This is a genomic window from Pseudomonas brassicacearum, from assembly GCF_003732225.1.
GTDB lineage: Bacteria > Pseudomonadota > Gammaproteobacteria > Pseudomonadales > Pseudomonadaceae > Aquipseudomonas > Aquipseudomonas brassicacearum_E.
On sequence record NZ_MOBJ01000013.1, the window covers coordinates 1 to 57,671 of the forward strand.

41 protein-coding genes and 5 pseudogenes (1 of these 46 running past the window's edge) are annotated in these 57,671 nt (G+C 59.0%); 19 read left to right on the forward strand and 27 right to left on the reverse strand.

Annotated elements, in window-relative coordinates; genetic code table 11:
- Positions 1-85 precede the first annotated feature (85 nt).
- Positions 86-595: a DUF1993 domain-containing protein gene (locus tag BK659_RS19290; RefSeq protein WP_123426566.1), complete on the reverse strand. Its 510-nt coding sequence runs from the start codon at positions 593-595 to the stop codon at positions 86-88.
- A gap of 138 nt (positions 596-733) precedes the next feature.
- On the opposite strand from BK659_RS19290, the gene BK659_RS19295 reads away from it, so the two are divergent.
- Entirely contained in the window at positions 734-1,381 is a 648-nt protein-coding gene (locus BK659_RS19295; RefSeq protein WP_123426567.1) for a YceH family protein, read from the forward strand.
- A gap of 195 nt (positions 1,382-1,576) precedes the next feature.
- Here the strand turns inward: BK659_RS19295 and BK659_RS19300 are convergent, their stop codons facing one another.
- Positions 1,577-2,395 (reverse strand): shikimate 5-dehydrogenase, encoded by an 819-nt coding sequence (locus BK659_RS19300; protein WP_123426568.1) that lies wholly within the window; start codon positions 2,393-2,395, stop codon positions 1,577-1,579.
- 245 nt (positions 2,396-2,640) lie between these two features.
- On the opposite strand from BK659_RS19300, the gene BK659_RS19305 reads away from it, so the two are divergent.
- The 3 genes from BK659_RS19305 to BK659_RS19315 all read left to right on the forward strand — a co-directional run bounded on the left by BK659_RS19305 (position 2,641) and on the right by BK659_RS19315 (position 3,727).
- Positions 2,641-2,982 (forward strand): hypothetical protein, encoded by a 342-nt coding sequence (locus BK659_RS19305; RefSeq protein WP_123426569.1) that lies wholly within the window; start codon positions 2,641-2,643, stop codon positions 2,980-2,982.
- A gap of 261 nt (positions 2,983-3,243) precedes the next feature.
- Positions 3,244-3,438, forward strand: coding sequence for a hypothetical protein (locus BK659_RS19310; RefSeq protein WP_123426570.1), 195 nt, complete (start codon positions 3,244-3,246; stop codon positions 3,436-3,438).
- A 106-nt stretch (positions 3,439-3,544) separates the two neighbouring features.
- On the forward strand, positions 3,545-3,727 hold the full coding sequence (locus tag BK659_RS19315) for a hypothetical protein (RefSeq protein WP_019692817.1): 183 nt from the start codon (positions 3,545-3,547) through the stop codon (positions 3,725-3,727).
- Here BK659_RS19315 and BK659_RS19320 read toward each other — a convergent pair.
- A complete protein-coding gene (locus BK659_RS19320; protein WP_123426571.1) occupies positions 3,724-4,785 on the reverse strand; it encodes an AI-2E family transporter in 1,062 nt (353 codons plus the stop codon). The genes BK659_RS19315 and BK659_RS19320 overlap by 4 nt on opposite strands.
- Before the next feature lie 157 nt (positions 4,786-4,942).
- On the opposite strand from BK659_RS19320, the gene trhP reads away from it, so the two are divergent.
- Positions 4,943-6,268, forward strand: coding sequence for a prephenate-dependent tRNA uridine(34) hydroxylase TrhP (gene trhP, locus BK659_RS19325; protein WP_123426572.1), 1,326 nt, complete (start codon positions 4,943-4,945; stop codon positions 6,266-6,268).
- Positions 6,269-6,409: 141 nt separating this feature from the next.
- Here the strand turns inward: trhP and BK659_RS28325 are convergent, their stop codons facing one another.
- The 3 genes and pseudogenes from BK659_RS28325 to BK659_RS19335 form a co-directional block, all read right to left on the reverse strand.
- Entirely contained in the window at positions 6,410-7,231 is an 822-nt protein-coding gene (locus BK659_RS28325) for a methyl-accepting chemotaxis protein (protein WP_404942538.1), read from the reverse strand.
- Between the two features lie 36 nt (positions 7,232-7,267).
- Positions 7,268-8,092, reverse strand: a pseudogene (locus BK659_RS28330) (cache domain-containing protein); the annotation flags it as partial.
- 69 nt (positions 8,093-8,161) lie between these two features.
- Entirely contained in the window at positions 8,162-9,478 is a 1,317-nt protein-coding gene (locus BK659_RS19335) for a Na+/H+ antiporter family protein (protein WP_185015418.1), read from the reverse strand.
- 471 nt (positions 9,479-9,949) lie between these two features.
- Between BK659_RS19335 and BK659_RS28335 the strand changes: the two are divergent.
- Together BK659_RS28335 and BK659_RS28340 are read left to right on the forward strand one after the other, a co-directional pair.
- Positions 9,950-11,020: pseudogene (locus BK659_RS28335) on the forward strand (cache domain-containing protein); the annotation flags it as partial.
- A gap of 342 nt (positions 11,021-11,362) precedes the next feature.
- Positions 11,363-11,878, forward strand: a pseudogene (locus tag BK659_RS28340) (methyl-accepting chemotaxis protein); the annotation flags it as partial.
- A 146-nt stretch (positions 11,879-12,024) separates the two neighbouring features.
- Here BK659_RS28340 and BK659_RS19345 read toward each other — a convergent pair.
- From BK659_RS19345 to BK659_RS19355, 3 genes are read right to left on the reverse strand one after another with little or no spacing between them, the layout of a single operon-like run.
- A complete protein-coding gene (locus tag BK659_RS19345) occupies positions 12,025-13,338 on the reverse strand; it encodes a sensor histidine kinase (RefSeq protein ID WP_123426576.1) in 1,314 nt (437 codons plus the stop codon).
- Positions 13,335-14,003: a response regulator transcription factor gene (locus BK659_RS19350; protein WP_123426577.1), complete on the reverse strand. Its 669-nt coding sequence runs from the start codon at positions 14,001-14,003 to the stop codon at positions 13,335-13,337. Before BK659_RS19350 ends, BK659_RS19345 begins: the two co-directional genes overlap by 4 nt.
- A complete protein-coding gene (locus BK659_RS19355) occupies positions 14,003-14,317 on the reverse strand; it encodes a PepSY domain-containing protein (RefSeq protein ID WP_123426578.1) in 315 nt (104 codons plus the stop codon). Before BK659_RS19355 ends, BK659_RS19350 begins: the two co-directional genes overlap by 1 nt.
- Before the next feature lie 258 nt (positions 14,318-14,575).
- On the opposite strand from BK659_RS19355, the gene BK659_RS19360 reads away from it, so the two are divergent.
- Together BK659_RS19360 and queD are read left to right on the forward strand one after the other, a co-directional pair.
- Positions 14,576-15,655: a patatin-like phospholipase family protein gene (locus BK659_RS19360; RefSeq protein ID WP_123426579.1), complete on the forward strand. Its 1,080-nt coding sequence runs from the start codon at positions 14,576-14,578 to the stop codon at positions 15,653-15,655.
- A gap of 94 nt (positions 15,656-15,749) precedes the next feature.
- Entirely contained in the window at positions 15,750-16,106 is a 357-nt protein-coding gene (gene queD, locus BK659_RS19365) for a 6-carboxytetrahydropterin synthase QueD (protein ID WP_123426580.1), read from the forward strand.
- A gap of 119 nt (positions 16,107-16,225) precedes the next feature.
- Here the strand turns inward: queD and BK659_RS19370 are convergent, their stop codons facing one another.
- Complete coding sequence (locus BK659_RS19370) at positions 16,226-19,036, reverse strand: RHS repeat-associated core domain-containing protein (RefSeq protein ID WP_123426581.1); 2,811 nt, start codon at positions 19,034-19,036, stop codon at positions 16,226-16,228.
- A 144-nt stretch (positions 19,037-19,180) separates the two neighbouring features.
- Here BK659_RS19370 and codA point away from each other — a divergent pair, with 144 nt between their 5' ends.
- Entirely contained in the window at positions 19,181-20,419 is a 1,239-nt protein-coding gene (codA, locus tag BK659_RS19375) for a cytosine deaminase (RefSeq protein WP_123426582.1), read from the forward strand.
- A 141-nt stretch (positions 20,420-20,560) separates the two neighbouring features.
- Here the strand turns inward: codA and BK659_RS19380 are convergent, their stop codons facing one another.
- Complete coding sequence (locus tag BK659_RS19380; protein ID WP_123426583.1) at positions 20,561-21,553, reverse strand: diaminopimelate epimerase; 993 nt, start codon at positions 21,551-21,553, stop codon at positions 20,561-20,563.
- A 151-nt stretch (positions 21,554-21,704) separates the two neighbouring features.
- On the opposite strand from BK659_RS19380, the pseudogene BK659_RS19385 reads away from it, so the two are divergent.
- Positions 21,705-22,277: pseudogene (locus tag BK659_RS19385) on the forward strand (MFS transporter); the annotation flags it as partial.
- A gap of 185 nt (positions 22,278-22,462) precedes the next feature.
- Here BK659_RS19385 and BK659_RS19390 read toward each other — a convergent pair.
- From BK659_RS19390 to BK659_RS19420, 7 genes are all read right to left on the reverse strand, one after another.
- A complete protein-coding gene (locus tag BK659_RS19390) occupies positions 22,463-26,170 on the reverse strand; it encodes a hypothetical protein (protein ID WP_123426584.1) in 3,708 nt (1,235 codons plus the stop codon).
- Between the two features lie 117 nt (positions 26,171-26,287).
- Positions 26,288-28,120: an ABC transporter ATP-binding protein gene (locus tag BK659_RS19395; RefSeq protein ID WP_123426585.1), complete on the reverse strand. Its 1,833-nt coding sequence runs from the start codon at positions 28,118-28,120 to the stop codon at positions 26,288-26,290.
- A gap of 101 nt (positions 28,121-28,221) precedes the next feature.
- Complete coding sequence (locus BK659_RS19400) at positions 28,222-29,496, reverse strand: DegT/DnrJ/EryC1/StrS aminotransferase family protein (RefSeq protein ID WP_123426586.1); 1,275 nt, start codon at positions 29,494-29,496, stop codon at positions 28,222-28,224.
- Between the two features lie 97 nt (positions 29,497-29,593).
- The gene (locus tag BK659_RS19405) at positions 29,594-30,325 is read right to left on the reverse strand and encodes a PIG-L deacetylase family protein (protein WP_123426587.1); all 732 of its coding nucleotides are present in this window, start codon (positions 30,323-30,325) and stop codon (positions 29,594-29,596) included.
- Positions 30,322-31,569, reverse strand: a complete 1,248-nt coding sequence (locus tag BK659_RS19410) for an aminotransferase class III-fold pyridoxal phosphate-dependent enzyme (RefSeq protein WP_123426588.1) — start codon at positions 31,567-31,569, stop codon at positions 30,322-30,324. The genes BK659_RS19405 and BK659_RS19410 overlap by 4 nt, the downstream gene beginning before the upstream one ends.
- A gap of 1 nt (position 31,570) precedes the next feature.
- Entirely contained in the window at positions 31,571-33,421 is a 1,851-nt protein-coding gene (locus tag BK659_RS19415; protein WP_123426589.1) for a hypothetical protein, read from the reverse strand.
- A 104-nt stretch (positions 33,422-33,525) separates the two neighbouring features.
- The gene (locus tag BK659_RS19420) at positions 33,526-34,671 is read right to left on the reverse strand and encodes a 2-deoxy-scyllo-inosose synthase (RefSeq protein ID WP_123426590.1); all 1,146 of its coding nucleotides are present in this window, start codon (positions 34,669-34,671) and stop codon (positions 33,526-33,528) included.
- Between the two features lie 664 nt (positions 34,672-35,335).
- On the opposite strand from BK659_RS19420, the gene BK659_RS19425 reads away from it, so the two are divergent.
- The 5 genes and pseudogenes from BK659_RS19425 to BK659_RS19445 all read left to right on the forward strand — a co-directional run.
- The gene (locus BK659_RS19425) at positions 35,336-36,946 is read left to right on the forward strand and encodes a GMC oxidoreductase (protein ID WP_123426591.1); all 1,611 of its coding nucleotides are present in this window, start codon (positions 35,336-35,338) and stop codon (positions 36,944-36,946) included.
- A 25-nt stretch (positions 36,947-36,971) separates the two neighbouring features.
- Positions 36,972-37,220 (forward strand): DUF6137 domain-containing protein, encoded by a 249-nt coding sequence (locus BK659_RS19430; protein ID WP_123426592.1) that lies wholly within the window; start codon positions 36,972-36,974, stop codon positions 37,218-37,220.
- 55 nt (positions 37,221-37,275) lie between these two features.
- Positions 37,276-38,511 carry a glycosyltransferase gene (locus tag BK659_RS19435; RefSeq protein ID WP_123426593.1) on the forward strand — a complete coding sequence of 412 codons (1,236 nt, stop codon included), beginning with the start codon at positions 37,276-37,278 and terminating at the stop codon, positions 38,509-38,511.
- 76 nt (positions 38,512-38,587) lie between these two features.
- Complete coding sequence (locus BK659_RS19440; RefSeq protein WP_123426594.1) at positions 38,588-39,478, forward strand: phytanoyl-CoA dioxygenase family protein; 891 nt, start codon at positions 38,588-38,590, stop codon at positions 39,476-39,478.
- 126 nt (positions 39,479-39,604) lie between these two features.
- Positions 39,605-40,189, forward strand: a pseudogene (locus tag BK659_RS19445) (MFS transporter); the annotation flags it as partial.
- Positions 40,190-40,695: 506 nt separating this feature from the next.
- Here BK659_RS19445 and BK659_RS19450 read toward each other — a convergent pair.
- From BK659_RS19450 to BK659_RS19460, 3 genes are all read right to left on the reverse strand, one after another.
- On the reverse strand, positions 40,696-41,517 hold the full coding sequence (locus BK659_RS19450; RefSeq protein WP_123426595.1) for a hypothetical protein: 822 nt from the start codon (positions 41,515-41,517) through the stop codon (positions 40,696-40,698).
- 654 nt (positions 41,518-42,171) lie between these two features.
- Positions 42,172-46,950 carry a hemagglutinin repeat-containing protein gene (locus BK659_RS19455; RefSeq protein ID WP_123426596.1) on the reverse strand — a complete coding sequence of 1,593 codons (4,779 nt, stop codon included), beginning with the start codon at positions 46,948-46,950 and terminating at the stop codon, positions 42,172-42,174.
- A gap of 107 nt (positions 46,951-47,057) precedes the next feature.
- The gene (locus tag BK659_RS19460) at positions 47,058-48,785 is read right to left on the reverse strand and encodes a ShlB/FhaC/HecB family hemolysin secretion/activation protein (RefSeq protein ID WP_123426597.1); all 1,728 of its coding nucleotides are present in this window, start codon (positions 48,783-48,785) and stop codon (positions 47,058-47,060) included.
- Between the two features lie 299 nt (positions 48,786-49,084).
- Here BK659_RS19460 and BK659_RS19465 point away from each other — a divergent pair, with 299 nt between their 5' ends.
- Both BK659_RS19465 and BK659_RS19470 read left to right on the forward strand, forming a co-directional pair.
- A complete protein-coding gene (locus BK659_RS19465) occupies positions 49,085-50,212 on the forward strand; it encodes an HlyD family secretion protein (RefSeq protein ID WP_123426598.1) in 1,128 nt (375 codons plus the stop codon).
- Entirely contained in the window at positions 50,209-51,801 is a 1,593-nt protein-coding gene (locus BK659_RS19470) for a DHA2 family efflux MFS transporter permease subunit (RefSeq protein ID WP_123426599.1), read from the forward strand. The genes BK659_RS19465 and BK659_RS19470 overlap by 4 nt, the downstream gene beginning before the upstream one ends.
- 75 nt (positions 51,802-51,876) lie before the next feature.
- Here the strand turns inward: BK659_RS19470 and BK659_RS19475 are convergent, their stop codons facing one another.
- Positions 51,877-52,311: a hypothetical protein gene (locus tag BK659_RS19475; protein ID WP_123426600.1), complete on the reverse strand. Its 435-nt coding sequence runs from the start codon at positions 52,309-52,311 to the stop codon at positions 51,877-51,879.
- A 328-nt stretch (positions 52,312-52,639) separates the two neighbouring features.
- On the reverse strand, positions 52,640-53,080 hold the full coding sequence (locus BK659_RS19480; RefSeq protein WP_123426601.1) for a carboxymuconolactone decarboxylase family protein: 441 nt from the start codon (positions 53,078-53,080) through the stop codon (positions 52,640-52,642).
- Between the two features lie 685 nt (positions 53,081-53,765).
- Here BK659_RS19480 and BK659_RS19485 point away from each other — a divergent pair.
- Positions 53,766-54,146, forward strand: coding sequence for a DUF6124 family protein (locus BK659_RS19485; protein ID WP_123426602.1), 381 nt, complete (start codon positions 53,766-53,768; stop codon positions 54,144-54,146).
- Positions 54,147-54,431: 285 nt separating this feature from the next.
- Here BK659_RS19485 and BK659_RS19495 read toward each other — a convergent pair whose 3' ends face one another.
- The 4 genes from BK659_RS19495 to BK659_RS19510 form a co-directional block, all read right to left on the reverse strand.
- On the reverse strand, positions 54,432-55,868 hold the full coding sequence (locus BK659_RS19495) for a mechanosensitive ion channel family protein (protein WP_123426604.1): 1,437 nt from the start codon (positions 55,866-55,868) through the stop codon (positions 54,432-54,434).
- 243 nt (positions 55,869-56,111) lie between these two features.
- Positions 56,112-56,738, reverse strand: coding sequence for an isochorismate family cysteine hydrolase YcaC (ycaC, locus tag BK659_RS19500; RefSeq protein ID WP_123426605.1), 627 nt, complete (start codon positions 56,736-56,738; stop codon positions 56,112-56,114).
- Positions 56,739-56,795: 57 nt separating this feature from the next.
- Positions 56,796-57,479 (reverse strand): isochorismatase family protein, encoded by a 684-nt coding sequence (locus tag BK659_RS19505; protein ID WP_123426606.1) that lies wholly within the window; start codon positions 57,477-57,479, stop codon positions 56,796-56,798.
- Between the two features lie 94 nt (positions 57,480-57,573).
- Positions 57,574-57,671 carry the 3' portion of a pirin family protein gene (locus BK659_RS19510; protein ID WP_123426607.1) on the reverse strand. Its footprint extends 769 nt past the window's final position, so only the last 98 of its 867 coding nucleotides appear in the window; its start codon lies beyond the right edge, outside the window — the gene reads right to left on this strand; its stop codon occupies positions 57,574-57,576.

The window sequence follows — 57,671 nt, forward strand, 5'->3', positions numbered from 1 at the left end:
ACCCGTTTTCCAGTAGACCGTAAGGCTGCTCCGCTTAAGTGAACAGCATTACACACCTTGGCGGGCTTTTTCGTTTCCGGCGGGTTTAGAACGCGCCCATGTAATCGCGCTTGCCGACCTCAACACCGTTGTGACGCAGGATCGCGTAGGCGGTGGTGACGTGGAAGAAGAACTGCGGCAGGCCGTAGGTCAGCAGGTAAGCCTGGCCACTGAAGCGTTTTTCTTTCGGGGTGCCTGGACGGGTAACGATCTCGATACCTTCCTTGCCGTTGATTTGTTCAGGCTTGATACCGTCGATAAAGGACAGCACCTTGGTAATCAGTGCTTGCAGTTCGGCGAAGGTTACTTCGGTGTCGTCGTACTTCGGCAGTTCGATTTCGGCCAGACGGGCAGAAACGCCTTTGGCGAAATCAACGGCGATCTGCACCTGACGCACCAGCGGGAACATGTCCGGGTATAGACGCGCTTGCAGGAAAGCGTTCGGGTCGATGTTTTTTGCGGTGGCGTGGGCTTCGGCCTTGTTCAGAACATCGCTCAACGCGTTGAGCATTTGCTTGAAGACTGGAACGGAAGCAGCGTACAGAGAAATAGTCATGGCAGTCTCGTTGGGTAGCAGGTGTTGTGACAGGAATGAAACATGGCGCGATTATAGCCATGCTTGAAGCACCGTGCGGCTTGTCTTTTATCCCGCAAGGATTAGGCTAGGCGGCTTCGACAGCATAGGGAAAGCGCGATGAGCACCGAACAAGAGACGTCCACCGATGAACTGCGGCTGAGCAGCACGGAGCTGCGGATTCTCGGCTCTTTGATCGAGAAACAGGCGACCAGCCCGGAAACCTATCCGCTGACCCTTAATGCGTTGGTCATCGCCTGTAACCAGAAAACCAGTCGTGAACCGGTGATGAATCTCAGCCAGGGCCAGGTCGGGCAAAGTTTGCGTGCCCTGGAAGGTCGTGGCTTCACCAGGCTGGTCATGGGTAGCCGCGCCGATCGCTGGGAGCATCGGCTCGACAAGGCGCTGGAGTTGGTGCCGGCCCAGGTCATTCTGGCCGGTTTGCTGTTTCTGCGCGGCCCGCAGACGGTCAACGAACTGCTGACGCGCAGCGGCCGCATGCATGACTTCGAAGATGCCGAACAGGTTGTCCATCAACTGGAGCGCCTGATTGCCCGCGGTCTCGCGACGTTGCTGCCGCGCCAGTCGGGTCAACGCGAAGACCGCTACATGCACGCGCTGGGCGATCCGGCAGATATCGAAGCGATGCTCGCCGCCCGCCAGAACCCGGTGGAACGCGGCGCCAGCAGCGGCGTGTCGGTGGAGCGCATCGAAGAGCTTGAAGCCCGGATTGCCGCCCTCGAAGAGCGCCTGGCGCGCCTCGAGTAACACCGCGGTCATTGTAGCAGCTGTCGAGCCTGCGAGGCTGCGTTCGGCCGCGAAGCGGCCGTAAACCAGATGTTTCAGTCTGATGGTTCAGGAAGTCTCTACGACTGCTTCGCAGCCGAACGCAGCCTCGCAGGCTCGACAGCTGCTACGAGGGATGGGGGGCAAGCCCCACAGGTTGCGCTCGAGCTACATTTGCTAGCTGCGGGCGAACGCCACTGCCTTCTGGAATTGCTCATCGCTGGGGCGCACGCCGGTGTACAGCACAAACTGCTCAAGGGCTTGAATGGCGATCACTTCAAGCCCGGTGATGACCCGCTTGCCAGCGGCACGAGCGCACACGATCAGCGGGGTTTCCGAGGGGATCGCCACCACATCGAAGACAGTTTCCGCAGCATCGATGGCGTCGGCGCCAAAGGCCAGTTGATCGGCCTCCGCGCCACCGGCCATGCCGATCGGCGTAACGTTTACCAGCATCTGCGGGCGCTCGCTGCCAAGTTCTGCTTGCCAGCGATAACCCAGCGATTCGGCCAGGGCACGACCAGCGCTTTCGTTGCGCGCCACGATCAATCCGTTTTTGTAGCCACCATCACGCAATGCACTGGCCACCGCTTTAGCCATTCCGCCACTGCCGCGCAAGGCGAACGTCGAGTCCTGCGGCACCGCATAGGTTTTCAGCAGTTGCTCGATGGCGATGTAATCGGTGTTGTAAGCCTTGAGGTGTCCGTTGGTGTTGACGATGGTATTGATCGAGGCAATGGCCTCGGCCGACGCGTCCAGCTCATCGACCAGCGCGATGCAGGCTTCCTTGAAGGGCATTGATACGCCGCAACCACGAATACCCAGGGCGCGAATCCCGCCAATCGCCCCCGGCAGGTCCTGACTGCTGAAGGCCTTGTAATAGAAATTCAGGCCCAGTTGCTCATACAAATGATTGTGGAAACGCAGGCCGAAATTCCCGGGGCGCCCAGACAGCGACATGCACAGTTGGGTGTCTTTATTCGGGTTCATCAGCATGTGGATCTCCTTCAAATTGCACTTTCAGATGGACGGGATTAGCCAGCCCGCCGGGTTTATCGGATCATGGCGCGACACTTGGCCCGACTGGCGTTGCAAGGTAAAGACGCCGGTACAGACCTTACACAATCTTTACTCAGACGCGTCGCAGATTCGCCAAAAAACGCTGTCTTACAGTTATCCCCGCGACTATCCTTGAATCTATTAAAGGCTCAAGCGTTGGGGCGAAAACACGAGGAATTATCATGATCCGCAAACTCCCTGTAATAGCCTTGCTGATCGGTGCATTTGCTGTCGCAGGACAGGCGCAAGCCCATGGCGGCTACTATTATGGTCATGGCCATGGCGGCGGCTGGGGCTGGGGTGCGCCGCTCGCCGTTGGCGCTGTGTTGGGCGCCGTGGTAGCAGGATCAGTCGTCGCCGACTCGCAGCGTCCGGTTTACGTACAACAACCGGTCTACGTTCAGCCGCAGCCGGTTTACGTACAACAACCGGTCTACGTTCAGCCACAACCGGTGTATGTCCAGCCACCGCCACCGGTCTACTACCGCCCGGCACCGGGGTATTACGTTCAGCCTCGTTACTGAGGCCCAGGCGGGTAATCACTTCAGGCTATATAACACAGGCCCCGCCTCGAAACGGGGCCTGTTTTCGTTCCACGCGTTAAACAATGTCTGAATAAATCTCGCCAAGGTCGCTACCGGGACAGTGACTGCGGTTAAATTTGACATGATCGATCCGACGAATGCCCTGGCTTCAGCGCAACAACCGTCATATTTATGTCATGACAGTTCAGCAAGCTTTGAATTGTCCGTAATAAACGGTTTATAAAAACAAGGACGACCCTTATGCCCACGCAAAACCCGCACCACATTGTTGGACTCTGCACCTCAAGCAAGGTCTATAACGCATTGACCGAGCTCAAACATCTGGAAGGCCATCGCAGCGCCAAGTTTCTCTCGCTGCTGGCCGAAAACCTGGTGCGCAAAGGCCTGCTCAATGATCATGAAGTGATGAACATGCTCGACCAGGTCGTCGACTGACAGCGGCAATTCGCCACGTTGTCGTCAATGTCCACTATCGAGCGTGTTGATTTTCCGTTGAACCGCCGGCTCAGTAAGGTAGCTCCATAGATTGATGGAGGTACTTATGCCCAAGGTTCAGATCATGTCCGTTATCGGCAGCGCCGTTCCCGCACCGCTCAGAGAGCTAGGATTGCTCGCCTGTTGGTATCTGGTTCAGGACGGCGTCGCGATCAGCGGCCCGCTCACTTCACTGCCTGCCGCCCAGGCCCTGTCGCAACGCATCGGCACCTATGCGCTTGGCGCTTAAGGCAACTGCACCCGCGGCTTGGTTTCGATGTACAAGGCCCAACTCGACATGAACAGTGCGGCGATCAACGGCCCAATGACAAAACCATTGAGACCGAAGATCGCCAGACCGCCCAAGGTCGAAATCAGGACCAGGTAATCCGGCATCCGGGTGTCCTTGCCCACCAGGAGCGGCCGCAGCACGTTGTCCACCAGACCGATCACAAACACCCCGAACAAGCCCAGCACCACACCCTGCCAGATCGCCCCGCTGAGCAAAAACCAAGCCGTCACCGGCGCCCAGACAATCCCCGCCCCTACCGCTGGCAACAGCGACAGAAACGCCATTATCACCGCCCAGAGCAATGCACTGGGAATGTCCAGAAACCAGAAAATCAAACCACCCAGCGCGCCTTGTGTGATCGCCATCAGCAGGTTGCCTTTGACCGTGGCTCGCACCACGCGATTGAACTTGAGCTGCAAGCGGCGCTTTTGATGTTCCGCCAATGGCACAGCCGCACGGACCTCTCGCGCCAGTTCGGCACCGTCGCGCAGAAAGAAGAACAGCAGATAGAGCATGATGAAAAAGCTCACCACGAACTCGAACGTACCCTGACCGAAGCTGAACGCCTGACTGGCGAAAAACTCACTGCCCTGCATCGCACTCTTGACGATTTTCTCGCGCAAGGCGTTCAGCTCACCCATGCCAAAGCGGTCCAGCAGGTGCTGAAAGTACGGTGGCAAGCTGTGTTTGAACTGCGCCAGGTAGCCGGCGATATCCAACTGGCCGCTCTCGATATTCTTGTAGAGGTTCGCCCCCTCCTGCACCAGCAAGGCGCTGGTAATGATCACTGGCAAAATGGCAATTATCAGGCAGATGCTCAACGTGCAAAGTGCCGTCAGATTGCGGTTCCAGCCAAACTTCACTTGCAGTCGACGCTGCAAGGGTGCGAACACAATGCCGAGAATCACCGCCCAGAACACCGCACCGTAGAACGGCAGCAGAATCCAGAGGAACGCTGCGGTCACCAGTACCAACAGCACCAGCAGTGATTTGTCTCGCGCAACGGTTTGGTTCATGTCCGATCCCTGTCAGTAGCACGCAGACACTGGCTGCCTGTTTTAGTCAGCCACGAGACGCCCGAGTGCTCTGCTTTGTTCATCCAGCATAGATCCAGATCAATAAACGCCTGACGCAATTACCCTACCCTCGCGAGCTTTTGTGATCGAGACCCTCATGCCCCTCGCCACGCCTGAACTGCTCGCCCCTGCCGGCACCCTGAAAAACATGCGTTATGCCTTCGCCTACGGCGCCGATGCGGTCTACGCCGGCCAGCCGCGCTACAGCCTGCGCGTGCGTAATAACGAGTTTGATCATGCCAACCTGGCCCTCGGCATCCGTGAGGCCCAGACCCAAGGCAAGCGCTTCTATGTGGTGGTGAACATCGCCCCGCACAACGCCAAACTGAAAACCTTCCTCAAGGATCTTCAGCCGGTCATCGCCATGGCCCCGGATGCGCTGATCATGTCCGATCCCGGGTTGATCATGCTGGTGCGCCGGCATTTCCCACAGATGCCGATCCACCTCTCGGTGCAAGCCAATACGGTGAACTGGGCCAGCGTCGAGTTCTGGCAGCAGCTGGGCCTGAGCCGGATCATCCTGTCGCGGGAGCTGTCGCTGGAAGAAATCGCCGAAATCCGCCAGCAAGTCCCCGCCATGGAGCTGGAAGTCTTCGTTCACGGCGCACTGTGCATGGCCTATTCCGGGCGCTGCCTGCTGTCGGGTTACCTGAACAGGCGCGATGCGAATCAGGGCACCTGCACCAATGCCTGTCGCTGGAAATACTCGGCACAGCCAGCCACGGAAAACCTCGTGGGCGAGATCGTTCAAACGTTCATCCCGGAGCCAACGCTGGGCATCGGGACACCGACCGATCAGCTGTTTTTGCTACAGGAAGCCAACCGCCCCGATGAACTGATGCCGGCCTTCGAGGATGAACACGGCACCTACATCATGAATGCCAAGGACCTGCGCGCCGTGCAGCATGTCGCTCGCTTGACCCGGATGGGCGTCCACTCGTTGAAGATCGAAGGCCGGACCAAGTCGCACTTCTACTGCGCCCGGACCACTCAGGTCTACCGCCGTGCCATCGATGATGCCGTGGCCGGCCGCGAGTTCGACCGTAGCTTGATGACCGACCTCGAATCCCTGGCCCAGCGTGGCTACACCGAAGGGTTCCTGCGCCGGCATGTGCATGACGAATACCAGAACTACCAGAACGGTAGTTCGGTGTCGGAGCGTCAGCAGTTTGTCGGTGAGCTGACTGGCGAGCGCCGTGATCGGTTGGCCGAGGTCAAGGTGAAGAACCGCTTTGGATTGGGCGATCACATGGAGTTGATGACACCCAAGGGCAACTTCCACTTCGACTTGCATCAGTTGCAGAACGCCAAAGGTGAGGCGGTTGAAGTGGCACCGGGGGACGGGCACACCGTGTATCTGCCGATTCCGGATGCGGTGGACTTGCGGTTCGGGTTGTTGATGCGGGATGTGCGGGGGGATTAACCCGGAATTGAGGGTGCCTGGGCGGGCCTCATCGCGAGCAAGCTCGCTCCCACAGTAGATTTGTGTGCTGCCACAAATTGCGACAACACCATCAATCAAATGTGGGAGCGAGCTTGCTCGCGATGGCGGTCTGTTAGGTGCTTAGATCCTGAACTGCCCGACCAATTTGCCCAACCGCTGACCCAGATCCGCCAAGCTACGGGAGGTCTGCGCGCCGAGTTGGGTTTCGTCGGCGACGCTGTCCACTGCCACCGCAATCTGATGCACGCTGCGGTTGATCTCTTCGGCCACAGCGGTTTGCTCTTCGGCGGCGCTGGCGATCTGTGCATTCATCGAGTTGATGGTGCCGATCAACTGCGCCATGGTGTCCAGCGAAGCGCCCGCTTCATTGGCCTGGGCCGAGGTGCCGTCACCGGCCTCGCTGGAGCGGCGCATCGCATCGACCGCCGACTGTGTGCCGGCCTGCAAGCGGTCGATCATGCCCTGAATTTCCTGAGTGCTTTGCTGCGTGCGACTGGCCAGCGCGCGCACCTCATCGGCGACCACCGCAAAGCCACGCCCGGCCTCACCGGCGCGAGCGGCTTCGATGGCGGCGTTGAGCGCCAGCAGGTTGGTCTGATCGGCAATCGAACGGATCACTCCAAGCACGCTGACGATCGACGACACGTCCTGCTGCAAACTGTCGAGCGAGACTCCGCTGCTGCGAATATCTTTCACCAGTGCATGGATCTGCGAAATACTCCCGGCCACCACGCGTTTGGCCGCCTGGCCTTCTTCGTCGGTTTGCTGGGCCGCAACCGCCGCGCCCTGGGCGCTTTTCGCCACTTCCTGCGCTGCCGCCGACATCTCGTTGATCGCCGTGGCCACCTGATCGGTCTCGTGACGCTGGCGCTCCATGGCCTGATCCGAACGCTGGGCCTGATCGGAGACCTGATTGACCAGCCCGGTCAACTGCGACGTCATCTCGGTAATCTGCCGGACCAGGCTGTGGATCTTGTCGACAAAGCGGTTGAACGAGCCGGCCAGCTCGCCCAGTTCGTCTTGAGAGGTAATCGCCAGCCGACGCGTCAGATCACCCTCGCCTGCGGCGATGTCATCCAGATTGGCTTTCATCAGGTTTAGCGGACGCAAAATGGTGTTGGCCACAAACAGACCGACCGCCGCGATCACCAGCAGCACCACCGCCGCGATGCCGACGATGCTCAGTATCACGCCTTCCATGCGCTCGCGAACCTCGGCCTGGACCGTTGCGACCTGGGCTTCGACACCATCGAGATTCACCGAAGTACCGATGGCCATGTCCCATTTAGCCAGGTATTCGGTGTAACCCAGCTTGGGCACCAGGACTTTGCTGTCGCCCGGCAACGGTGAGCTGTATTGCAGGTAGTGCGTACCGTCCTTGGCGACTTTCACCAGGTCACGGTTGACGTACACACCGTTCGGATCGCGGTTGTCCTTGAAGCTCTGGCCGACGCCTTCCGCGCTGTTGGCCTTGAACAGGCGCACGGTGTTGGAGTCGTAGCCGAAGAAGTAACCGTCCTTGCCATAGCTGATGCTCGACAGCAATTTGATCACTTGCGCGCGGGCCGCCGCATCGTCAGGTGCCGCCGCGTCGTAGAGCGGTTTGATCGTGGTCATCGCCACCGCAACGTAACTTTGCAGGGTGGCCTTGGCATCGTTCATCAAACGCTGACGGGTTTCTTCGACTTCTTTGCGGGCCTGCTCTTGCAAGATGAATGCGGTGGTCAGGCTGATCACCAGCGCAAAGAGCAAAACCGGGAGGACGGAGAGGGACAAGACTTTGGCTTTAAGGCTCAGGCGCATGTGTTGTTCACTCTGGATATTATTGGCGTGGTTAAAGCATTAACGGCAGAGCAACGCAAAACTGTAGGGTCAGAGGATCATCGCCGCCACCCAGCCAAACGCCAGCAGCGGCAGGTTGTAGTGCAGGAATGTCGGGACCACGGTGTCCCAGATGTGGTGATGCTGGCCGTCGATATTCAGACCGGAGGTCGGGCCCAGGGTCGAATCAGAGGCTGGCGAGCCGGCATCGCCCAAGGCTCCGGCCGTGCCGACGATGCAGACAATCGCCAACGGGCTGAAACCCAGTTGCACGCACAGCGGCACAAATATCGCGGCGAGAATCGGTACAGTGGAAAACGATGAGCCGATGCCCATGGTCACCAGCAGGCCGACCAGCAACATCAGCAATGCACCGACGCCTTTGCTGTGACCGATCCACGAGGCCGAGGCCTCAACCAGGGTTTTCACGTCACCAGTGGCCTTCATGACCTCGGCAAAACCCGAAGCGGCAATCATGATGAAACCGATCATCGCCATCATCTTCATGCCTTCGGTGAACAGGTCGTCGGTCTCGCGCCAGCGCACCACTCCCGACACCGAAAAGATCAGAAACCCGGCCAGCGCGCCGATAATCATCGAGTCCAGCAACAACTGAATGATGAATGCTGTGGTAATTGCCAGGCCCGCGACCATCAAGGTCAGCGGGTTGTACTGCACCGCCACCTGCTCGACCCGCTCGATTTTCTCCAGGTCATACACGCGCTTCTTGCGGTAGCTGAAGAACGCCATCAACAGCCCGAAGACCATGCCCAACGCCGGAATGCCCATGGCGTGAGTGACGTTGACACCACTGATGTCTACCCCGCTCTTGCTGACGTTGGCCAGGAGAATTTCATTCAGGAAGATGTTGCCGAAACCCACCGGCAAGAACATGTACGGTGTAATCAGGCCGAAGGTCATGACACAGGCAATCAGTCGGCGATCCAGTTGCAGCTTGGTCAGTACATAAAGAAGCGGCGGCACCAGCAGCGGAATGAAAGCGATGTGGATCGGCAGGATGTTCTGCGAGGCGATGGCCACCATCCAGAGCAACCCGATCAACAGCCATTTGACCTGGCCACCGCCAGCGGCGTCCTGCCGGTCGACCAGCAGCAAGGCCTTGTCCGCCAGGGCGTGGGCCAAACCGGATTTGGCAATCGCCACCGCGAAAGCGCCGAGCAAGGCGTAGGACAAGGCCACGGTCGCACCGCCGCCCAGGCCACTGTTGAAGGCCTTGAGCGTTGCATCGATGCCCAGGCCGCCGGTCAAACCGCCCACCAGCGCGCCGACAATCAGCGCAATCACCACATGCACGCGGGACAGGCTGAGCACCAGCATGATGCCGACCGCGGCAATTACTGCATTAATCATCGTTACCTCAAAACACGGCGACGGCTAAACCCGGCGCAAACAGGATGAGTCCGTCCAGCCAGCTGCATGAGCCGACGGCGGATTGAAGAGAGGGTTTTATTAGAGGGCGGGCACTGTGCCGCAGCAGGCCCTGCTTGTCAAAACCAACACAGATCCCCCGGCGTTTTTGAAATAGCTGGATAAAGAAAGGAGAAATACGGCCGTTACAGTGCAAAGTCTCAGATAAATATCGAATAAAAGGACGTTTCCATGCAGCTCAGACAACTTTCCATTCAATGGAAGATCACCCTGCTCGCCGGGCTGTGCCTGGCCGGCATCGTAACCTTGCTGGTAGGTCTTTCGCTGTATCGCATGGAGCACAGTTCTGAGCTGGTAAAAGCCTCGAGCATGGAAATGCTCAACGAAGCGGCTCAAGCACGTATCGAGGCGCAGGGTGAAGTTCAGGCGCTGGGGATTCGCCAGCAGTTCATGGACGCCTATCAATATGGCCACGGCTTCTCGCGTCAGGTGTTGTTCCTGCGTGAACAGGCCGAGAAGCGTTTCCTCGACGCCTTCGACCTGCGTGAAGACCTGACCCGTCAGGTCAAGTCGGCGCTGCAAGCCAACCCGCAATTGCTCGGCCTGTCGCTGGTGTTCGAAGCCAACGCACTGGACGGCAAGGACGAACTGTTCGCCGGCCAGAAAGAAGTCGGCAGCAACGACAAGGGCCGCTTCGCCCTGTATTGGTCGCAACCGACCGCCGGCAAGCTGAACTCGATGGCGCTACCGGAGAGCGACATGGCCGACACCAGCACCGGCCCAAGCGGCGAGCCCGCCAACGCCTGGTTCACCTGCCCGCGCACCACCCTCAAGCCGTGCGTGATCGAACCGTACTTTTATGTGATCGACGGCCAGAACGTGCTGATGACCAGCATCGTCTTCCCGTTGATGGTCGACGGTAAGGTCATCGCTTCGCTGTCGGTCGACATCAACCTCAACAGCCTGCAAGCGGTCAGCCAGCAAGCGAGCAAAAAGCTTTATAGCGGCCAGACCAACGTCAGCATCCTCAGCCCGGTCGGCCTGCTCGCCGGTTACAGCCCGGACGCCAGCAAACTCAGCCAGCGCCTGGACAGCGTGGACAAGGACAGCGGCGCCGAGCTGATCCGCATGCTCGCCGCCAGCACTCAAACCCAAAGCCTGCACAACAATCAGCTACTCAAGGTGCTGTCGCCATTCCAGCCGATCCCCGGCGGCAAATCGTGGGGCGTGTTGCTCGATGTGCCGGAGAAAGTCCTGGTCGGCCCCGCCGAAACCCTGAAGAAGCAACTCGATGAACGCAACACCGCCGGCACGCTGATCGAGCTCAGCCTCGGCGTTTTGGCGGCCATCATCGGTCTGTTGCTGGTGTGGCTGATGGCGCGCAGCGTGACCAAACCGATTCTCGGCGTGGCGCAGATGCTTGAAGACATCGCCAGCGGCGAAGGCGACCTGACCCGCCGTCTGGCCTACGACAAACAAGACGAGCTCGGGCAATTGGCCGGCTGGTTCAACCGTTTCCTCGACAAGCTGCAACCGATCATCGCGCAAGTGAAGCGCTCGGTGCAGGACGCGCGCAGCACGGCGGATCAATCGTCGGCCATCGCCACCCAGACCAGCGCCGGCATGGAGCAGCAGTACCGTCAGGTCGATCAGGTAGCCACCGCGTCCCACGAAATGAGCGCTACCGCCCAGGACGTCGCTCGCAGCGCTGCACAAGCGGCTCAAGCGGCACGCGATGCCGATCAGGCGACTCGTCAGGGTCTGACCGTAATCGACCGCACCACCGCCAGCATCGACAGCCTCGCGGCAGACATGAGCACGGCGATGACCCAGGTCGAAGGCCTGGCCGCCAACAGCGAGAAGATCGGTTCGGTGCTGGAAGTGATTCGCGCCATCGCCGAGCAGACCAACCTGCTGGCGCTCAATGCGGCCATCGAAGCGGCTCGCGCCGGTGAAGCCGGCCGTGGTTTTGCGGTGGTGGCCGATGAAGTGCGCAACCTGGCGCGCCGCACGCAAGAGTCGGTGGAAGAAACCCGTCAGGTGATCGAACAACTGCAAAGCGGCACGCAGGATGTGGTTGGCTCGATGAGCAACAGCCATCGCCAGGCCCAGGGCAGCGTCGAGCAAGTCAGCCAGGCGGTCACCGCCCTGCGGCAGATCGGCGACGCGGTGACGGTGATTACCGACATGAACCTGCAAATCGCCAGCGCTGCCGAAGAGCAGAGCGCGGTGGCCGAGGAAATCAACAGCAACGTGGCGACCATTCGTGACGTAACGGAGTCGCTGTCGGGGCAGGCCAATGAATCGGCGCGGGTCAGCCAGTCGCTCAATAGTCTGGCGAATCAGCAGCAGAGTTTGATGGATCAGTTCCGGGTGTGACGCAGACACTGTATCCACTGGAAATCTAATGTGGGAGCGAGCTTGCTCGCGATGAGGCGGGAACATTCAACATTGATGTTGGCTGTCATACCGCCATCGCGAGCAAGCTCGCTCCCACAGGTTCATCGGCGTGCTTCAGACTGGTGTCAACGTTTGGGCAACTCCACCACAACCTTCAACCCGCCCCACTCACTCTCCTGCAACATCATCTCCCCGCCCCACGCTTCAACAATATCGCGAACGATCCCCAGCCCCAGGCCATGCCCGTCAGCCTGCTCATCCAGGCGTGCACCGCGGCTGAATACCTGATCACGTTGCACTTCGGGAATGCCCGGCCCATCGTCCTCCACGGCCAACACAAACCCTTCAACCGTCTCGACGACGCTCAAGCGAACCTCGGCATCCGCCCATTTGCAGGCGTTGTCCAGCAGGTTGCCGAGCAGTTCCAGCAAATCCTCGCGATCCCAAGGCAAGTGCAAACCGGCCGGTGCTGTGTAGCTCAGATGCAGGTGCTGGCCGTGGATCATGTTCAAGGTCGCCAGCAACCCCGGCAGCTCGGCAGCGCAATCGAACTGCGCACCGGGCAAGGCATCGCCCGCCAGGCGCGCGCGGTTGAGTTCGCGGTTGAGTCGCTGTTGAACCTGTTCGAGTTGCTCCTGAAGAATCTTGCGCAGCGCTGGATGGGCGTCGAGTTTTTCACTCGACGCCAGACTCAGCAGCACCGCCAGTGGCGTCTTCAGCGCATGCCCGAGGTTGCCAATAGCATTGCGTGAGCGTTTGAGACTGTCTTCAGTGTGCGCGAGCAAATGGTTGATCTGCGCTACCAGGGGCACAAGCTCTAGCGGCACTTGCTCGTCCAGTTGCGAACGTTGCCCTTTTTGCAACTGAGCGATCTGCTCACGGGCGCTTTCCAGCGGTCGCAAGGAGCGGCGCACGGTGACACGCTGCGACACCAGAATCACCAGTAAACCCGTCAGCCCCAACCCGAGCCCGATCTGGCGCATGCGCTGGAAGCTCTCGCGCACCGGGGTGTAATCTTGCGCCACGCTGATGGAGAACGACTGCCCCAACCGCCGATAGTCCGAGCGCAAAACCAGCAATTGCTGGCCTTCCGGCCCCAGTTGCAGGTTGCTGTGCAGCCCCGGACGATCGAGCAGTGGCAATTCCTGATCCCACAACGAACGTGAGCGCCAGTGGTTGTCGGCGAAGTCGATATGGAAATAATGCCCGGAGAACGGTCGCTGGTAAGCCGGTGACAGACGTCGTTCGTCCAGTTGCATCCCCTGCGGACCACGCACCAGTGCCATCAGTACGTTTTCACTTTCATTACGCAGCCCGGCTTCCAGATAACGCTGCAAGCCCATTTCGAACAACCACAGACTGGTTTGTGCCAGCACCAGTCCCACGAGCACCATGACGCTAATCAGTCCAAGGCTCAAACAACGCTGAATCGATCTCACCGGGCTTGTCCACCGAACAGGTAACCCTGACCACGACGGGTTTCGATCACATTGCGGCCGAGTTTGCGGCGCAGGTGGTTGACGTGAACTTCCAGCACGTTCGAATCGCGCTCGGTTTCACCGTCGTAAAGGTGTTCGGCAAGGTGGCTTTTGGAAAGGAGCAGCTGCGGGTGCAACATGAAATAACGCAACAGGCGGAACTCGGCAGCGGTCAACTGAATCTCGGTACCGTCACGAGTCACGCATTGACGGCCCTCGTCCAGCTGCAGTCCGGCGGCCTTGAGCGTCGGTTGATTGGCCTGGCCGTGGGAGCGCCGCAGCAGCGCTTGAATCCGCAGGTGCAGTTCTTCCGGGTGAAACGGTTTGCTCAGGTAGTCGTCGGCACCGGCTTTGAGCCCTTCGATGCGCTCGGCCCAGGAATCGCGCGCGGTCAGCACCAACACCGGCGTGGCCAGGCCAACGGCACGCCATTGGCTGAGCACCTCAAGCCCCGGCAACCCCGGCAGCCCCAGATCGAGAATGATCAGGTCGTAGGGTTCGCTGCGGCCCTGATACAGCGCATCGCGGCCATCGGCCAGCCAGTCCACCGCGTAACCCTGACGGTTGAGCCCGGCCATCAATTCGTCGGCCAGCGGTACGTGGTCTTCCACCAGAAGCAGGCGCATCAGTCATCTTCCTTGTCTTTGATCAAACGTCCGGTGGCCGCTTCCAGGTCCAGATCACGCACCACGCCATCGACGGTCAGCAACTCGACTTCGTAGAGGTAGACGTCGTGCTTTTGTTCAAGCCCGGCTTCCAGCAGTTTAGCGCCGGGGTAGCGGTCCATGGCCTGCTGCAACAGTTGCTCAAGCGGTAGAATCAGCCCTTGCTGACGCAGGCGCAGGGCTTCGTCCTGATCCAGGTCGCGGGCCGGCACCACCGAGCAAAATGCCAGAAGCGTCAGGGTCGCCAGACCATAAGCGCGCAGATTAACCTTCATTACGTATCCTGAGCATGGAGTGCCTGCGTATTCTTCATGGATTCCCTGGGGAGTCACCCTAGCCACATGAACTTAACTGAAACTGAATTGCCATCATTGCAGCGTTCACACTCCATTTCTGCCTATACAATTGCGTAGGAGCTGCCGCAGGCTGCGATCTTTTGATCTTTCACTCAATATTCAGGTGACATTGACAGAAAAGATCGCAGCCTTCGGCAGCTCCTACATAATCACCCGTTCGCCCGCACAGAGACCGGTATGACCGCCATCCACATCAAATTCCCCGCCCTGACCCTCAAGGCCGGCCCACGGGCCTTTACGCGGATTCGCGATAACGGCTTGAGCGCTCTGGATGTCGGCACGCTGCCAGGTGCCGCCGGCGGACCGAAAGCGTTGGGGATTCAAGGTCTGGACCTGGCGCTGTTCGGGCAATGGCTACCGGCCGCACCGCGCGAACGCTCGTTGATCGGCGCCTCGGTGGGTTCCTGGCGCTTCGCCAGTGCCTGCTTGCCGGACGCTGCCGAAGGCATCAGACGTCTCGGTGAGTTGTACAACGCCCAGCGTTTTTCCAAGGGCGTGAGCATGGCGCAGATCAGCCAGAGTTCGCAGCGCATGCTGCATGACTTGCTCGACGGCCGCGATGCGCTGCTGCTGGACAACCCGCTCTATCGGCTGAACATCATGGTAGTGAAAAGCCACGGCCTGCTCGCCGACGACCATCGCGGGCGGCTCGGGCTGGGTCTGTCATCGGTGATCGCCGACAATCTGCGTGGGCGTTCACGGTTGTCGCGGCACTTTGAACGGCTGATCGTGCATGACCCACGCCTGGCGCCACCGCTCAACGCGCTGAACGACTTCCCGTCGCGTTTCGTCCCGCTGAACGCCGGCAACCTGCGTCAGGCGTTGCTCGCGTCGGGTTCGATCCCGATGGTCATGGAAGGAGTACGTGACCTGCCCGGTGCGGGCGCGGGGACTTATCGCGATGGCGGCTTGCTGGATTACCACCTCGATTTGCCCTACAGCGGGGATGACATCGTGCTCTACCCGCACTTCACCGATCGGGTGATTCCTGGCTGGTTCGACAAAACCCTGCCATGGCGACGCGGCAATCCCGGGCGCTTGCAGGACGTGCTGCTGGTGGCGCCGTCGAAGGCCTACCTGTCGCGCCTGCCCTTCGGAAAACTGCCCGACAGGAACGACTTCAAGCGCTTCATGGCTGACCCGGCCAGCCGTCAGAAATACTGGAAAACCGCCATGGACGAGAGCCAGCGGCTCGGCGATGAGTTCCTCGAACTCACTGCCAGCGGGCGTTTGGGCGAGCAGCTGTTGACCCTTTAGTCAGTGTTTTCCCGCAACCCGGAACCCAAGCTGTTAAACTTGCGGCCTGCCCCATCGCCGCGGGCGATAGCCACCTGACAGAGCTCAAACCACTGTGGAAATCTTCAAAGAGTTTACCTTCGAATCCGCCCACCGCCTGCCCCACGTCCCGGAAGGCCACAAGTGCGGCCGCCTGCACGGTCACTCGTTCAAAGTGGCGATTCACCTGAGCGGCGACCTCGATCCACACACCGGCTGGATCCGCGACTTCTCGGAAATCAAGGAAATCTTCAAGCCGCTGTATGAGCGCCTGGACCACAACTACCTGAACGACATTCCCGGCCTGGAAAACCCGACCAGCGAAGTCCTCGCCAAATTCATCTGGAATGAATTGAAGCCTCTGCTGCCGGAACTCAGTGCGATCCGCATCCACGAGACCTGCACCAGCGGTTGCATCTACCACGGCGAATAAGCTTGGAGATCAAAAAAACCACCGATAACGGTGGTTTTTTATTTACTGTTAGTGACTATGAAGTTTGGCGTTAGTACTTTATTAGTGACTGACAAAATTCAAGCACAGGGTGACTTCGATTAGTGCGTCTGCTTATGTTTCTTAAGAGCAGTTGGACACGCAAATACTCTAACACAACCAGGCTCAGTGCACTTAAAAGGTTTCTCGCCAGTATGCGTTAGCTTATGTTTTTTAAGACTCCCTAACTGCACAAACGCTTTACTACAACCCGGTTCAGTACACGCGTAAGGTTTATCACCGGTATGCGTTCGTACATGATGAAAAAGAATTCCTGCCTGTGAAAACGTTTTACTACAACCCGGCTCAGTGCACGCGTAAGGTCTATCACCGGTATGCGTTCGCATATGCTTAGGCAGGCTGCTGCTATTTGCAAACGTTTTATTACAACCCGGTTCAGTGCACGCGTAAGGTTTATCACCTGTATGCGTTCGCTTATGTGTAGCCAGGTTGCCACCATGCGAAAATGCTTGACCACAACCCGGCTCAGGGCATTTGAAAGGCTTCTCGCCGGTATGTGTTCGCACATGAATTTTAAGATTGCTCTTCAACTTAAAAGTTTTGTTGCATGTTTGACAGGAATATCCCTTAGATGACCCGGACGACACCGCTGACGAAGGACCAGCCACCGGCTCTGGCATATTGCCCGGCAAATCCCCCCCCAACTCTATTTCATCAATACCAGTGGGAGATTCATTTCCTACGAGCCCGGCAAAAGACAGCAACCCGTCAAGCGATCCGACGGAACTGACTGACGCTTGCGAGTCAACAGAGAAGTTTTCAATCATGGCTGACGGCTCAACGGAAGCGACGACCGGCTGAATCGCCTCAGCAATATGACTCCACATCATTCGACCGCCGTCAGACGCCAACTCCTCTCGTGTACGCAACTCCCTGCCTTCAGCCAGAAAATCACTCACGCGCTCCTTCATCCGCCCATCACCATCCACATGCCCCACCGGCGAATTCCCGACAAACCCATACAGGTTCAACCCATCCACCGCCCCCGCCGGATCCGGATTGATCCAGCGGCTCAGCCACGGTGCGAAGTAGCGATAACCGTAGTAATACAACCCGGTCGCATCGCGTTCCTTGCCCGAATAACGATGGGTTTTGTAGGCGCCATTCTGTTCGCTGTGTTCTTCCCACGCCGTGCCGCCAAACGGGTAATAACCTTCCCGGCTCAGCACGTTGGCCTGTTCATCGAGTTCCAGCGTCCCGGAGCCCAGATGGTCGGTCAGGTGGTAACGCAACTGCCGCTCACCGCCGGGCCATTGCAACCACTTCAGCCGGTTTCGCCCCGCCTCGAGGTCAAGCACTTGTCGCGCCTCGACGCCATTGCTGCGGTGAATCTCCAGCCCCGGCAGGTAACGTACTTCGGCCGTTACGGTGCGGGCATTGGTCAGTGCGGTGCGGACCTTGCGCAGACGTTTGCCCCCGCCGCCGTAGAGATACTGTTCGCAGTCATCGGCTTCGGCTTCACGCACCACCGGCGAAACACCGGACAACTGGTTGCGCAGGTCCCAACTCATGGCCTGACCACGCTGCAAACACCGTAAATTACCGTTGCCATCAAAACCGCTATCAAAATCCGGCGGCTGCTCGTCCTCGATCAAACTGCGATTGCTGTCCGGGGCGATGGCCCAGCTCCGGGTGAGCGGTTGCGCACCGATATGCCGCAGTTGCGTCATGTTGCCGGCCGCGTCGTAGTCGTATTCTTCGCAGTAGTTGGCTAGCGCTTGAGGATCGTTCGCGGTGCGATATTGCCCCGTCAGCCTTGGACCCAAGGACGGTTTTTCGGCTTCCCGGCTGCTGGCGCTGATCAGTTGGTACAGGCTGTCGTAGCGATAAGTGCTGATGGGGTCGATCCGCTGGTTCTTGAAATAACGGATTGGCAGTGCCCGGTCTTCGACGTGCAGAATATTGCCGACCGGGTCAAAGCCATACCGCAGGTCTTGCAGCGGCGGCGCGCTCGGCAACCCGGCGGACAGCCGCAATAAACGCCCATCGCTGAGCTGATACTGCGCCTCGGTCACCACGCCGTTGCCAGCAGTTTCCCGCTCGACCTGTCCCGCAGGGTTGTAACGGATACCCCTCACCAGATTCTGCCCTGGTGCCGCAGTACCTGCCGGTTGCAACCAGCCTTCCTTGAGTTGACCGGCCATCGTGTAGCTGAAGTGCCGTCGATGGCCCTTGGCATCGGTCAGACTCAGCAGATCGCCGGTCGAGTTATAGGCCCAGCGGCTCTCCAGCCCGGAGCCGGGTTCCAGCAACGCGTCACGTGCCGCCGGCGACTGCGGCCAATCGGGTGTGTCCAATGTGTTCAGAAAATGGCTGATCTCCAGCTGCGCCAGGCCCAACAGATCGTAGGCCGGCATATGTCGCGTACCGGCCGGATCGTCGTGACGAATCAACCGGCCACACGCGTTGCCTGGCTGATCGGCCGCAGCATATTCAAAGCGCTCGACTACCCGTGCCGCCTCCCCCCGTGCTTGCTCTTTCACCGCCAAGGGACGCAGCGAGGTGTCGAATTCATAGGCCTGCCGAGTACCTCGACTGTCCCAGGCGCTCAGGATTTCGCCTGCTTGCCCCAGCAGCGACACACGCCAACCGGCATCGGCACTGTCTGTCGATATCACCTTGCCCGGCAGGCTGTAGTGATGGTTCAACGCAGGAGCGCTACCGCTCGCCCACAACCGTGGGTCCCAGAGGGCGATCTCACGCCCCGCCGCGTCAAACGCATGCCGGTTGACCCGCGTCTCGGGTGTTTGCTCTGCTTTCGAGCGCCAATAAGTCACACCGCGCACAGCAAGGCTGCGCGGATCGATGACCTTCAGAGTGGGCGTTGCGTGATGCAGGCTGAGGTTATCCATGGGCATTGGATAACATCGGGCGTCAGACTCCGTCTACTGTCAGAGTTGACAGGTGCCGCTGGCCGGTACGGTCACCGCTACGCTAACGTATAACCAGCGACCGATACCCTCCAAATACAGCACCTGCCCAAAGGACCTGACCCCATGCACATCATCAACGCCCGCCTGCGCAACCGTGAAGGCCTGCATGAGTTGCACCTGGAAAACGGCCTGATCGCCAGTATTGCCCGTCAAACCGAAGCCCCGACCCTGGGGCCTGAGGACCTCGACGCAGGCGGCAATCTCGTCGTGCCGCCCTTCGTCGAGCCGCACATTCACCTCGACGCAACGCTGACCGCCGGTGAACCACGCTGGAACATGAGCGGTACGCTGTTCGAAGGCATCGAATGCTGGGGCGAGCGCAAGGCAACCATCACCGCTGAAGACACGAAAACCCGCGCCAAAAAGACCATCAACGCCCTCGCCGCTCACGGCATCCAGCATGTGCGCACCCACGTCGACGTCACTGACCCTGCGCTAACCGCGCTCAAGGCGATGCTTGAAGTGCGCGAAGAGAGTCGACACCTGATCGACCTGCAAATCGTCGCCTTCCCTCAGGAAGGTATCGAGTCTTATCGCAATGGCCGCGATTTGATGGAGGAAGCCGTTCTCCTGGGCGCTGATGTGGTTGGCGGGATTCCGCATTTCGAGTACACCCGCGATCAAGGTGTCAGTTCGGTGAAATTCCTGATGGACCTGGCCGAGCGCACCGGCTGCCTGGTGGATGTGCATTGCGACGAAACCGACGATCCGCATTCACGCTTTCTTGAAGTGCTGGCCGAAGAAGCCCGCAGCCGCGACATGGGTTCACGGGTGACCGCCAGCCACACCACGGCCATGGGCTCCTACGACAACGCCTACTGCGCCAAGCTCTTTCGCCTGCTCGGGCACTCGGGAATCAGTTTTGTCTCCTGCCCGACCGAAAGCATTCACCTGCAAGGGCGTTTCGACAATTTCCCGAAACGCCGTGGCGTCACCCGGGTCAACGAGTTGCTGGAAGCGGGGATGAACGTGTGTTTCGGTCAGGATTCGATCGTCGACCCGTGGTATCCGTTGGGCAACGGCAACATCCTGCGGGTGCTCGAAGCGGGCCTGCACATCTGCCACATGCTCGGTTACCGCAACCTGCAAACCGCGCTGGACCTGGTGACCGACAACAGCGCCAAGGCCATGGCCCTGGGGGATCGTTACGGGCTGGAGCCGGGGCGTCCGGCCAACTTGCTGATTCTCTCGGCGGACAGCGATTACGAAGTGATCCGCAGCCAGGGCTTGCCGCTGTACTCGGTTCGCGCCGGGAAGGTGTTGATGAAGCGGCAGATGCCGGTGGTGGAGCTTTTCGGCTGACCGGGCTCTGACCGGGCTGACGCCATCGCGAGCAAGCTCGCTCCCACACTGGATCTGTGTCGTTCACAATTGTTGTGGTCGTCGCAGTTCACCTGTGGGAGCGAGCTTGCTCGCGATGGCGATCTGACCTGCACCGCATCATCAAGGCATCAACCGCGCCGTACCAAACAAACTGACCCGGCTCAGTTCACCATCCAACTCTTCGAGCAACACCGGCGCCGTACCACCGGGCATCACCACCGCCACGGTCCCCGCCGTCACCCAACCGACACTCCACGCCGCGCAGGCCACCGCGCTGGCGCTGGTGCCGGAAGATGCGGTCGGGCCTTCACCGCGCTCGAAGACCCGAGCAGCCATGCGATTCGCGGATTCGCGCATCGCCCATTGCAGATTGACGCCCGCCGGACAAGGCTCACCAGCCCCAGTCGGTGGCGCGAAAGCGATGCGCGTCAGGTCGGCCGACAACCCAGGCTCGCGCATCTGCTCATTGCTCGGCAGCGCATCGGCATCCGTCACCAGCGTCACACAATGGGGATTGCCGATCCGCACGAACTGGCTGTGATCCCATTGCCGATTCAGCCGTGCGAGCAGCGGCACATGGCACAATTCACGCTGATTCAACGTCCGCGCTTCGCCCGACCGAGCCCCCACCGCGTGTGGTCCGAAGGCCGGTTTGCCGAGGTCCAGCCAGAAACCTTGCACACCCTCCACTTGCGCAGGCTCCACCGAGGTCTCGACCGGCGACAACGCATCGCGCTTGTCGTGGTGAACCTTGAGCAGGCAACGCCCCTGCGCCGGCATCAAGCCCTGCTCGGTCAGCGCCTGGGCAAAAATCGTCAGGCCGTTGCCACTGCGCTCGGCCAACGTCCCATCAGTGTTGACGATCAGCAGGTCAAACGGTGGCGAGGCCTGAAACGGACCGACCAGCAAGCCGTCCGAACGATGCTCCTTGGCACCGGCTGGTCGCGTACCGGGCGCCCAGCTGCAAATGGCTTCCACCGCAGACAGCGCCCAGTCGGAACGATTTTGCGCCGACTGGCTGGCATCCTCCGGTAGATCAATACCGCGCTGGCGCAGATCGTCTGGGCTGACAACGGCGTAGATATTCCCGCGAGCATCATAAATCGAGGTCATGGACAGGTCCTGAGTAAGGTCTGGAACACGTCGCTACTGTAAGCGCAGGCAACTCGAATCACACCCGCAGAACCTCAAGGTCGTCTGACGGTCACTGATGTGCAAGGATGTGACCCTGATCACAGCCTCCCCCGAAGTACCAAGGATTTTCATGACCGCCATCATCCCTCCCGTCTCCGTCCGCCCCGGGCGCCTCGAACAGATGTCGACGCGCATCGCCTTCTTCATCGCCGGTTTCGGTATCGCGGCGTGGGCGCCGCTGGTGCCTTACGCAAAGGCCCGGGCCGGGCTCGATGACGGCACACTCGGCTTACTGTTGCTGTGTCTGGGAGTCGGTTCGATTTTGGCGATGCCAATGGCTGGTGCGCTGGCCTCACGCTTCGGTTGTCGACGGGTGCTCAGTGGCGGCACGCTGCTGATCTGCCTGGCACTGCCGCTGCTGGCGACGGTGTCGTCGATCCCGTTGCTGATCGCCGCGCTGTTCCTGTTCGGCGCGGGGTTGGGCACGGTGGATTCGACGGTGAACCTGCAAGCGGTGATCGTCGAGCGAGCCAGCGGCAAGACCATGATGTCGGGCTTTCACGGGCTGTTCAGTCTCGGCGGGATCGTCGGCGCGGCGGGCGTCAGCGCCCTGCTCGGCCTGGGTATTTCGCCGTTGGGCGCGACCTTGGTAGTGATCGTGTTTCTGCTGGTGTCGTTGCTCAAGGCCGCACCGCATCTGTTGGGGAGCCTACAGAATTCGGAAAAAATTGCACGCGTGCGACGTGAAGTCGCACCAGTTATTGTCTCACCTCGCTAGAGGTAGACGGAACAGCCAACTTGCAAACGAGAAATGGATTCGCTAAGCCGGAAATCTCCATTTCACACCAAGACGAATTCCGGCATAGGCTCTCGGGTCCGCACGATAAATCAACACTCGGTCGGCCCCAAGTAGGCGGGACGCCTCTGCACAAGAGTCGGCCACGAATCTAACGTCGTCCAATCGATGCCTTTTTCTATTTCAAATCGACAGACAGGCCCGCGAATCAATAGCTGCGTCTGGATGGCCTGCTCAGCGGCGGCGGTATATCCCCACGGAACCGTGTCCAAGTCCTGTAGTAGAGCCGCTAATATGTCCTGATCAAGACGGTCGCCGAATCGAGCGACCAAAAAATGTTTCGCGCGGCGAAATCGAATTCCGGTGCCGACCAGTTGCTCAGCCAGGGGCGATGCGCCACGGCCCGCCACAGCAATTTCGGGGGCATGCCGCACGATCATCCCCGGCATTCCCGATAGCGTTGACGATCTCACCGCCACGATTTGCCGGAGGTCATCCGCCAGGTCCGAGCGTTTGAACAGACAGGCTGCGATCAGGTCATCGCCGACATTGAAGACGCCCCGCCCGGCGAGTTCCGAAAGCGCCTTGCTTGGCCACTTGGCCGCCAGGAAAAGGCTGGCCTGCCGGAGCAACTCATAGCGTTCGTACCACCGCCCATCGTCCTCGGACTCCACATTCAGCCAGCGCGCATACCCGTCAATTAAGCCCCAGCAATAATCGAACCCCCTGCGCTGACAACGTAAGAGCAGACCACGAACGACTCGGCTCCGCGCTATAGCGGCGACCGTCGACGACATCGGCAGGGCGTGCAAGGCGACGTACTGCGACGCGTCCTCAAGCACCGCCCGATGCCGTATTAGCGTGGTGAGCATCGCCTTCCATTCCACCCCGTCGAAATGTTCGGCGAAGGCGTCGACGGCTTCGTTGGCAACATACGAGAAATCGTAAGAGGCGTCGAATAGCAAACGCGTGGCGACCACAAAGTGCCAGAGATGCTCGTAATCCCAAGGATCTGATCCTTGCGCGTTGAGGCGGATGAACAATGTCCAGGTACCCAGCACTTGCTCGCGCCGGATCGTCAGTGCCGGGAACATCCAAGTGCGGAATCGATCTAGGAATATCTCAAACGCCAGGATCCGCGCAATTTCGCCCTCGGGGCAATCAGGCGGCTCCGTCCACTCTACCGAGATCTGCCGCGGCGTGAACACGTAGCTCGCCTTGTGCGTTCCCATCGGAATCTGGATCTCGAGCAACTCTCGCTCGAAACGCAGAACCTTCGTCGAGCGACTACTAAACGTCGAGCAGAAGTGTTCGAGCGCTTGTACACGTCGTGGTAGCCCCAGCGTATCAAGCCGTAGTCCCGCTAGGGAATATTGGTGGAGGAGATTGTGTAGAACGTGCGGATTCTCGTACCGCTGCGGAGTCTCGCGGGAAACCACAATGGCGTCAAACTCGAACTGCCAGTTACGGTCCTGTATCTCGAATGACTCAGGGATCGCTTCATCAATCCACTGACGCAGCCAAATTTGAAAGCGCTGAAGCACTGCGGCATCGCGTTCAGACATCGATCCGATGCTCAGGAATTCGATCCACCATTGCATCACTTTGAGGTAGCGGCGGTAGCTGCTAGCGTCGCCCTCCTCCACCGCGCGCCCTAGCAGCCCTTTCAATGAGGCGTCGTAAGTTTCGACTAGCGATCCTCTGATCTGCTCGGCGACATTTTCCAGACCTGCCTCGTGCAGCGTGCCTCGGAGCGTCAAATAAGTATCGTTGAGTTGCTGAGGAAGCCTTGCCGTCGCATCGCCACCCGACACAATGCCTCTAAACAACGCTACTGACTGCCGGAATGCATCCACCGGTTCAAAGACGGCAGGATTATCGAGAGCCTGCCGCATAAGCAGCTTTCCACTTGCGATCGGCAACTCCAATGAACGGATGGATACCATCGTTTCGACAAACAAGCCGTCTTCAAGATCGTGCGCCAATGCGTCGAGGTAGGAGACGGCGTCGTCCAGCACATAAACCGGCAGTCGCGCACACTCCGTCCTGACGAAGGACACGCTTTCAAGAATCAACACGGCGTTGTCGCGCCGAAGTGCCGTCAATTGCACGGCAGCCGAATCGAGCAGGCGTCGCAATGTTTGCGGCGGTACCCAGGACGTCGCCGCTTCACAGTCGAGCAGAGCCATGACGATTCGAAGGTCACCACTCGCGACCAACGTGCGTGTCACGGACGACAGCGCTAACAGTGTGCGCAGTTCGCGCTGCGGCGCATCCTGTGACACTTGGACGGCAAGTTCGTAGTCTCTCGCAAATTCAGTGAGCGCACAGCATTCGCCGGCATACCCTAGGTTCTTTGACCGCCAGATTGCCGCGAGTAGAGAGGGTGACTCCACTACGCCGTCGGCGCGTTGCATCCACCTCGCCGACATCGGCTGTTCGCTACGTGCGAACAGCCGTTCCTTGACTTCTCGTGCGACCGGCAGACGACGCAACTGGGAAAGGACATCGACGCAGTCTCGCGTCAGCTCGCCGCCAGGTACCAGCACCTCATCGGTGAAGACAAGAGCACAGTCGTCGGGCAACACCAACTCTCGGCGAAGCTCACTCTGAATTGATCGCAGCATCGTCGAGTCGCCGAGAATGCAGGCGCCGCGGTCAAATACAACGCAGTCTGCTCCGGCTGGCATGCGTCGAGTGTCCATCCTGACGCAGGTAATTCTCTGCTGGCGGAACATGATACCCGCGTGTTCCTCCGCACTGCCTTCGTCCACTATCACCACCGCCACGTCGGCCTGCTCCCCTGCGCTGAACGCAAGATACCGGCGCCAAGCGCTCATAAGATCCGGTGCCACTAGAGCGCGGCCCGAGGATTGTGCGCCCAGCATTAACAAGCTTGCTTCCACGACATCGTAGCGGCCGATCAACGCTTCACGGCATACATCGGTCAACACATAACGATCGCGAAAGGCATCATCAGAATACGCCGGCCGCGCCTGCAGCAGATGCAACCGTCGCACTGTCGTCGCGCGCAGATGGCGTCCGCGCCATAGCCTAAGGTCTGAGCAAGCCGGACGCAGGACCAAGGCCGTCGCCAGCGAGCCGGTATTCTGAGCGCTGGCGAAACCGAAACCAATCGTATGCGCGACGTTCATCAGCTGTGGATTTCTCGGCATGACGGTGGTCACGGACACAAAACCAAGTGTCGTATCGAGGCCCCATTCGCAATCGATCGCTATGAAGTCAAACGTCTGCATCAGCTCGTTACATACCGCCTCCATGTGATCAAGAACTGCCGTGTCCAGATACGGTGAATGATCGTGCCCGACATCGCCGGAGACATCGATCTTCAGCAGCGGCTGCACAAAACATGGAATTGCCTCGACATGATCGTAACGCCCCGAAAGCGCATGCTGGCGTCGAGCATGCTCGGTCGATCCACTCATGGCCACAGCGGCAATGCACTGTATCAGTGCTTGTGGCTCGGGACATATCAGGCTTTCGTAGCCGCCGGCATTGATGTGATTCGTCAGGTCCTCGTTACCTGCACTACGCACGATCCAGGGCGCTGGACCACAAACGTCCTCCACGCTTCGCATCAGCCGCGGAAAAGCCTCCTCAAAAGCGGCTGCGTAAATCGATACCGCGTCATCCGCCTGCGTCAGGTTGCCCGGCACTGCGGTCAGCAATGGAGCGATCGGAAAGACGGGCAGGACAAGATTCCCCAAGGATTTGATCTTACGAATGCGCAGTAGTCGATCCACCTTGGGTCCGTAGAGCTGTTCTTCGTCTGTAGTCATGGTTTAGCACTCAAGATTCGATGAATGGGGTGGTGCAATACGGAGATGGACCTGCATCTGGGATATCAACCTCGCTACACTTTCGATGCCGACGTGTCTTCAATGGGCCGCGCACTTTCATTTTGGGTCGCCCAGAAATCCGCCGCTCTGGTGAGCCCACAACCTCGCGTAAAGACCTCCTTGCGCAAGCAGCGTCGTATGGTCGCCCTGCTCGACAACACATCCCTCATCAAGCACGATCAAACGGTCCATCGCGGCGATGGTGGACAGCCGGTGCGCGATCGCGATCACGGTCTTGCCTTCCATTAACCGGTAAAGGCTTTGCTGGATTACGGCTTCGACTTCGGAATCAAGTGCACTGGTCGCCTCGTCGAGCAGCAGGATCGGTGCGTCCTTCAGTATCACGCGCGCAATGGCGATACGCTGGCGCTGTCCGCCCGAGAGTTTGACGCCACGCTCGCCCACATGCGCTTCGTAACCACAGCGCTTGCCCGCATCGCCGAGATTTTGGATAAAAGTGTGTGCCTCTGCGCGCCGGGCCGCCGCCTCGATCTGCGCCAGCGTCGCATCGGGTCTGCCGTAGGAAATATTGTCAGCTACCGACCGATGCAGCAGCGAGATGTCCTGCGTGACCATGCCGATTTGGCTGCGCAACGAATCCTGCGTAGCGTGTGCGATGTTCTGCCCATCGATCAAGATGCGACCGCACTCCAGATCATGGAAGCGCAGCAGCAAGTTCAATAGCGTCGACTTGCCGGCCCCCGAGCGGCCGACCAGACCAATCTTTTCGCCAGGCCTGACCGTGAGATCCAGATTGTCGATCACGCGGCGACCGGTTTCGGCGTAGCGGAAGCTCACTCGTTCGAAGCATACCTCGCCACGCGTTACTGCGAACTCGACGGCGTCAGGCGCCTCGAGAACGGAAGGTGGGATCGACAGCGTCTTCATGCCGTCCTGCACTATGCCGACGTTCTCAAATAGACTGGTCATCTCCCACATGAGCCATTGCGACATACCCTGCAGCCGCAACGCCATAGCGGTGCCGGCTGCAACGGCACCCACTCCTACTGCACCTTGCGACCACAGCCACAACGCAGTACCCGTCGTGCCAATCGTGAGCCCAATACTCAGGAGATGGTTGACGATCTCAAAGGCGCTCACTAGCCGCATCTCGCCGTAGCCGGTGCGCATGAATTCTCGCATGGCCTCGCGCGCGAACCCTGCCTCGCGCTGCGTGTGCGAGAACAGTTTGACAGTGGCGATGTTGGTATAGGCGTCGGTCACACGTCCCGTCAACAGCGCACGCGCGTCAGCCTGCTCCTTGCCGAACTTGCCAAGGTGAGGCACGAAATAGAACAGCGCGGCGACGTAGAGGACGAGCCAACTCACAAAGGGCCATACCAATTGCGCATCAAGCATGCCAGCCAGGATGATCATTGTCGTTACGTATACACTCATAGTGACCATGACGTCGGCCAGCACGAAAATGGTTTCGCGCACTGCAAGTGAGGTTTGCATCACCTTGGCCGTGATACGACCCGCGAACTCATCCTGATAGAAGGCCATGCTCTGCCCCAGCATCAGCCTGTGGAAGTTCCACCGCAACCGCATAGGCAAGTTCACGGTGAGGGCTTGATGCTTGACGACAGTCTGCAGCGCCACTACGGCGATGCTGGCCACCATCACGGCGACCAGCCATAGCAATGTCTCGCCGCGCTCGACCCACAGGCGCGACGGCACCTGAACGCTGAGCCAGTCGACGATGTGTCCGAGCATGGCAATCAGCATCACTTCTAAGGCCGACATTATCATCGTGAGTACCGCCATAGCTGCGATCTTGCCGCGTACGCCCTGCGTACAAGCCCAAAGAAAGGCGAAGAAACCCCGAGGCAGCGGCGATGGCTCGGTGGAAGGGAACGGGTAGAGCAGTTTTTCAAAGAAACCGAGCAAAATATAACCTCCCCGCGACTGATGCCACACGTCCTACCGGATGTCGGGCAATGCTTTGACATACCAAGACAATGCGATAAATGCGCCGTTTGCGCGTCCGCTTAAGCACGCCGATTGTTAATCAACCTGGCTACCTTTTCGAAGGCGGCGGCCACATGCTCTATCGCGCTCGTATCGGCCAATAGCATGCGGTGAGGCAGAGCGATGCAGGACCTGGAAAACTCTTGCGCTATAGGCAATTGATAACGGGATGGATCGACTGCATCGGTGAATGCCTTGCCCAGTTCGAACCGGTTTCGCGAGAAGGGGTTGTAGAGACGATTCTGGTTAAGTGCGCTGTACATCGTCTTACAGGGCAACCGGATTTCCGCGGATAACGCCGCAGCGAACCGCTCAGCACCCTGCGTCTCCACAATTGACTGTGGCAACCGCACCACGTAGGTGTAATGCGCCCGCTCCGTGGTGCGAGGGGCGGTAGCCTGTGGCAGGAAACCAAGAGAAACCAGAAAGCTATCCAGAACGGCGGCATTACGCCGCCTATGTGCCAGTTGCTCGTCCAAGACCTCCAATTGCGCCACCAAGATGGCGGCATGAAACTCCGAGAGACAGTGGTTGTTACCCATGATCTCCGCAGTCTCAACCAGCGCCATCTCGTCTATTCCAGGCGGCTGCTCGGAAAGCGTTCGGCCGTCAGCCCGCAGATGCGCCAGGCGGCGTGCGAGGCCCTCGTTGTTAGTAATCACCGCCCCACCCTCGCCGCTCGTCAGCAGCTTACTGTGCTGCATAGAAAAGGTGCCTGCCGCGCCGAAGCAACCAACATGCCGACCGGCGTACCGCGCGCCATGTGCTTGGGCGCAATCTTCAATCAATGGAATGGAGTGCGCCTGGGCGATCGCCACCAGGCGATCCAGGTTGGCGACCGCCGATCCAAGATGGACCACAGTGATGGCTCGTGTACGCGATGTGATTGCGCGCTCAAGTGCCACTGGATCAAGGCAGCCGGTCTCGGGTTCCACGTCGGTCAGGACGGGGATAGCATTGATCCCGAGTACCGCGGACGCTGATGCAACCCAGCTCATGCCTGGCACGATCACCTCGTCGTACGCCCCGACCTCGCAGGCCTCCAAGGCCATGCTCAAGCTGGCGGTGCCTGTCGAGGACGGCACGCAATACCCGGCGCCAGTGTAAACGGCAAACGCCTGTCCGAAACACTCTTCCCAAGACGGTTGCCCACGATATTGACCACTGACGGACCATCGGTGGCTGCCGAGCACGGCATTGACATTACGTCGAGTGTTCTCATTGCTCTGGGGCCAATTGGGCCAATTCCCGTCGTAGACCGTAGCCCCTCCGTAAATTGCTAGCTTTTCCAACATGGATGCCTCCGTCAATCAGGGTTAATTCGGTCTGCCCATGACAGCCACGGGATCAGGCCAGCGGTTGTTCCAGATCAATTCTTTCGCTAGAGCGGATTCAATTTAAGCGGCGCCACAGGCGCTCCGCATATCGTGCGGTGCCTGTGCCAACACGGCCGGCATGTAGCAGCATCTCAGAGATGGTGGATGCACTGGTCTGTGAACGGTAGCCCCACATGTCTTCGCATTTGCTTTCCAACACAACTTCGATGTCGGCTGTCATGGCGGGTGTTAGGCCTTGAACGGCAAGCTGTCTTTCGAGTTCTGGGAGCGGCAAGCTCGAACTGTAGGGAACGTCTTCGTAGTAAAGGACTTCGATGTGATGCAGCGCATCTGCGGCAATTCGTACGATCTGATGATCGACATGCCCGCCAAGGCCGCACGGAGCAAGCACGACCTGAGGCACCCTACACGCCACGGCGTTACGGATCAGGTTCACGACGTCCTCGGTCCTGGGATCATCCGTGGCGGCGAGGCTAAGTTCCGTCGCTTTGTCATATCCCATCATAAAGCTGTCCGGACACGACAGGAGGTCGTAATCGATCCACCGTCGCGCGCAATACGCACGATCCTCCCGCTCCCGTTCTGCCGATATCGCATCTGCGGATTTCTCGCACGAAGCCTGCGGCAGTGCCCATCCGCTGTAGCCGAAGATTGTCATGAGACGCAGATCCGCTCGCATGGAAAGCCGCGCAACGATGCCTCCTATGGAGTAGGCAACATCATCCGCGTGCGGTGATAGCAGTAGGATGCGTCTGCCCATCATCGACTCCAGGGATGACGGGCTCATCGCTCCTCCTTGATCCAACGAATCGCTTCCTCGACAGGAACGACATCGTTGGCTCCGTCCATCATGCGAAAGGCTGCCTGGAAGCGCCGCTGCGGGCTGATCGACGCAGGGTCGCCTCTTCCGAACCGTTGCGAAGTGGCAGTGAGCCCTTTCTCGAAACGTTCGAGCAATTCGTCAAGCACATCGCCGGTCGCGAGCGAGACAGCTTGATTGTCCCCTTCGTATAGAAGTAGGCCCGCCATGGCGCAATTCGCGTACAGGGACTGATCCAATGCCTCGGTGGCACCCACGATTTGCAGCAGTGGACCATCGCCGTATATCTCGATCGGCAGCTCCCTGCGCTGCACGATATTACGCATTTCCGCAGCCAGGGTGGCTCCACATTGGACCAATCTCTGGTAACCGTCGTGGCTGTCCATATAGTCCAGTGTGGCCAACGCCGCCACGATCGGGATCGTGTCAAAATAGGCGGTATAGGTAAATTCCTTCGCCGCGGCCATCACATCGGGTCGACCCACCAGGCACGACAGTCGGTGGCCATTCGCCAATCCTTTGGCGAAGGTGTACAGATCGGCATGGAAGCCGACCGTCCCTGGAAATTGGGAGGCGCGCACCGAGCGGTAGCCTTGCTTGACATCATCGCAGCACAGCAGCACCCCCTCATGCCGAGCGATCTGCGCCAGCCGACGAAGTGTATCCGGTTGCAGGTGGACGTAGTCGGGCGACAAAATCACCAAGGCCGTTTGTCCGCGATGCCGTTCGAGCACCTGTTCCAGCAGTTCCGGCACAAAGTAGAAATCAACGACTCCACTCGCATTGGCTTCCAGCAAGTAGTCGCTGCTGGCCCAGTAGTCGCCCCAGCCGTGATAACCCGCACTCGCTATGACGTGCCGGCCCGTGAATTGCCGCGCAACCTGAACGGCGGCCCGGCAGGCTTCCGTCCCCGTACTGAACAGGGCAAGCCGTGCTTCGTTCATTCCGACGTCGTCGATGATCCGGTTTGTAAGCGCCTCATGCAGGTTGCTCCAGCAGGTCGCCGATGCCAGCCCGCTGTGTAAATGGCGCGTAATCGCTAAATTCACTGCTGGGTGGTGGTGCCCGAGCGTGACGCTGCCTTTGCCATTCATCAGATCGATATACTGCTTGCCGTCCGAGAGCGTCACCGTGGCGCCCCTAGAACTGACGGCGCGCAGCCTGGGTTGTGCGGTGTAGATGTCGGTAACGATGAGGTGAGGTCTGTCCATGTCATTTCCATGAAGGTGTGTTGATTTCGGCCAACTCGGAAGTTGTCCTGATCAATTGATGGAAATCTTCGCAGAGGGTGATGCGTCCACTTTCGCTGGGTATTCTCACGCTGCGAACCCTAGACTCGACGATCATCAACGCAGCTAGTGACAAGCTCTCCCGGACGCTCGACCAGGCGAGACCGCACAGTGATGCGAGCTGCCCAGCGTCTTCGATCGCCAGGCGATTTTCGAGAATGAAAGCTGCCAATTCCAGCTCGGGAAAGCTGACGTCACCCCAGTTCGCGTCCAGTTGAAAACGATGAAGCCTTCCGTGTTGGTCAACCTGCCAATGCCAACCGCCACTGCCATAACGCAGCGACGAACGGAACGCCCTGCCCGCCCGTCCCGGCCACGGTACCGGCTCCGCTAGAAACGCGCTCAGCGGCTCAGATATTTCCTGCAGCGGATCACAACCACAGCGCTCTCGCATGGTATCTGCCATTGCCGACCAGCGCGGATCAAGTGGCATGACCACAGGACTGTGGTATGTATGGGCAATGGTTTGCCGTGCAGGGACAGTCAGCCAGTTCGCCGCTTGAAGCAATAAGTCGGCTCGTCTCGGCTGGCTCGCGGTATGAAACTGCTCCTGGAATGATCGCGTGGCCCCGATGTCGATCGTAATGGCATAACCGTCAACTAGCCACGCTGCGCCCGTGGCACCCATCTTCCGCATGCGCTCGAACTCCGCACGACCGAATACGCCTTCACCGATGAAACGCAGATGTAACAGCGCATCACCATCAGGCCCGAGAATTTCGATCGGTGTCTTGCGTGGATTCACCAAAGACCGACGCCCGTTTAGGACCCGTGGGTCGTTCCACGGGAGCCAGGCGCGACTGAGCCCGTAACGCACCTCACCTTGTGGGCACCGGAAGTGCAGTCGCGCCTGGGCAGGGAGCGAAGGTATGCCCGCTGTGCCCCGCAGTCGTGCGATGAATTCAGGTTGTTCATCACGTAGCAAGCATTCCCAAAGCCGTGGTGCACGTGAGCCGCGCATCACGTACGCCGGTGGGTGTGACGGCATAGGGTGCGCCGCAGGCCCCTGCCAAAGCTTTCCGACGCTCGAGAACCATAGATCGACGCCGGGCTCGCGCAACGGCGCCGCTACACGTTCCATGGTGGCCCCGGTATCCGGCCGATCGTCCACCACCACGATCACGGGGGCGAATCGGTGCTCCAACCAGGCCCGAGCAGTTTCCAAGCCATCAGACGTCGCGCATCCTTCTCGCGGCCGCACCGTACACCAATGCACATCTGCGACACCCAATCCGGTCAGCACTGCCTTCCAGAGCGGAGCAAGATATGTTCCGCCGGTGCGGATCCCGACAATCAGGAATGCCCGATCAAGGCGCACCTGCGCGGTCAATCGGTCGGCGTCGCCGGCAATCAACGCGAGATCAGCAAGGTCGTAGCCGCAGCACTCCGGCATCGGCAGGTGGAGCACTTTGCTCAGGGAATCGGGTGATGAGTTTTCATGGAGTGCGACACTCGCAGATGTGAGGTGATCAACGTCTTCGGACGCAACCGCTACCTGCCCCAGCATCACCTGTGCGGCGCAATCGGCTTCGCATTCAGCGCGGCGAAGCTGCTCGTCGAGTTCTTCCATCGTCGTATCGCCGAGTACGCCGTTCAGTTTTCCCACAGCAAGCAGGTCCGCCCAGAATTGCACGCCGGCGCAGGCCACCAGATATCGGTCAATGGGTTCTGGGGCTGCTGCGGTACGCAGGTGACTCAGTACTCGTCCAATATTGATGCGCACCAGTCCCACAGGGGCTGCCTGGACAGGCTGGTTAACAAGAAGGTCGTTCATAGTTATCGCACTTACCGAGATCCGAGGGCGCGTCGATCGCGAAACACCTACGTAGTTAGAGATCGGCCGGCCCGCCATGGGCCCGGGTATGAACAGCGAACTTGTCACTGACGACTTTCCTCGACAGCAATATCCTTGATCCCCGTTAAGCAATTCTCAATGCAAGACTGAATTAGCGAAGCGTCGACCAGTATCAGAGGTCTGCCAACCGGTCCGGCCGGAACTCCCAGGCCGTCAAGCAAGATCATGGCAACCTGGTCAGGACGAGCGCAGACATAACCTCGCTTGTTGTCCAGGCGCAGCAGCGTCATCACTGCGACGACAGTAACTCCGACCGGCAACCGAACCGTCAGCCCGTTACGTCTGAGTAGCCGATAATGAAGACTCCGGTCTGCTTCGCTCAGCCGCCCTAAGCGACTGGCAACCTCCGCCGCCACGATCATTCCGAGGCCGACGGCTTCACCATGCGGTACTCGCCCCTCAGCAGCCAGTTCGATTGCGTGGCCAACCGTGTGGCCATATTCGAACACAAGGGCCTCTTTCCGTTCGTACTTGTCGGCCTTCATCACCTTTTGCTTTGCAAGCAAACCTGCCTCGACAATGACCATGAGTTCCGTATCAGAATAATTTGCGTCCTGCTTCAATCCACTTTCGAGCAGCGGAATGTTCTCGGTGGCAACGGTCAATGCGTTCTTGATGATCTCGTACATGCCAGAGCGAACCTGCGTCGACGGCAACGTCCGCAGGAAGTTAATATCAATCAAAACAGCCGTGGGCTTGTGAAAACAGCCCAGCAGGTTTTTGCCTACAGAAAGATTCACTGCCTGTTTGAGCGAGCCCACTGAATCCGCAGCCGCAATTAATGTTGTCGGCACATGTACGAAGCGAATGCCGCGAAACAGCAACGCGGATATTAACCCCGCGATATTTCCGATAACTCCGCCACCCACTGCAACAATCACACTACCCCGGTCGATGCCGCCTAGTACCATTTCTTGCGCAAGATACTCGACAGTTTCCAAGGACTTGAATGATTCGCCGTTGTCGACGACCCAAAGGCTAGCAAGAGTTTGAGTCGAAAGCTGCTCGCACAATACGCCCGCATGCAACTGACTGACTGTTCTATCGGTAATCAAGTGATAGCTTGAAGCGCTGAGCTCACGCAGTTTCGATATAATTTCATCCAGGCATCGAGTGCCAATCCAGACCGGATAACACTCATCTTCGAATTGAAGTCGCATGTTACGCATAAGGCTCTCTCAGTTATGCAAAGGATTTATAGCAACATGGCGCGCATCGCCACCTCGTCAGTCAACACACGCCCATCGGCATGTACTATGTCTAGCCACTAAACGCCAGACATCGCGGGGCGCCGACTCGCCAATCATACCCATGCGACAAACGTGTCTCGCATAAGAAAAGCCAAGCTTAATGAAACAAATCTTGCGCTACTTTCATGTGCATCTGTCGAACTCAGCGCGAACACTGGAAATATGAATATAGTGTTTCTTTGGTTCCGTCAACAAGTGCTGCTAGCACGTTACAATTTATGTGACTTGAGCATATACAATGCCAGAAAAGCCCTGCAAAGTTTGAAAAAGAACAGCCCTACAATGCCGTAGGAAACATACTACCTCTTTGCCTTGCCTAAAAATTAAATTTAAAATCTGAACCTCTTCACGCCGAGCCTTCTGCTATGGTGTATTTAATTAGACAAAAACAGCGTGTTTTTTATAGACGCTTATTCTTCATCAACGATAAAAAGCGCGTTACACTCTGAAGCAACACTACTCCATGAGCGACAATTACGCGCTTACAGCTTTGTTGTTCTAATGCGCGGATTATTCGATAGAAATTGCGAGACACCTTCATTGCGCGCCTCCATGCAACCATGTCAGAGAACGATTCATAACGATGACTTATTCATTAGAACAATACGTTGAAGACCGTCCGCTTGGTACATCCCATATGTATGGACTGCGTTCAAACACCCTACTAGATGATCCTTTCGACGTGGTCATCATTGGTAGCGGGGCTGCTGGTGCGGTTGCTGCTGACACCTTCGTTCGAGCCGGACTTCGCACCCTTTTGCTGGAGGAAGGAGCGAGACTCAAGTCCAGTGCGAAGAATGCGGACGTTGACGCGCATGCCGAACACGCATTGGCTGGCAATTCCGAACAAGGATGGAGTCCGCGTGGATGGCCATGGAGCACGCGCAATCTTGGTGGCGGTACGGTTTTCTATGGCGGTGCCTCGTTTCGGTATACCGAATTCGATTTCGACCCCAGTGAACGTATCCGTGTCGAGGGTCTACCGGTGAAATGGCCTATCTGCGCTTCCGATCTCGCTCCTTTTTACAACGAGATAGAGTCGATTCTTTCCATCGACCACGCGGGGTTCGAGTGCAGGCGAAGAAAAGCTCCAAATACGCTGAGCCTGCCCGCAGAACATCTTTGGAAAGGAGCACTTCGGCTCGGCCTGTCCCCCCGCCCGACTCCTGTAGCGATCGACCGCAGCCGGTGCGACCACTGCTCCTTATGTATATCGGCACAGTGCACGCGCGGCGCCAAGCGCGATGTGGTGAACTCCCTGCTCGGCCCCTTGGCCGATATGCCCAACCTGCTGCTGTTGACCGGTGTGAAGGCCATCGCGCTAATGCAGGAAAAATGCGATCGCGTCAGCGCAGTGCGGTGCATGGACACCGCAACTGGTCAAATTCGTTCCATCCGTGGGCATCGTTTTGTGCTGGCTTGCAATGCAATTCAAACGGCAGCGCTACTGCTGCGCTCCATCACACCTTATGCACCAAGGGGGCTTGGCAATGAGCACGACATAGTCGGTCGGGGTCTTTGCATGAAGCTTAGCGAGTATTCCCAGGGCGTGGTGCGTCTAGGCCGGCAACAAATCGACGATCATCCAATAGGTTATCGGGGTCCGTTTTCGACGGTCTGCACGCTTGACCATTATCTGGACGAGCGCTGTCCGACCGGTGTCGGCGGACTTATCTACGAAGCCAAGCACGACGACTGGAGCCTTCTGCAGGGCGATGGTCTGGTATTACGTGTGGAAACCGTTCTTGCTGACCATCCGTCTCTCGGGAATCGGATCCGACTCTCCAGTAGTACGGACTCATGGGGACTGCCGCGCTTGATGATCGACTACACGACTAATCCACAGGATCTGGCACGCTTAGGTTATATGGTGGAGCGCTCAGCCGATTGGCTCAGGGCCTCCGGCGCGCGGGATATCCAACATGAAACCTCGAATTTCGCGATGGGCAGCACTCACCTACACGGCACCTGCCGCGCTGGTGACGACCCGCGAACGTCCGTGGTGGATCGGGATGGCAAGCTCCATTCACTGGATAACGTCTACGTTGCGGACGGTAGCTACATGCCCTACCCCGGTGGAGTGAATCCCACTCTGACGATCCAGGCCAATGCCTTGAGAATTGCTCGCCAGATCGCCCGCGACGCAACGGGTCATGCGAGCGCCTCGCCAGCACTACAGCCCTTAGCTAACTGAGTTCAATCAGAAGGTGACCACACTCATGACACCCCACTTTATTCACCAACTCATCATTTACACGATCTGCAATGTGACCGGCGAAACCCCTGAAAATGTTACGGCCCTCGATAGGGTTGAATTGAATACACGTGACTGGGAGCAGGTCTTCAGCCGGCTGGAAGCGACGCTCGACATCCAGACCGGTATGTTGACTTCGGCCGAACGATCGATCTCCCTCGACGCGTTGATGCGTGTGCTGCACGCCAGGCTAACAGACGACATCATCACCTGACGTCTACTCTCGAACAGCCCTCAGCCCTAATTCATTTACCAAAGGCCTGACGCCTATGAAAGTTTTGAAGCTGACACCTTTTTTCCATCATCCGGATGCTGACTCGTGGCCAGCGAAGTACGACTCGGTAGGTGGCATGCAGATTCAGACTTGGCGACAAGCAGTTTGGCTCGCTCAGGAAGGTATCCATCAACATGTCATGACCATCGGTTTCCCCGGACTACCCAAGCTGCGACAGCTGCATCCGTTTCTGTGGGTTGAGCGCATGCTACTACCCATGCCGCAGATACGGTCCGAATTCAGCGGTTTGATAGGGCTGACGCAGTCGTGGGCGGTGGCAACACTGTCTGCGTTGCTCCAAAAAGGGCGTAAGCATGATTTCGATATCATTCATGCGCACCTCGACGGACAAATTCCGGCGCTGCTGGTCGCCTGTTTAGCGCCTCGATTGCTACGACGCCCGTTGATCCTGACGGTGCACTGCTCTCGTCTCGCGGTCTACACGCCGCATTCCTGGCTGGACATGCTTCAGCACCGTCTGGCCCGGTGGCTGGAACGCAAAGCCGTGGGCACGGCCTTCGCGGTAGTCGCCCTGACCCAGCGAACCGCCTCCCAACTCACACGTGATGCTCGTCATGTCGAGATCGTTCCCGACGTGGTCGACACCACGCAATTCGCGCCGCCCCAGCAAGAAGGCCTAACTGCGTTCCGCGAACGTCATAACCTGCGGCGGCAAACGGTGGGCTTTGTCGGACGCATCGCGAAAGAAAAGGGATGGCAGCATCTCATCCCGCTCGCTCAGGCGCTTCGCGAGCAAGAGTGCGAGTTGCTGATCGTCGGCGACGGGACACAACGGGACCGGCTGCGGCACGCCATTAACAAGGCCGGACTGCAGGACTGGGTGACGATTACGGGCTTCATCCCCAATCATGAAGTGCCCCTGGCGATAGCGGCCTGCCGTCTGATCGTGATGCCGTCAGCGTATGAAGAGTTCGGGGGAGCCAGCATTGAAGCACTGGCCACCGGCGTCCCGGTAGTGGCGTTTGCCGTTGGCGGCCTTTCGGAAATTCTGCGCGGTATAACTCCCGACCTGCTTATCGCACCAGAGGATACGCCCGCTCTGATTGCAAAAGTCAAGGCGGTGCTAGCCGGGCACCATTCGCAGAGTATCGATCCGGCTCGGTTGCGTACCTACGTTGAGCAACGTTATGCCCCATCCGCCATGGGCGCCCAAATTCTAGATCTATATCGATTGGCGCTGATCAACTCTACAAAACCTGTCAGATCATGAGTGCCGCGGTGCAGTAACTGCGCGGCATCGGCAAAGGCTCGCCCAATGGAAAACGACCCGCCACGGAGTATTTTCTATGTCGCTGATTCACCTCCCCAACACCGTTTCTGCATCAGAAGTGGTGCAGTGCTTGCGCGAGCACGGCTACGCCATCATTGACAAGCTCGTGCCCGGCACCGCTATGGATCGCATCGCCGAAGAACTCGAACCCTACACGGCGGTGACGTCCTTCGGGCCCGACGGCATTCTCGGTAGACGGACCAAACGCACCGGCGGCCTAATTGCGCGATCTATAGGGGCGCGTGAGTTGATCCTCAATCCTACTATTCTCGAGACTACACGGCGCTTTCTCTCTCACGCTACGACGTTTCAGATCCATTGCACTCAGATCGTGTCCATTCATCCGGGCGCAAGAGCACAGACGCTGCATCAAGACGAGGTAGCCTGGGACATGTTCCCCTTTCCCAACGACTATCACGTGCAATGCAACACCCTATGGGCCATGACCGACTACTCCGAGAAGATGGGCGCCACGCGCGTCGTACCCGGCAGTCACCGAGCGGGGCGCAGCGTCGAGTTTGAGATTGCGGCCAGCTTCCCTGCAGAGATGGAAAAGGGATCAGTGCTCGTCTACGACGGAAAGGTGTACCACGGCGGCGGAGCCAATCGTTCCAACCAAGTCCGGTCGGCCATCAACCTGACTTATGCGCTCGGCTGGCTTCGGCAAGAGGAGAACCAGTTCCTGTCCTGTCCACTGGAAATTGCCCGTACGCTGCCGGACGAATTGCTGCGTCTTATGGGCTATCAGTGCGGAGCGTTCGCCTTGGGCTACGTCCACGGGTTCGAAGATCCGATGACTGTGTTAGGACGGAGTCAACCTGGCAAACTCGTGGGCGCGGAGTTGATGCTGAAGGCCGAGCAGAGCGAGGATCGCAGGTCTTTCCTGCGGGAAGCAAAATTCGATTGAGGAACGTTTGGGAAGCGAGCATTTATGTCTGGCGGCAGAACCACAAGCTGGAAGACGGGAAATTCAGGCCACTACGGCAGGTCGGAAAACCTTAGAGTACGATTTTTCAGAATTCTGTGGGCTCCCCTGTTGCCCTACGGCAGCGAAAGCTCAGGGCCGGCGTTCGCCATCCCGCATGGTGTGGTGCTGTTCATCGGCAGCCTGTGTTTTATCGTGTTCCTTGCCGAAGGCGCAGTGCTGGACTGGAGCGCGGTGTTCCTCGCCTCCGAACGTCATCTCGACACAGCGTATGCAGGACTGGGCTATGCCGCGTTCGCCCTGACCATGACAATCGGGCGGCTGACGGGCGATGCCATCGTGCATAAGCTCGGGGCCACGCGCGTGATTGTGTTTGGCGGTTTGACCGCGGCTGCCGGTTTGCTGCTGGCAACCTTGGCACCGGCCTGGGAAGCCGCGCTGATCGGGTATGCGTTGGTCGGGGTTGGATGCTCGAACATCGTGCCGGTGCTGTACACCGCCGTCGGCAAACAGAAAGTCATGCCGGAAAGCATTGCCGTTCCGGCCATCACGACGTTGGGGTATGCGGGGATTCTGGCGGGGCCTGCGGTGATCGGTTTTATCGCCCACGGCAGCAGTTTGAGCTTTGCCTTTGGGTTGATCGCCGTGTTGCTGCTGGCTGTGGCGGTCAGTGGCAAAGCGTTGAAGCTTTGAATCAATAAAGCAAAAGATCGCAGCCTGCGGCAGCTCCTACGAAGATCATCACCAGTGGCGAGCCTTTACCACTCAGGCCGGCTGTCAGGTCGCCGTGCTTTGCTTTTGATCTACCCGCCCCGTCGGGAGGCTGAGTGGAGGCGTTCATCAGGGGGTTGGCGCGTAGCGCCGTACGGCGAAGCCGGACACATCGAGAGGAGGTCGTCGCGAAGCAGACCGTAGGCGATGCCCCCTGATGAATGCCGGAGCGAGGGAACGCCGAGCCTAAGCGAGGTGCCGGACGCTTGGGGCGAAGACTTTTGCTTACTTTTCGTCGTTTGGAAAAGTGAGGCGCCGTAAGGGCGAAACCATATGCAGCCGTTACCGCAGAAATGGATATGTACACCCGCAACAGATGGGTCGGCTATCAGGCCGCCAGAATCAAAAGATCGCAGCCTTCGGCAGCTCCTTGTATACCCTCCCAACGTAGGAGCTGCCGCAGGCTGCGATCTTGAACAGCGGGATGTTTAAAAACGCAACGTGGCACCGGTGGCAAGCCACTGTTCGCGGTCGTTGTTCAGGTGGCGTCCAACCACCAGATCGATATCGACCTGTTTGCCCAGATGCAGACGAGGTCCGGCCTGCCAGCCCTGATCGCCACCCTGCTGGCCAAAGCGCTCGGCAATCAGGGTCAGGGATTCGGCCAGTGCGTATTCAACGCCTGTGCCCCAGGTCCAGCTGTTGTTTTGTTTGCCGTCGTCGTACTCGTGGGTCCAGCCGGCACTGACGTTCAGGCGCAAGGGCTCGAAAGGCTGATACGTCATGGGCAGAGTCAGATCGGCGCCATCGAAGGAGTGGCGGCGGTTGAGGGCAAAATGTGCGCCCGCAGCGAGGGCCACTTCCAGCCCCAGATCGTCATCGCTGAACACCTGCGCCTTGATCTTCGGACTGACTTGGGTCTCCCGGTCGCCGTCGTCGTGGCCATGGGACACCGCAGCACCGAACTGCACCGAGGGCAGCGCCTTGAATGTGCAATCCTGGGACAGCTCCGTTTCATGGTTCGACTGTTGATGGCGCTGGCTTTTGTACCAGACGTCGACGTTGCATTCGCCGGGAGCGTTGATGGAGCCGTCGTCGACCACATAGGGGCCACCGGCGGCGTGGGCTTTGGAAGCAAGAGTCAGCAGAAGGGAGACGCCAACGGCCATACCGACAAACACAAGGTTTTGTCGCATGACCCCGCGTTTGTGGGGAGACAGATCATCAATAAAAGCAGTGAATGAATCGGCCTCAACGGCCTGCGCAGTGATTTTCGAATGGGCGGTGCGGCAAGGTGTGTAATTTGACATGATCGACCTTGAATACTTGTTCACGGAAACGCCCCTCACACCTGTAGCGAGGAGAGTTTTCGACAGCTAACGTTAATGTGTTCAACACTGCGGTAGTGCTCGAGTATTGAGAGTTACAACTAGGTTCTTCGGTCATCTTCGACGCTCCTGATCTTTCATTAATGGCAATAACGAGGGACCACCACCCAACTTGGCTGGACAGTATTCATTTCAATTTATGACAACTTTATTTCATCAAAATACATTCACAACCGGCAACCAAGCCTGACTTGCAACCCATGCCGAGCGCAGCCTACAGCGCCTTTCATCAAAAAACCCGTTACACATATTGATACATATCACGAAACATCAGCGCACTTATTTCTGATAAGCGCACATAAAAACAAACACTATCAAAGTGATTGATCAGCGACACTCTCTCAACTAAACAGCCGCTCTTCATCTGCGACGGAGTATATCCACCGACTGACTGACTTGTCCGCAGTCAACAGAGAATGCGCACTGTTTTCTGAATGATGTTCAGGTAGCCGACAGAAAAAAATCAAGGTACTAATTAGTTACCGCAGTCGAAAGCAAAGCCCCCCTCCTGTTGCCAGGAGAGGGGCTTTATTGCGTGCGCAAGACCAGTGACAACGATCACTGGCCTGACCCGGTTTAGCGGGTGTTCTCGTCGATACCGGCTTGCAGCACCTGGGTGTCGTAATGACCTCCGACGCTCAGCGGGCCGAGGTTGAACTTGCGATCCTTGGCCGTGGCGGCGTCAGGGGTTTGGGTGAGTTCATCCTTGGCGCCGGTCGCCAGGTTGACCGCGGACCTGGACAGATTGAGGCCAACATCGGCGCGGTAGTCGCTGCCACTGAGGCGGGTGCTGGTGACTCTGGAACCGCCCAGATCCACCGAACCTTCTTTGGCAGAAACCCGCGCACCGGTCAGTTGCGTCTCCCCGCCCACCCGAAGGTCGACGCCTTGGCTGCCGCTGATGCCGGACGCCTGGGCGACGCTGTTCTTGCTGGTGTGGCTGACGTCCAGGTACAGCGTTGGGGTGTACGAGGTTTCACCGCTCTTGTCGCCGAACAACGCGCTTTGCGTTGCGTCGGCGACCTTGGTACCGGCAGTGTCTTTCTCGCTGAGCGAGTAGCTGCCACTGCGGGTCAGCGAATCCTTGGCCGAGGTCAGGCCCTCAACGCTTTTGTCGACCGCGGCTTCCAGCTTGCCGCGCTGGCTGTCGAAAGCCTCTTGGGCCTTGCCCTCAACCTTGTCCTTGAGCGGACCGGTAGTCTTGGCCAGTTTGCCGACGGCGCCCGGCTGGTTCTTCTCCGCGTTCAAACGCAGGTCGATACCGACCTTGACGCTGCTCTCCCGGTCCTGACGACTTTCGACCGTGAGATCACCGCCGACCTGGCCGCGGACCTGTTTGGCGTCGATGCGGGCACCGGCCAAATGGGTGTCGCCAGCGCTGTTCAGCACCACGCTGTCAGCCTGGATATGACTGTTTTTCTGCGTCGTGCTGTTGCGATTGTCGACGTCGATTTTCGCTCGCGCGTCGAAGCCGTGGCCGCTCTTGGCAACGTCCTGATCGTTGGTCGCCGACGGCGTGGATTGGCTCGCGTTACCGCCAGCGCCGAGGGTCAGCCCCCAATTGTTGACGGCCTGAGTCGACTGCGCCGACTCCTGATAGATCCCGCCTTGTTGAGCATCGAGAGTCACGCTCGGTGCGTTGACCTGAGTACCTTGCAAGTGGATGGCGTCAGCAGCGCCGGAGCCGCTGCTCAGCAGCACCGCGCCCTGACTGTTCAGGCTGCCGCCCTTAAGGCTTTGGCTGTTTTCGCCAACCCGGCCGATGTTGAAATTGGCGCTCAGGTTGCCGTTCAGGCCACTGCTTTGCTCGGTGCTGCTTTTACCGCCACCGACATTGAGGCCACCACCCAGATTACTGCCATTGGCGCTATGAGTATCCGTCGCAGCTTGCAGATCGAGCTTGCCACCAGCGTTCAGCGAGATGTCAGCTGCCTTGTTCACCACCGTGCCGATGGTGGTGCCTTGCAGCACTTGATCGCCAGCGCTGCTCAGTTGCACCGGACCTTTGCCCTGAATACTCGCGACGCGGGCCTGGCTGTCTTCGATCTGGTTGGCCTTGTGATCGAGTTGGAAACCGGCGCCCAAGTTGACGTTGGTGCCTTCGGCGCCCGGATTGGTGCCGACCGTCAACGAGGCATCGCCACGCAGGCTGGAAGTGCTGCTGCTCTGATGGTCGTTGGCCTGATTGAGCGCCAGATCGCCACCGCTCTTGATCGCCACACCGCCCTGCCCGCCGTTGAACTGACTGCCTTGGTACTGGCCGTCACCGCGCAGATCGATCTTCACCCCCTGATTGCCGGCGTAACTGCCGACCACGGCTTTGGCGCTGGACTCGGAAGTCTGGCGGCTACCGCCCGCCCCGCTGCCGCGAACATTCACGTCTTCACCGGTGGTGGTGTAGACACGAACGCCAGCCTTGGCATCCACCGATTGCTCGCTGCTGCTGTGGGTGTTGCTGGCTGCCGTGGCGACCTGACTGTCAGCCTTGATCGTCAGCGCGCCGTCGGTTGCACGGTACTGGGTGCCCTGATCCTTCACTGCACCGGCCACCTGAACATCAACGGCCCCGCCCTTGAACTGGCTGACGACAGCTTCGCTGTTTTGCTCGCTACGGCTGTTGTTCGAATGACCGACCTCGACGTCGATTCCGACATTCGGCTGTGTGAGGTTATCCAGCAAGCCCGGTTGCTGAACTTTGCTCTGGGCGACGCCTTCGATGGCTTTGGCGATAGGACGGGCGATGCCTTTGTACTCGACGTTGGCACCGACGTCGGCCGACCAATTGTTCTCCTTGTGGGAACTGCTCTCGGTGTTATTGGCAGCCTGATTGTCGACCTGCCCCGCCGTAACCTGAAGCGTCGAGCCGGCGACAACCTGTGCACCTTGGGTGGTCAATGTGCCGTTGCCAGCGTTGATCTGCAGCTTGCCGCTGCTCTCGACGCCCGTTGTGCGAGCCGTGGTTTGGGTATTGCTGTCCTGGCTGCTGCTGTGGGCGAAATCCACACCACTGCCGGCGCGATCCAGACCACCGGTGTAGTAGAAACCGCCGCCGTTGCTGGTGGTATCCGTGGTACTGGATTTACTGTCGTGCTCGGTCAATAACGCAACGTTCTGCCCGCTGAGGCTGACGTCGCCGGCACTGGCTTTGACGTTGGCGCCTTTGAGCGTCAGGTCGCCGCCCGCCGTCAGCTCGACGTTGGCACCGCTCAGGCTCGAGCCCTGCTGACGGGTTTCATTGGCAGTGGTGGTTTGTTGTTTGTCTTCATAGTGAATGCCGGCGCGGTACTGACCGGCACCCACTGCGTTCTCTTTGGCGTAGGCATCGAAACCACGGTTCTGGGTCGAAGTGCTGCTGTCAGCGGTGTTCTGAGCCGAGCTGACGGTGAGCTTGCCCGCCGCGTCTGCACTGAGCGAACCACCGGCCGAGACAGTGGCGCCGACCACGTCGATGTCCTTGGCGCTCTTGAGTACAAGGTTACTGTCGGAACTCAGCTGGCTGCTGACGGTGGTGCTGCCCTTGAGGTTCTGGCGGTTTTCATCCTTGGTGATACCAAAGAATTTGCTGTCCTTGTCATGGCTGTTGCTGTGCGAGGTGTTCTGCACGCCGTCGATAGTCAACGAGCCTTTGTCGCTGATGACGCTGGCCTCGGTCCGGCCACGCACCTGGCTGCCGCTGATGCGCACGTCGTCAGCCTTGACGATCAACTTGCCGTCGGCGTTGATCTTGCTGCCCTGATTCAGGGTCTTGCCCTGATCGGCATCACCGGTCTTGCCAAAGAACCCGCCACCGACCAGGTCGCCCGAGTAGCCGTTTTTGCTGCTGCTTTGCGTACGACTGGCGCTGCTGATATCAACCTGTTTGCCAGCCAGCTGAATGTCACCCTTGCTGGTCAGCTCCGCGCCTTGAGAAGACAACAGCTCACCGCTGCTGATGGCAATGTTCTTGCCGGCCTTCAACTGGCTGGTAACGCTGCGTTGCTCTTCGCTGCTGTTGTCCCAATTGGCTTTCCACAGGTGCTTGCGGTGGTTGCCCTGATCGCGCTGGGTGCGGGTTTCGGTCGCCGCCGTGAGACGCAGATCAGCACCGCTGTCGACCTTCAGGGTGTCACCGGCCTCGACCTTGGCGGCCTTGAGTTCGGTCCTGGCGCCGGCCTTGAGTTCGGCATTGTGGCTGGCCACGACCTGGCTGCCATGCTGGCGCGAGTCGCTGTCGGTCTGGGTCCGGTCGTAGGTTTCCCAGGTGATGCCGATGGTGCTGTTGTTCCAGCTCTCACGTTTTTCCTGAAGCTTGCGCGCTTCGATGCTGCTCAGCGTGAGGTTGCGCCCGGCATCGAGCTTGACGTTGCGGCCACTGACATCCGCCGCCGCCAACGTCAGGTCCTTGTCACTGCGCAACGCGACATCGCCCTGGCTGCTGCGTACCGCGCTGCGAGTGACGTCGAGGCTGTTGGGCAGTGCCTGGCCACTGATCTGCAAGTCACCCGCAGACTGGATTTTCACGCCGTCACGGCCTTCAACCTGGACCGGGCCGACCCGTACACCGGCGCCTTCGGCGGTGCTGACAATGTTGATGCGCCCGGCCTGCATGGCGCCGAACAGGCTGGCATCGATGCGCGAATCCTGAGTGTTGCCGGCCGGGTCGACGCTACGCACCTGACCACTCGCGTAATCCAGCTGATTGCGGCCGACGGTCAGGTTCAGCTGGTCGCGCGCGTCGATGCGGCCCTGGCTGTCGATGCGCGGGGCGATCAGGTTGATGCTGCCTTCGCGGTTCGTCAGGCCCTGCCCCTGGATCTGTAAATTACCGGTGGCGTCACGGGTGTTGAGACCCTGCAATTTACCGTCGTTCAGCTCGGGACGACCGACCACCAGGTTGGCATTCGGGGTATTGATGAAGCTGCCACCGTTGACCGAGATGCCGTTCGGGTTGGCCAGCACGTAGTCGGCCGAGCGCCCGAAAATCTCCTGAGCACCATTGAGGGCCGAGGCGTTACGGCTGATCACTTCGTTGAGGATCACGCTCGCGGCCTGCCCCTGGAACTGCGGGTTGGCAGCCAACTGCCCGGCGAGTTGCGACTGCCCGGCTTGCAGGGCGTTGTTCAGCACCAGTCCCTGACGGTCGACGTTGTAATCGAGAAACTGGTTATGCGACAGACCGGCACCATTGGGTGCAACGATATTGACGATCGGTACACCGGCCTGATTTTGCAGCTGTGGGGTGCCGCCCGGACCGGGCGCGACCGTCAAGCTACCGGCAAACGCCTGAGGCAGTTGGGCAACGAGGAACAGACTGGCAATCGCCCAACGCAGTTTGCCCCGAGGGGAAAGGTGAAACGCGAACTTTTCTATCGGCATGAGAACCTCTCAATAAATTAGCTGAATCAAGTTGCGCGTTGAGGAGTACGCCGCTGCTGTCGCGCTCAGATACAGCGGCTGTTTCAGGCTGTCGGGGGTGGCGGTTTTCATATCTGCAGGCCCAGGCGCATCAGCCAGGTTTCGGGCTCACTCCCAAAGCCTTTGGGGGTGTTGAGGCTGCGTTGGTAATCGAAGTCGACTTGCAGGTTTTTCCAGCTCAGGTTGAGCCCGGCACTGGCACCGCTCAGCCGTTGGCCTGAAGCGCCGTGATCAGCCTTGAGCCAACCGTTGTCCAGACCCAGGCGCGGGGTGATTTGCACTGGCAGGCCGCTGTTCAGCGGCAAGCGCAGCGTGTTGCGCCAGATCGCCCCGGTAGCGCCGGATGCGCTGTTTTCGCGGTAGCCGCGGACAGCAGAATCATCGGTGCCCAGCAGTTGTTCGATGGCGGGCAACGGATCGGGGCTGTATTGCAGCGAGAGCTGGCTCTGCCACTGCCAGGCCTGCCCGGCGAACTGGCCATTGCGCCACTGGCTGAGGTTCGCGCGGTATTTGCGAAACTGCGCTTTGGGCAGGTTGCTGTTCTGGCGCTGGGCATCGTCGTCGGCGCCCCACCAATGCAGCCCTTGGGCGTAGTTGATGTCGAGGTTCCACACTGCGCTGTTGAGCCAGAACAGATTCAACCCGGCTTCGGCCACGGTCAGCGTCGGGCTCTGAATGCCGAGGCGAATGTTCTCCAGATAACTGTCGACGTCCTTGTGCGCCAGTTGCAGATTGGCACTGAGCTGGTGACCCTGATCACGCCACAACACGCGGTCGGCGCGCAGGCTGAGCTGGTCGGTCAGCCCGCTGCTGTACAACGTGGTAGTGCTCAGTTTGAACGGCGCGCGGTACTCGGCATGACTGGCGAACAGGCTGTAGGTCCAGTAACCGTATGGGATGGCGTAATACAGGCTGGCGTTACGGCTGTAACGCGGGCCATGGTTGAGGGTGTCGCTGAGATTGATGCTGAGCAGGTCGTTGAGCTGCAACGGGCTGTCCAGACTCAGGCTTAACGTGTCGCGATCGCGTCCAGTGCTGGCGCTGCCGAGGTTGTCCAGACCCAACCCCAAGGCCCAACGCGAGGCACCACTGCTGCGTGAACGCAAAATGATCCGCGAGGCTCCAGGCTGGCTGCCTGGGGCGATGTCGGCCGTCAGATCGAGCGAACGCAAGCGGTTCAACTGATCCAGACCCTGCTCCAGATCGCGCAGGTTCAGCGGCTTGCCGAGCATGCCGGGAAAGGCCCCGCCCAATGAGACCGGCAGACTCTGATCCTGCAGTTCGATGGACTCGACGTAACCTTCATCGACCCGAATATCCAGCGACTGACCGGCCGCCGGAGCGCTGACCAGGTACGGCCGACTGGCGATGTAACCAGCGTCGACGTACAAGCGGGTGATGGTCGCCAGCAGGTGATTGATCTGGCCAACCCCCATGCACGAAGCGATCTGCGGCTTGAGTTGCGCGTTCAGTTCACGGCTGTTCAACAGCGTGACGCCGCCAATACGCGTCCCGCTCAAGGGCCAGCAGCGTTCATCGGCAGTGACCTGCGCGGGTAACGTTGGGGTAACCGGCTCCGGGCCAAAGCTACCGCGTTCCAATTGGCGGCGACGTTGTTCCAGTTGCAGTTGTTGCAGATCGCGTTGTTGCTGCTGTTGCTGTCGCAGGACTTCCTGCCCGGGGGCCGAGGGTTCCGCGGCGTGGAGCGGAGCTATGCTCAGGCTCAGCAGCGCGGCCAACAAACGCGGAAAGAATGGGCTGGAGAAACGCGGGACAACGGAAAGCGAAAACGGCACTCAACATCCTTGCATTCGATTAACTGGCCTAATGCCACGCTATCAATAGGCGTGATAGTCAAACCCTGACTTCACAAATGCAAGACGCTTCCTACGTAGTATTTAATAATTAAACATCACTACAGTTTTCGCCGATCAGGCCGTGTGGCTCGCACGCCTGCTCAAAAACACCGCCTATCAAAAGCGTCCACCCAGGATGATCGACACCCGACGAGTGGCCGGAAAAATCAATTGTCAGAAAATATTACCTGCGTCATATTACGTCCGTAATAACGACTGATACCCCATAGGGGATTGCCATGACCAACCTGAACGCCGTTGATCCTTCCCTCGCCGTGCAACCTGCGCGCCCTCCTTTGCTCAAGCGCTTACTGCTCGCCGTTGCGGGCCTCATTGCTCTGGCGTTGATCGCCTTCTACGGTTCGCACTGGTGGACCAGCGGCCGCTTCATCGAAGAAACCGATGACGCCTACATCGGTGGCGACGTGACAGTGATCGGGCCAAAGGTCGCAGGTTATGTCGAAGAAGTGCTGGTGACCGACAACCAGCGCGTCAAGGCTGGCGACCTGCTGATACGCCTCGATTCGCGCGACTATCGCGCCAGTCTGGCCAAGGCCGAAGGCGCCGTTGCCGCGGAAGAAGCGCTGCTGGCCAACCTCGATGCCACAGAGCAATTGCAACACGCGGTGATCGGTCAGGCGCGCGCCGGGATTGACGCCGCAGGCGCGGAAACCGCCCGTTCGCGGGATGACAATGCCCGCTACAAACAACTGGTCGGCAGTAATGCGGTGTCGGTGGAAAGTGCGCAACGCGCCGATGCCACCTTCAAGACGGCTCAAGCGCAGAGTGCCCGGGCACAAGCCGAGTTGCTCGCGACGCAACGGCAGCTGGACGTGATCGCTACCCGCAAGCAACAAGCCAAAGCGGCGTTGATGCAGGCGCGCGCCGAACGTGATCTGGCGCAACTGAACCTCGGTTACACCGAATTGCGCGCACCGGTCGATGGTGTGATCGGCAACCGCCGGGCGCGGGTTGGCGCCTATGCCCAGGCCGGCTCGCAATTGCTCTCGGTGGTACCGGCCAGCGGACTGTGGGTCGATGCCAACTTCAAGGAAGATCAGCTGGCGCACATGGTGCCGGGCCAGCGCGTGAGCATTCATGCCGACGTGCTTTCGGGCCGCGAATTCCACGGTCATCTGGACAGCCTTGCGCCAGCCACTGGCGCGCAGTTCAGCGTGCTGCCACCAGAAAACGCCACCGGCAACTTCACCAAAATCGTCCAGCGGGTGCCGGTGCGGATCCTCCTTGATCCGGCCGATGGCGTACTCGGCCAGTTGCGTCCGGGGCTGTCGGTGACCGCGTCGGTTGATACCAAAACCGCGCCCAAGGAAACGACCGTTGCCATAGCCCAGGCCAGCGCACCATGAGCCGCGCCCTCACCGCCCAGGCACAACCGTTCAATGCCGCGAACATGACGACGGCGACCAAGGTATTTGCCTTCGCCACGATGTGCATCGGCATGTTCATCGCGCTGCTGGATATCCAGATCGTTTCGGCCTCGCTGCGTGACATCGGCGGCGGGCTCTCGGCCGGCACCGACGAAACCGCCTGGGTGCAGACCAGCTACCTGATCGCCGAAATCATCGTGATTCCGTTGTCGGGCTGGCTGTCGCGAGTGTTTTCCACCCGTTGGTTGTTCTGCGTTTCGGCGGTCGGTTTCACCTTGGCCAGCCTGCTCTGCGGTGCAGCCTGGAACATCCAGAGCATGATCGCCTTCCGTGCCCTGCAAGGCTTTCTTGGCGGCTCGATGATCCCGTTGGTGTTCACCACCGCGTTCTTTTTCTTCACCGGCAAACAACGGGTCATCGCCGCCGCGACCATTGGTGCGGTGGCCTCATTGGCGCCGACCCTCGGGCCGGTGATTGGCGGCTGGATCACCGACGTGTCGTCCTGGCACTGGTTGTTTTACATCAACCTGGTGCCGGGGATTTTCGTCGCTGTCGCGGTGCCGATGCTGGTGAAAATCGACCAGCCGGAATTGTCTCTGCTCAAGGGCGCGGATTACCTCAGCATGGTGTTCATGGCGCTGTTTCTCGGTTGCCTGGAATACACCCTGGAAGAAGGTCCGCGCTGGAACTGGTTCAGCGATCAGACCATTCTGACCACCGCGTGGATCTCGGGGCTGGCGGGGCTGGCGTTTATCGGCCGAAGCCTGCACGTGGCCAACCCGATCGTTGATCTGCGGGCGCTGAAAGACCGCAACTTTGCCCTCGGCTGCTTCTTTTCATTCGTCACCGGGATCGGCCTGTTCGCGACCATTTACCTGACGCCGTTGTTTCTCGGTCGGGTACGCGGTTATGGCGCACTGGATATTGGTCTGGCGGTGTTTTCCACCGGAGTGTTCCAGATCATGGCGATTCCGCTGTATGCCTTTCTGGCCAACCGCGTCGACCTGCGCTGGATCATGATGGCCGGTCTTGGGCTGTTCGCGTTATCGATGTGGGACTTCAGCCCGATCACCCATGACTGGGGCGCCAGGGAATTGATACTGCCGCAAGCCTTGCGCGGGATTGCCCAGCAATTGGCGGTGCCACCGGCGGTCACGCTGACATTGGGCGGGTTGGCCCCGGCGCGTTTGAAGCACGCCTCCGGCTTGTTCAATCTGATGCGTAACCTCGGTGGTGCGATCGGCATCGCCGCCTGCGCAACGATCCTCAATGACCGCACCAACCTGCATTTCACTCGGCTGGCCGAGCACCTGAACAGCAGCAATGAAGCCATGAACCAGTGGCTATCACAGGTCGGCAGCAACTTTGCCGCCCTCGGTCAGAGCGGCGACACGGGCGTGACTGCCAGCCTGCACCAACTGTGGCTGCTGACCTACCGCGAAGCCCAGACGCAAACTTATGGCGACGCGTTTCTGATGATCATGGTCTGTTTCATCATCGCGACGCTGATGGTGCCCTTGATGCGCAAGGTGCAACCACCGGCCACACCGTCAGCAGATGCCCATTGAGAAGAGGAGCTGTAAGAGAGTCAGGTTTATTTCACTGACGGAAATCGCCGAGACCTCCACAGGTCATTTATTAGATCAGGAGGGGGTAATGAGCTTATTGAAACCCGAGATACTTAAATCTACGGTCACTTCGAACTCAGACTGATCAGGAGCACCAACCGTATATTTAAGACTTGCAGAAAACTCTTGCTTGCTGCTATTTATCACCAGATCAATAGCCCCCTCAAGTCCACGCCAAGATTTAACTTGTTCCCCGTCATATACATAGATAGCAAACCATCTTGCCCATTGATCATGCGAACCACTTTGAATGTTCCCCGGTAACTCAAACACTACAGTCTGTCTCCTAACCGCCGGACTTCCTGTGCTCGCCTCAAAAATTAGCAGGCCTGATCGTTCCACCATTGAAATTCCGTCTGGCACCAACGACCCTAACGGCCCCAGGTTGCCTTTACACGAACCACTTGCATTAATGATTACTTCTAATTGACTGGCATTGTTTTCACTCATGACTTATCTCCTTCTGTTGATCTCACTCCATAGGCCATCCAGGAGTTGAAAAACTATAGCGGTATAAATCATCGCGCACACCTGTCAGGTCTGACAGTATGTTTCCCTTAACTTCTGCTGGTACTCTTACAGGTTAGGTAATGGCTGAGTCTTTCACAAAGAACTCAACCTCCTTGTTACGCGTCCACACAAGTTGCACCGTGGAAACCTCTCTGCGACGTGTTCCTGATGATCATGGTCTGTTTCATCATCGCGACGCTGATGGTGCCCTTGATGCGCAAGGTGCAACCACCGGCCGCACCGTCAGCAGACGCCCATTGATCGCGGATCAGGCCTGCGGCATTTTACGGAAACCCACCGCCAGGCGATTCCAGCTGTTGATAGTGGTAATCGCCACGGTGAGGTCGACCATTTCCTTGGGCGTGAATTGCGCGGCGGCCATTTCGTAGTCTTCGTCCGGGGCGTGGGTCAGGCTGAGCTGGGTCAGGGATTCGGTCCAGGCCAGGGCCGCACGCTCGCGGTCGCTGAAGAACGGGGCTTCGCGCCAGGCGGTAACGGCGAACAGGCGACGTGGAGTTTCACCGTCCTTTATGGCATCGGCGGTGTGCATGTCGATGCAGAACGCGCAGCCGTTGATCTGCGAAGCACGCAGCTTGACCAGTTCGATCAGCGACTTTTCCAGCGGCAGCTTGGAGACCGCGGTTTCCAGCGCGATCATGGCTTTAAGGGCATCCGGCGAGGCGGTGTAGAAATCGGCACGAGATTGCATGGTGAACTCCGTAGCAAGTGGGGATGCGCCATACGGTAGCGCTACTGGCCATTGGCACAAATAGCCAATTATTCAGAAGTCGAGGTAGCCAATGACCGGCCTGCCCGTCTTTTGGCGCGACCGTTTCTCCGGCCAAGTTGGCGATGAATCGCGCGCTGGCCCCCCTCGATCCACCGGAGTAACAGCAACCGTAGCAGCTGCCGAGCCCGCGAGGCTGCGTTCGAGGACGCAGTCCTCGCAAACCCTGTGTACGCGGTTTACCTGAATGAACGTGTTGCATGATTTTACGACCGCTTCGCGGCCGAACGCAGCCTCGCGGGCTCGGCAGCTGCTACGACGGGTGTTTAAGCTTGCCTACGCAGTGCCCATCAGAGGCTACAACACCTTGCGTAGCGACCTACACCTGCGCCAGAATCCGCCGGCTTGTGCACCTTGGCCCTGGCTTCTATTGTTCTCCTGTCGCTGCCCATCAGCGATCGGGTTTAGCAGCTCGGAGGTTTCACGTAGGTGCACTGCACTCCAGAAAATCAGGTATTCCCTATCCCTGAACTCTATGGTGGCTGTGCGCAGGGCGCCCTCGGGCGCGCCGGTTTTTCGTGATTCCTCCCGGTCTGCTAACCTGCGTACAGCCGCCACCCTCGTTTAGCAGCGAATCGGTGGTAGCTCCAAATAGGAAATCACGAGAATGTTCAAACCAACTCCAAATCCCCCCGAAACAGAAACCGACCCCGTTTCCCCCTACGCCTCTCTCGACTCGAAAGAACTCCACGCCGCCGCGCACCGCGCACTCGATCACTACCTGGTGCTGCCCGAGACCAAGGCATTGTTAGCCGACCGACGCCCCGGCTGCATTTTCGTCATCGCCCCCGACGTCGACAGCGAAACCCTGCTGGCCCACGCCTGCGAAACCCTCGCTTCGGTGAATGTCATGGCCAGCGATCTGGCGTTTGAGCTCGAAGGCCCCAAGCGCAATACCGCGCTGGCGATTCAACAGATGATTTCCCTGGCCGAGTTGACGGTGAATCGCGCACTGGACCACCTCGATCCACCGGATTCACCGGAGTAACGGCCAACGCCGTGAGGCCTTGTGGGAGCGAGCTTGCTCGCGATGACGGTTTTACATTCAGCATCAATGGTTACTGTCACACCGCTATCGCGAGCAAGCTCGCTCCCACATTCGATCCTTGCTGTTTCGAACTTTGTGTTCACTTAACTGACTGGCATTAGGGCTGCCCCCTCGCCACAGGCCGGTAGCACGCACAGACCACACAAAACCCGCCATCCTTTCGCAAGGCTGGCGGGTTTTTGATTGCTCTCACGAGTGAGAACACTGTGAAGGCCTCGTAACGAACTACGCACGGCTACGCAACCACTGCAAGAAGCCCTTCTTCTCGACAACCTTCGGCACTTCCTGCGTCAGGGTTTGTGCGGTGTGCAAGCGGTAATCCAGCAACGCTTGCATCGCTTCGTTGATGTCGTGGCGGGCGTCGAGGCAGGGTTTGAGGTATTCCTTTTCGATCCGGTACAGGGTGCAGAAGGTCTTGGCCGAAAAGTCCGCTGGCACCGATTTGTCCGAGAGAATCCCGGCCTCACCGATCACCTCGCCCGGCCCCATGCGCCCGGCTTCGAACTTGTTGCCGCCACGGCTCAAGGCTACCGACACCACGCCCGACTCGATGATGAACAGGTGATCGCTGACCTCGCCAGCCGGCAGGATCATTTCCCCGGCTCGGAAGGTGACGAGCTTCATGTTCTGGCTGAAGGTGTCTTTCTCCTCCTGACGCAAGGTCGAAAAAATACTCGAACTTTCGAGCAACGCCCTTGGCCGCGAGACGCCTGGCGGTGTTGCAGTTTCTGCGGTCGACAACAAGCTCACGCCCGATGCACGCAAATGCCGGAAAGCCAGATCGAACAGCAGATTGCGCACTTCGCGCTTTTGCCCCATGGACGATACAAACCCGATGATCTCGTACTCCACACCACTGGCGCTGGAGCTTTTCAAGGAAACGCTCGGTGCCGGTTTGCTGAGCAGTGGCCGGCAACCCTGCATCGCCCGCTCCAGCGCTTCGATCACCGTGTGCGGGCGCGCATGGGGGCTCAATTGCAGGCTGATCGTAATGCCGAATATGTCGCTGGGCCGGCTGAAGTTGATGATCTTGGCCTTGGCCGCCAATGAGTTGGGAATCACCGCCATGCTGCCCTGTGAGGTTTGCAAGCGCGTGGCCCGCCAATCGATGTCGGTGACCCGGCCTTCGGTGCCGTCGATGGAGATCCAGTCATCCAGTTGATAAGGTTTGGTGGTGTTGAGCACGATGCCGGAAAACACATCGCTGAGGGTACTCTGCAATGCCAGGCCGACGATGATCGCCAAGGCACCGGACGTCGCGAGCACACCTTTGACCGGCAGATCGAGCACATACGCCAGGGCCGCAATGATCGCGATCAGGAAAATCACCGCGCCGAGCAAATCCTGCAATAGCCGGCCGGTATGCCCGACCCGTTGCATCATCACCGTGCCGAGCAATACCGTCAGGGTCCGCGCGCCAAACAGCCACCAACCAATCTGCAATCCGGTCGCGGCCAGATGCAGCGGCACGTTCTCCGGCCAGGGCGCCACGTCCATCGGGTTCATGCCTTCGTTGAACAACACGGCGCTGAACAACGCAAAAATCACCAGCCGCATGACCAACTGCCAGTGACTGACACTGATCAACCGCCACAGCAGGATGTCGACCAGAATCAGCGCCAGGGCGCAGAACATTGGGTGATCGGTGAGAAGTGACAACATCAAGCAACTCCAGCAAAGCCAATGGCGTGAAGATCGCACAGATTGGGCACAGTGTAGGAGTGTTTGATTGCGAGATGAACGCAACCTGCAAAACACCACAAAACCAATGTGGGAGCGAGCTTGCTCGCGATAGCGGTCTGACAGTCACTGTATAAGTGTCTGTTCCACCGTCATCGCGAGCAAGCTCGCTCCCACAGTTGGGCGGTGGCGTACACAGATTCTGTGTACGCCACCCGATCATTGTTACTTGCTGTTGGTCAGGGTGTTGTAGCTGGTCATCAGGTTGCGGTAATCCGGAATGTGGTTGGAGAACAAAGTCGCCAGCCCTTCCACGTCGTTGCGCCAGTCGCGATGCAACTCACACGCCAGGCCGAACCAGGTCATCAATTGTGCGCCCGAGGACGACATGCGGTCCCAGGCCGACTGCCGGGTGAGTTCGTTGAAGGTACCGGAAGCATCGGTGACCACGAACACCTCAAAACCTTCAGCCAGCGCCGACAGCGCCGGGAACGCTACGCAAACTTCGGTTACCACACCGGCGATGATCAGTTGCTTCTTGCCGGTGGCCTTGATCGCCTTGACGAAGTCTTCGTTGTCCCAGGCATTGATCTGGCCAGGGCGAGCAATGTATGGCGCTTCTGGAAACAGTGCCTTGAGCTCCGGCACCAGCGGGCCGTTGGGGCCGGTTTCGAAACTGGTGGTGAGGATGGTCGGCAGTTTGAAGTACTTGGCCAGGTCGGCCAGCGCCAGCACGTTGTTCTTGAACTTGTCCGGTTCGATATCGCGTACCAGCGACAGCAGGCCAGCCTGATGATCGACCAACAGAACGGCGGCGTTGTTTTTGTCCAGACGTTTGTAAGAGGTAGTCATTGCAGTAGTCCTCGCTTTTTATCGATGCCGAGTGGAATCGGCGTGGGGGTTGTTCGGTTAGCGCTGGGAATCCAGCACTTCGTGTTCATTCGCCACTTGCTGGGCCTTGAGGTAACTCTCGATCAGCAATTGATAATGCGGCATGGCCTGGGCGTAGACAGCGGCCCACTGCTCGGCGTCCGGGCGGTTCCACGAACCTTGCAGCTCAGAGAGCGTAGCCATGATGTCGATCGGCACCACCCCGGCCTGGGCCAAACGGGCAATTGTCAGATCAGTGGCCAGTTTCGAGTGGTTACCGGAGGCATCGACCACCGCGAACACTTTGTAGCCTTCGTGCACCGCCGCAATGGACGGGAATGCCAGGCAAACGCTGGTCAACGTGCCGGCAATCACCAGGGTTTTCTTGCCGGTGGCTTTGACCGCCGCATGAAATTGCGGGTTGTCCCAGGCATTGATTTCACCTTTGCGCGCCACGTACTGAGCGTGCGGCGCCTCTTGGTGAATCTCCGGAATCAACGGTCCGTTCGGCCCTTGCGGTACGGAAGCGGTGGTGATCACCGGCATCTTCAGCAAGGTCGCGGCCTTGGCCAGGGCGATGGCATTGGCGCGCAGTTGTGGGACGTCCATATCCTTGACGATCTGGAACAGTCCGCTTTGGTGGTCGATCAACAGCAGTGCGCTGTCGTTGGGGTCGATAGTCGGTTTCAGGCCGTTGAAGTTGGCCGCATTGATAGTGCTCATGAGCGTTTCCTCTTTCTTTCAGGCAACAGCCATCCCTGGCCTGTGAACCGGCCTACGTATCCTGTGTAGAGCGGGGTTTTAAACGTGAGTGCTGTTAACCGTGCATCCGGCCGAACTGACCGGACTGGAAGTCGGCGAAGGCCTGATGAATCTCTTGCTCGGTGTTCATCACGAACGGGCCGTGACCGACAA

Bases quoted from the DNA above. Each gene is read 5' to 3' on its own strand.
- BK659_RS19290 (WP_123426566.1), bottom strand. From the start codon at position 595: ATGACTATTTCTCTGTACGCTGCTTCCGTTCCAGTCTTCAAGCAAATG.
- BK659_RS19295 (WP_123426567.1), top strand. From the start codon at position 734: ATGAGCACCGAACAAGAGACGTCCACCGATGAACTGCGGCTGAGCAGC.
- BK659_RS19300 (WP_123426568.1), bottom strand. From the start codon at position 2,395: ATGCTGATGAACCCGAATAAAGACACCCAACTGTGCATGTCGCTGTCT.
- BK659_RS19305 (WP_123426569.1), top strand. From the start codon at position 2,641: ATGATCCGCAAACTCCCTGTAATAGCCTTGCTGATCGGTGCATTTGCT.
- BK659_RS19310 (WP_123426570.1), top strand. From the start codon at position 3,244: ATGCCCACGCAAAACCCGCACCACATTGTTGGACTCTGCACCTCAAGC.
- BK659_RS19315 (WP_019692817.1), top strand. From the start codon at position 3,545: ATGCCCAAGGTTCAGATCATGTCCGTTATCGGCAGCGCCGTTCCCGCA.
- BK659_RS19320 (WP_123426571.1), bottom strand. From the start codon at position 4,785: ATGAACCAAACCGTTGCGCGAGACAAATCACTGCTGGTGCTGTTGGTA.
- trhP (WP_123426572.1), top strand. From the start codon at position 4,943: ATGCCCCTCGCCACGCCTGAACTGCTCGCCCCTGCCGGCACCCTGAAA.
- BK659_RS28325 (WP_404942538.1), bottom strand. From the start codon at position 7,231: ATGACGTCGCAGTTGACCGGGCTGGTCAATCAGGTCTCCGATCAGGCC.
- BK659_RS19350 (WP_123426577.1), bottom strand. From the start codon at position 14,003: ATGCGCCTGCTTCTGGTGGAAGACCACGTACCGCTGGCCGACGAATTG.
- BK659_RS19355 (WP_123426578.1), bottom strand. From the start codon at position 14,317: ATGAAGGTTAATCTGCGCGCTTATGGTCTGGCGACCCTGACGCTTCTG.
- BK659_RS19360 (WP_123426579.1), top strand. From the start codon at position 14,576: ATGACCGCCATCCACATCAAATTCCCCGCCCTGACCCTCAAGGCCGGC.
- BK659_RS19370 (WP_123426581.1), bottom strand. From the start codon at position 19,036: ATGGATAACCTCAGCCTGCATCACGCAACGCCCACTCTGAAGGTCATC.
- codA (WP_123426582.1), top strand. From the start codon at position 19,181: ATGCACATCATCAACGCCCGCCTGCGCAACCGTGAAGGCCTGCATGAG.
- BK659_RS19380 (WP_123426583.1), bottom strand. From the start codon at position 21,553: ATGACCTCGATTTATGATGCTCGCGGGAATATCTACGCCGTTGTCAGC.
- BK659_RS19390 (WP_123426584.1), bottom strand. From the start codon at position 26,170: ATGACTACAGACGAAGAACAGCTCTACGGACCCAAGGTGGATCGACTA.
- BK659_RS19400 (WP_123426586.1), bottom strand. From the start codon at position 29,496: ATGTTGGAAAAGCTAGCAATTTACGGAGGGGCTACGGTCTACGACGGG.
- BK659_RS19405 (WP_123426587.1), bottom strand. From the start codon at position 30,325: ATGAGCCCGTCATCCCTGGAGTCGATGATGGGCAGACGCATCCTACTG.
- BK659_RS19410 (WP_123426588.1), bottom strand. From the start codon at position 31,569: ATGGACAGACCTCACCTCATCGTTACCGACATCTACACCGCACAACCC.
- BK659_RS19415 (WP_123426589.1), bottom strand. From the start codon at position 33,421: ATGAACGACCTTCTTGTTAACCAGCCTGTCCAGGCAGCCCCTGTGGGA.
- BK659_RS19420 (WP_123426590.1), bottom strand. From the start codon at position 34,671: ATGCGTAACATGCGACTTCAATTCGAAGATGAGTGTTATCCGGTCTGG.
- BK659_RS19425 (WP_123426591.1), top strand. From the start codon at position 35,336: ATGACTTATTCATTAGAACAATACGTTGAAGACCGTCCGCTTGGTACA.
- BK659_RS19430 (WP_123426592.1), top strand. From the start codon at position 36,972: ATGACACCCCACTTTATTCACCAACTCATCATTTACACGATCTGCAAT.
- BK659_RS19435 (WP_123426593.1), top strand. From the start codon at position 37,276: ATGAAAGTTTTGAAGCTGACACCTTTTTTCCATCATCCGGATGCTGAC.
- BK659_RS19440 (WP_123426594.1), top strand. From the start codon at position 38,588: ATGTCGCTGATTCACCTCCCCAACACCGTTTCTGCATCAGAAGTGGTG.
- BK659_RS19450 (WP_123426595.1), bottom strand. From the start codon at position 41,517: ATGTCAAATTACACACCTTGCCGCACCGCCCATTCGAAAATCACTGCG.
- BK659_RS19455 (WP_123426596.1), bottom strand. From the start codon at position 46,950: ATGCCGATAGAAAAGTTCGCGTTTCACCTTTCCCCTCGGGGCAAACTG.
- BK659_RS19465 (WP_123426598.1), top strand. From the start codon at position 49,085: ATGACCAACCTGAACGCCGTTGATCCTTCCCTCGCCGTGCAACCTGCG.
- BK659_RS19470 (WP_123426599.1), top strand. From the start codon at position 50,209: ATGAGCCGCGCCCTCACCGCCCAGGCACAACCGTTCAATGCCGCGAAC.
- BK659_RS19475 (WP_123426600.1), bottom strand. From the start codon at position 52,311: ATGAGTGAAAACAATGCCAGTCAATTAGAAGTAATCATTAATGCAAGT.
- BK659_RS19480 (WP_123426601.1), bottom strand. From the start codon at position 53,080: ATGCAATCTCGTGCCGATTTCTACACCGCCTCGCCGGATGCCCTTAAA.
- BK659_RS19485 (WP_123426602.1), top strand. From the start codon at position 53,766: ATGTTCAAACCAACTCCAAATCCCCCCGAAACAGAAACCGACCCCGTT.
- BK659_RS19495 (WP_123426604.1), bottom strand. From the start codon at position 55,868: ATGTTGTCACTTCTCACCGATCACCCAATGTTCTGCGCCCTGGCGCTG.
- ycaC (WP_123426605.1), bottom strand. From the start codon at position 56,738: ATGACTACCTCTTACAAACGTCTGGACAAAAACAACGCCGCCGTTCTG.
- BK659_RS19505 (WP_123426606.1), bottom strand. From the start codon at position 57,479: ATGAGCACTATCAATGCGGCCAACTTCAACGGCCTGAAACCGACTATC.